This is a genomic window from Streptacidiphilus sp. MAP12-20 (assembly GCF_041262525.1).
Classification (GTDB): domain Bacteria; phylum Actinomycetota; class Actinomycetes; order Streptomycetales; family Streptomycetaceae; genus Streptacidiphilus.
Genome location: NZ_JBGCCK010000011.1, coordinates 57,672 through 113,195, shown reverse-complemented (window position 1 = coordinate 113,195; position 55,524 = coordinate 57,672). Strand labels below are relative to the sequence as shown.

Below are 55,524 nucleotides of genomic sequence, written 5' to 3'. Positions count from 1 at the left end.
GCGCGCGCGGCGCGCAGGTCGAACGGTCGAGTCGTCGTCACGGCGACAGCCTAGGGGAAGAGGTTGACTAACTAAACCTTTCTTGCCTAAAGTTTCCTGAGATAGTTCAGGTACTCAAGTATCCACAGCCTGAAGTACCGCACCCGAACCATCTGAGATCCGAACCATCCCGAAGCAAGCCGAAGGGCCCAGCTCCATGAGCACCTCCCTGTCCGCGAGCGCCGTCGCGCCGACCGCCCGACGCGGCAGCAGCTCCCTGATCCTCGCCCTGGGCCTCGCGGCGATGGTCGTCTCCATGGCCCAGACCCAGGTCGTCCCGATCCTGTCGCTGCTCGCCCACGACCTGCACGCCAGCAGCGCCGGCGTCAGCTGGGTGACCACAGCCACTCTGCTCTCCGCTGCCGTCTTCACCCCGCTGCTGGGCCGCGTCGGCGACCAGTACGGCAAGAAGAAGACCCTCGTCGCCGTGCTCGCCGTCATGGTCGCGGGCTCGCTGCTCGCCGCGACGACGACCTCGCTGACCCTGCTGATCATCGGCCGGGTGCTGCAGGGCTCGGCCACCGCGATCTTCCCGCTGGCCCTGTCGATCATCCGCGACCAGGTCCCGCACGAGAAGCTGCACGGCGCGATGGCGCTGGTCAGCAGCACCCTCGCCTTCGGTTCCGGCCTGTCGCTGGTGATCACCGGGCTGCTCACCCAGGGCAGCGACCCGAACTACCACTCGGTGTTCTGGGTCTCGACCGGCCTCTCCCTGGTCGCGCTGATCGCCGCCGTCTTCCTGGTCCCGGACAAGGGCCACGCCACCGGCGGGCGGATCGACTTCCTCGGCGCGCTGGCCCTGGCCGGCGTCCTGGTCCTGCTGCTGCTCGCGATCTCCCAGGGCCACACCTGGGGCTGGTCCTCCCACGCCACGCTGGGCTGCTTCGCCGGCTCGGCCGTGATGGCCGTCGTCTGGGTGCTGGTCGAGCTGAAGGTCGCGGCGCCGCTGGTCGACATGCGGATGTTCGTGCACCGGCAGGTCGCGATGACCAACCTGGCCGGACTCTTCGTCGGGTTCGCCTCCTTCGCGCAGTTCATCGGCATCTCCTACCTGGTCCAGATGCCGCGCCAGCTCACCGGCTACGGCTTCACCGCCTCGGTGCTGCGCGCCTCGGTCGAGTATCTGCTGCCCAGCTCGCTGATCGCACTGGTCGCGGCGCCGATCGGCGGCATCCTGGTCCGCCGGATCAGCGCCCGCGCCACGCTCGCGCTAGGCGCGCTCATCGGCGCGGCCGGCTTCGCCTGGCTGGCCTTCGCCCACGGCAGCAGCACCGGCGTGATCCTGGCCGGACTGCTCACCGGCACCTCGATCGCCTTCGGCTACGCGTCCATGCCCGCCCTGATCGCGGCCAGCGTGCCGCTTCAGCAGACCGGCATCGCGAACGGCATCAACTCCATCTCGCGGTCGGTCGGCAGCTCGATCGCCTCGGCGGTCGTCACGTCGCTGCTGGCGTCGAAGCTGATCCAGGGGCTGCCGGCGGGCGTCCCGCCGCTGCCGCAGCAGAGCCAGTTCACGCTGAGCTTCGTGATCGGCATGGCCGCACTGCTGCTGACCGTGCCGGTCGCGCTGATCGGCCTGAGCAAGCACCACAAGCCGCTGACCGCCCCGATCGCGGCAGGCGCGGCGGGCTCGGCGGTCACCCCCGCCGACAGCACGGCGGACGCGGACGCGGCGGAGGCGGCGCCCGCAGTGGAGGCGCTCTCCAAGAGCTGACCGCGAGCCGGACTCCCGGTCCGCGACAGCCCTTCACGCCCGCCCGGACCCCGGTGTTCCGCACCGGAGTCCGGGCGGGCGTGTCCTTACCTCACCCCGTATCGGTGATGTGGCCACGACATTCCTTCGTCCGCCCCTTACTGAACGATCATCCGATGAGTAGCCTCTCCCCCGTGTCAGCAATCCCAGAGGTCCCCACAGCCATCGGGAGCTTCGCCACGATCTGGAGCCGTGCGCTCTACCCCGCCACGCGCCGCGAACTGACGCGAGATCAGCTCACCATGCTGCTCACGCCGCTCGCCGAGCAGCTTCGCGACGCCCTGCACCAGGACCGCTTCGACCCCCGACCGGCCCGCACCGTTGGCTCTGAGCTGGTGCGTTGCCACTCCGACGAGCCTGACGCGCTGGCCCAGACCCTCGGCGTCATGGACGCCTACCTGATCCTCTACTTCCCCCCGCCCGAACCACTGTCCGGGCCGATCGCCCGCGCCCGCTCGGCGCGACTCCAGCACGCCGTGGCGGCCGGCTTCGCGGAGGCACTACGCGAGAAGTGACGGGCGACAAATGACGGGCGACAAGTGACGGGCGCCGAGTAACGGCAGGCGGGGTCGCGGCAGACGGCGGAGCACGGCAGTCCGGTCGGGTGCTGTCAGTGGCAGGCGTTACTGTCGGGGGCTATGCGCATTTTGCACACCTCGGACTGGCATCTGGGCAGGTCGCTCCACCGGGAGAACCTGCTCCCCGCCCAGCGTGCCTTCCTCGACCACCTGGTGCGCACGGTCGAGGAGGAGCGCGTGGACGCCGTGCTCGTCGCCGGCGACGTCTACGACCGCGCGGTGCCGAGTCTCGGCGCGGTCGAGCTCTTCGACGAGGTGCTGCACAAGTTGGCCGCGCTGGCCGTCCCTGTCGTGCTGATCAGCGGCAACCACGACAGCGCGCAGCGGCTCGGCATCGGCGCCGGGCTGATCGCGCGCGCGGGCGTGCATCTGCGCACGGATCCGGACGCGGTCGCGGAGCCGGTCCTGCTGGCCGACGAGCACGGCGAGGTCGCGGTCTACGGGCTTCCGTATCTGGAGCCGTCACTGGTGCGCGCGCGGGTCGGCGCGGACCAGGTCAGCCACGTGGCCGTGCTGGGCGCGGCGATGGACGCCGTGCGCGCGGATCTCGCGGAGCGCCGCGCGGCCTCCGAGGGCGGAGCGCTGCGGTCGGTCGTGCTCGCGCACGCCTTCGTCGTCGGCGGCGAGGCGAGCGACAGCGAGCGGGACATCGCGGTCGGCGGCGTGCCGAGCGTCCCTGCCGCCGTCTTCGACGGGGTCGACTACGCGGCCCTCGGGCATCTGCACGGCTGCCAGACGATCGCCGAACGCGTCCGCTACAGCGGCTCACCGCTGGCCTACTCCTTCTCCGAGGCGGACCACCGCAAGTCGATGTGGCTCGTCGCTCTCGGCCCCGCCGGTGAGCTGACGGCCGCCCGGATCGACTGCCCGGTCCCGCGCCGGCTGGTCCGGCTCCGGGGCGAGCTCGCCGAGCTGCTCTCCTCGCCCGCCTACGACACGGCGGAGGACTGCTGGGTGCAGGCCACGCTGACGGACGCGGCCCGTCCGGTGCAGGCGATGGAGCAGCTGCGTCGCCGCTTCCCGCACACACTCCAGCTCTCCTTCGAGCCGGAGGGCCGGGAGGAGGACAGCCTCGCCTCCTACGGCGAACGGGTCCGCGGACGCGACGACGGCGCGGTCGCACTCGGCTTCGTCCGGCACGTGCGGGGCGCGGCGGCGTCGACGGCGGAGTCCGCACTGCTGGTCGCAGCGGTCGAGGCGGCGGCGTTGACGGCGGCGTCGGCAGCGGGGGGCGAGGGCTGATGCGGCTGCACCGGCTCACGGTCACGGCGTTCGGTCCGTTCGCCGGGCAGGAGGTGGTCGATTTCGACGCCCTCGCGGCGGGGGGCCTCTTCCTGCTCTCCGGGCCCACGGGCGCGGGCAAGACCAGCGTCCTGGACGCCGTCTGCTTCGCCCTCTACGGCTCGGTTCCCGGCAGCCGCGGCCGCGCCCGCAGCCTGCGCAGCGACCACGCGGACGCGCAGCTGCTCACCGAGGTCGAGCTGGAACTCACCCTCGGCGGCCGCCGGTTGCTGATCGTGCGCCGCCCGGAACAGCGCCGCCCCAAGCGTCGCGGCGAGGGCAGCACGCTCGAGAAGGCCCAGACGCTGCTCAGCGAGTGGTCGGCGGACTCCGACGAGTGGCGCGCGCGCAGCGGCTCGCACCAGGAGATCGGCGCGGAGCTGCACGAACTGATCGGCATGAGCCGTGACCAGTTCACCCAGGTCGTACTGCTGCCCCAGGGCGATTTCGCCCGCTTCCTCCAGGCCGGCGCGCAGGAGCGACGCGAGCTGCTCGGGCGGCTCTTCGACACGCGGCGCTTCAGCGAGGTGGAGGCCTGGCTGACGGAGCATCGGCAGCGCTGTGAGAAGGAGGCCCAGGCCGTTCAGGCGGACATCGGCGCCTGGGTGGAGCGCCTGCGCGAGGCGGCGGGCGAGGACCAGGCCGCGGCCGGCGAGGCACTCGACGCGCTGCGCGCGGGCCAGTCCCGCGCGAGCGCGAGGGACGCGATGGATGCGAGGGATGCGAGGGATGCGACGGCTGCGACGGCTGCGACGGCGGAGAGCCGCGTGCCCGTCTCCCCCGGCTCCCGGCCGCAGGGCTCATGGCACGCGCTCGGCGTCAACGGAACGCCAGCGACGGCGACGGCGGCCCGACCCGCGACCCAGCAGGAGGCTCGGCCAGAAGCTCGGCCGGAAGCTCGCCCGGCCACTGGTGCAGAGGCAGGCCCGGACCACGACGGCAACGGGTGGGACGGGGCCGTGCCCGGGACGCCGGACGGCTGGGCGGCCGAGCCGTCGTGGGAGACGCCCACGGACGGCGGGTCGGCGCTGGTCTGGGCAGCGATACTGCGCGAGCGCGCGGCGCTGCGGCGTGAGGTCGCCGAGATCCGCGCCGCCCTTGCCGACGAGCGCCACGTGCAGGCGGCCGAGCACGCACGGGCGGTCGCGGGTCTGTTCGAGCGGCGGCAGCGCCACCGCCGCGCGGTCGAGACCGTCGCCGCGCTGGCCGCGCAGGAGCCGATGCAGCAGGAGCGTCGGCTCCGCCTGGCCCGCGCGGAACGCGCGGCCACAGTCGCCCCGCTGCTGCGGCAACTGACGGAGGCCCAGCGGGCCCGCTCCCAGGCACGCGCCGCACGCCAGCACGCGGTCACGGCCCTGCCCCCGGAACGTCGCCCCGCCGACACCCTGCCACTGAGCCCGGACGACACCAACCCGGCCCCGGGCTCCGCGGCGCTCCGCGCTGCGCAAGGTCCGGCGCAAGGTCCAGGCGACGGCCTACCGCCGCTGAGCCCGAACGGGACCACCCCGGCCCCGGGCTCGGCGGGGGCGCCGACCCTCGACCCGGCAGCAACACCGCTCCGCGCACAGGCGGCAACCACCCACGCCGGGCCCGGCCCTGGCGCAGGTCCGGGAGGCGCTGATCCTCGTCGTCTCCCCGCGGGTGCGGGCCCAGTCACAGTCGTCCCCTCGTCCGGCGACTTTCGCGCGGCCGAGCGCGAGGTGCTGGGCCGGGTCGGCGAGCTGCGGACGCTGCTCGACGCGGAGCGGCGCTTCGACGCCGTCCTGCGCGAGCAGACGCAGCAGGAGCGTCGGCGGGCCGCCGCCGAGGAGGAGCGGGACGACGCCGCGGCCTGGCTCGACGTCGAGTGGCCGGTGCTCAGGTCCCGTGCACAGCAGGCCGCCGAGGTCGCGCGGGGCGCGGCCGCGCGGCGGGAGGCGCTGGCCGAACGGCTGCGCGCCGCCGAGGAGCGCGACACGGCCGGGCAGCGGCGGGACGCGCTGGAGGCCAGGCTCGCCTACGCCCGCGAAACCCACCTCGCGCTGCGCGCCCGCGCCGCCGACGCGCACGAGGCCTGGCTGGAGCTCAAGCAGCGCCGCATCGAGGGCATGGCCGCCGAGCTCGCGGCCCAGCTGGCCGCCGGCACGCCCTGCGCGGTCTGCGGTGCGACGGAGCATCCGCGTCCCGCCGAGGCCGCGCCCGACCAGGTCACCCCGGAGGCGGAACGCGCCGCCGAGGCCCGCTACCGCGAGGCGGAGCGCCGCGCCGGGGCCGCCGAGGGGGAACTGGGCCCGCTGGCGGCCGAGTTCGCCGCAGCCGCGGCCCTCGCGGGCAGCCACGCGCTCGCGGATCTGCGGCGCGAGGCGGAGACGCTGCGCGCCGCGCACGCGGAGGCAGAGCGCGCCGAAGCGGCGGGCGTGACGGCCGTCCGGCAGCTCGACCAGTTGGAACGCGAGCACGAGCGGCGCAGTGTCGCCGCGGCGGACGCACGCACGCGGGCCGGGGCGAGCGAGGAGGCGCTGGCGCGCCTGGCAGCCGAAGGCGACTCCCTTGACGCCCGGCTGGCCGAAGCGCGCGCCGGGGCGCCTTCCGTCGCTGCCCGCCTCGCCGTGCTGTCGGCCGAGGCCGACGCGCTGGGCCGCGCGGCGGACGCCGTCCGCGCGGAGCAGGCGGCTGCGGAGGCCGAAGCGGCGGCCCGCGCAGCGGCCGAGCGCGAGTGCGAGGTGGCCGGCTTCACCGACCTCGCCGACGCCGCGTCGGCCGCGCTCACCGCGGCCGAGACGCAGTCGCTCCGCGCTGCGGCCGAGCAGTACGCGTCCGCCCTCGATCGCGCCCGCGTTGAGGTCGAGGACGAAGAGCTCGCCGCCGCGGCCGCGTTGCCGCCGGTCGACCCGGCCTCCGCCCGCGCGGCGGCCGAGGCGGCGGAGCGAGTCTGGCTGGCCGCGCACTCGGCCCGCGACTCCGCCTCCCGCCGGGTCACGGACCTCGCCCGCCTCGGCGAGCACCTCACCGGTGACGTTCACCGGCTCCGTCCCTACGCGGAGAAGCTGGCCACGGCGACGGAACTCGCCCAGCTCGTGGCCGGCACCAGCCGCAGCAACGAACTGCGCATGTCGCTGGAGAACTACGTCCTCGCGGCCCGCCTGGAACAGGTCGCCGCCTCGGCGGCTCTGCGCCTCTCGGCGATGTCCCACGGCCGCTACACGCTCGAGCACACGGACGCACGCGCCCGTGGCAACACCCGTTCCGGGCTGGGCCTTCAGGTCCTGGACGCGTGGACGGGCCAGTACCGCGACACGTCGACGCTCTCCGGCGGCGAGAGCTTCTTCGCCTCGCTCGCGCTCGCGCTGGGGCTGGCGGACGTGGTGACGGACGAGGCGGGCGGCATGCCGCTGGACACCCTGTTCGTCGACGAGGGCTTCGGTTCACTGGACGCGGACGCGCTGGAGGAGGTCATGTCCGTCCTCGACTCCCTCCGCGAGCGCGACCGCGCGGTCGGCATCGTCAGTCACGTCGGAGAGCTGCGCGATCGTGTCCCGAACCAGCTCCACGTCCGCAAGGGCCGTTCCGGCTCGAGGCTGAGCCAGACCGCGACGTAGCATCCTGGTACGAAGCTCTCCCCGTTGCGTATCGTCGTGCGCCGACGGGGAGTTCGGCAGGACGGGGGCGGGGGCCTTGGACGGGACCGAGATCGCGATAGTCGTTGTCGCCGGCGGGTATGCCGTGAACAGTGTGATCGACAGGTTCCGCCGCCTCTCGAAGGAGCGCCGCGAGGAGCAGCAACGCGCCCTCGCCGGCCCTGAGCCCATCTGCGGCTGCGGGCACCACCTCGCCTACCACGACCTCCACGACGGCCGCTGCTACGCCGAGGTCAAGCGGAACAAGTCGGACGGCGACCCCGAGGACCGCCCCAAGGACACGCCCCGCGAACAGTGCCGCTGCCGCCGCTACGCCGGCCCGGAACCCCTGGCCACCCTCTACGCTCCGCAACTCACCAGCTCGACGGCCACGACAGGCTCTGACAGCGAGTTGCCGCCCGGTCCATGACGTCGCGCGGCGCGGCTACGCGGGGCGGAGGTCCCCGGTGAGGCGCGTCGCCGTGCGGGCGGCCTGGTCGAAGGGGGCGAGCGAGCCGGAGGCGCGGCAGAGGACGTGGGCGCCTTCGAGCAGGGTGAGCAGCGTCGTGGCCAGGTCCGCCGCTTCGGACGGGGCGAGGCCGGCGAGGGTGAGGCGGGTGGTGAGAGCCTCGGTCCAGGAGACGAAGGCGGTTGCCGCGACCTCCCGCAGGGCGGTGTTCTCCGCGGACTCCCCCGAAGCGACGGTGACCGCCGCCACCGCACAGCCGCCACCGGAGGCCGAGGCCGCGACGACGGGGCGCACCAGGGCAAGGAAGGCCTCGACGACGGCCTGTGGGCTGTCGGTCGGCAGCGCGTCCAAGCGATCGCGGACATCGAGACCGTTACGGGCCGCCGCCTCGGCGACCAACTGGGCCTTGCCGCCGGGAAAGTGATGGTAGATCGCGCCACGGGCGGCGCCGCTCTCCTTCAGGATCTCGGTGAACGACATCCCGGCGACGCCGCGCTGCTGCAGCGCGGCGACGGTCGCCTCGATCATCCGCCCCCGAGTGTCGCCCGCCATGCGGCTCCCTTCGATGCCCTGCCGGACCTTGACTAGTACGGCCATCCTAGCGGAGGCTGGAGCCAGCCAGCTAGGACGTACGTACTAGCTACGAACCCGAGGGGACTCCCATGCCCATCACCGTCACCGCCCCGCGCGACGTGCTCACCGCTGCCGGAGAGCGTGCGATCCTGCCGCAGCTCACGGACGCGCTCATCGAGGTCAGCGGCCTCAAGGGCAACGCCTTCTTCGCGTCCGTCGTCGGCGGCAGCGTGCACCTGCTCGCACCCGAGAACATCTACGCCGGCGGCGAGAACCGCCCGCTGGTCATGGTGGAGCTCAAGCTCCCGCACCTCGGCCTGGGCACGATCGAGGCGCGTGCCGCCTTCGTCGCCGCCGCGACCGACATCGTCGACGCGCTGACCGTTCCCGGCCACCGCAGGGAGGACACCTGGGTCAACATCCTCAACGCCCCCGACGGAGCCTGGGGCATCGGCGGCCGGGCCTACACCGATGCGGACCTGGTAGCGGCCATCACGGCGGGCGCCGAGGCATAGCCACGCAGGCTCACTCGCCCGTCGTGTCATAGGGGCGCGAGCGGCCGGTCACCGTCAGCGTGATCGCGTAGAGCGAGGTCGAGGCGGTGATGAAGAGGCGGTTGCGCTTCGGGCCGCCGAAGGTGACGTGGGAGGCGGACTCCGGGGTGAGGATGCGGCCCAGGAGCGTGCCGTCCGGGTCGTAGCAGCGCACGCCGGCGCCGACAGCGAGCCAGATCCGACCGTCGGTGTCAATGTCCAGGCTGTCGAAGTGGACGCGCGGCACGGCGTCCGCGGAGGCGAACACCTCGCCCGAGCCGAGCGTGCCGTCGTCCTTGACGTCGAACGCGAGCAGGTGGTTCGCGCCGGAATCGGCGACGTAGAGGCGGCTTCCGTCCGGCGCGAAGCCGATCCCGGTGGGCTGGGTGAAGCCGTCCGCCATGACGGCACACTCGCCCGACACCGGCTCGAGCCGGTAGAGGTTGCGGACGCCGAGTTCGCTCTCGGCCTGGACGCCCTCGTAGTCGCTCTTGATCCCGTAGGTCGGGTCGGTGAACCAGATCGCGCCATCGTCGGCGATCACCAGGTCGTTCGGGCTGTTGAGCCGCTTGCCCCGATAGCGCTCGGCGAGCACGGTGACGGAGCCGTCGTGCTCGGTGCGGGTGATCCGGCGGGCGCCCTGCTCGCAGCTGACGAGGCGCCCGGCGGCGTCCAGCGCATGGCCGTTGGGGTGACCGGCGGGGCTGCGGAAGACGCCGACGGCGCCGGTCGTCTCGTCCCAGCGCAGGATCCGGTCGTTGGGTATGTCGCTCCAGAGCAGGTACCGTCCGGCGGGAACGTAGACCGGCCCCTCCGCCCAGCGGGATCCCTCATGGAGCTGTTCGAGCCTCATGTCGCCCTTGAAGCGGAATCGGGGGTCGAGGACCTCACACGGATCGGGGTAGAGCGGTTCCATGACAGCGAACCTCCAACAGCAGCGCATTGACTGAATGACATCTTGCTGAGCTCGATGAGTACAGAACCAGATATGCTGATCATGCGCAATAACCGAACCATCGGAGGGTGACATGCATGGATGACATCGACCGCGGACTTCTCGCCCTGCTGCTGGCGGACGCCACACAGTCCTACGCGGCACTCGGCAAGGCCGTCGGCCTCTCCGCCGGCGCGGCGCACGAGCGGGTCCGCAAGCTGCGCGAGCGCGGGGTGATCCGCCGAACCACGATCGAGGTCGACCCGGCCGCGCTCGGGCTCGGCGTGCTGGCGCACGTGCTGGTCGACTCCAACGCCTGGATGGGCGACCCGCCCACCAAGGAGGCCCTGCTGGCACTCCCCGCGGTCGAGGAGGCCCACATCGTCGCCGGCCCCGCCTCGCTCCTGCTCAAGGTCCGCACCGCCCGCACGGAGGAGTTGCAGAGCGTGCTGCGGCAGATCCACGCCGTCGAGGGAGTGACCAGCACCTCGACGGTCGTCGTCCTGGAAACCTTCTTCGACCGCCCGCCCAACCCGGCCGCCTCGACCCTTGCCGCCGAGGCGGACTGACTCAGCACGGGATGGGTGGCGAGGGGTTCTCGGCCTCTGGGACGAAGACGCTAGGGGATTTTGCGCGGCGCCGGCGTGAGGCATGGTGGACGGCGTGACCAGTACCGAGGAGAACACCCCATGGTGGCGCAGCGCCGTCATCTACCAGGTCTATCCGCGCAGTTTCGCCGACGGGAACGGGGACGGGACCGGTGACATCGCCGGGCTTCGGGCCAGGCTCGGGCATCTGGCCGGGCTCGGCGTGGACGCGCTGTGGCTGTCGCCGTGGTACGTCTCGCCGTTGGCCGACGGCGGCTACGACGTCGCTGACTACCGGGACGTCGATCCCGCCTTCGGGACGCTGGACGAGGCCGCCGCACTGATCGGGGACGCGCATGCGCTGGGGCTGCGGGTCATCGTCGATCTCGTGCCCAACCACTGTTCCGAACAGCACCCGTGGTTCCAGGCCGCGCTCACCGCCGGGCCCGGCGCGCCGGAGCGGGAGCTGTTCCACTTCCGGGCCGGACGCGGCCCGCAGGGCGAACTGCCGCCCAACGACTGGCAGTCGCACTTCGGCGGACCCGCCTGGCAGCAGACCGCCGACGGAGCCTGGTACCTGCACATGTTCGCGCCCGAGCAGCCGGACTGGAACTGGGAGCACCCGGAGGTGCGGGCGGAGTTCCTCTCCGTCCTCCGCTTCTGGCTGGACCTGGGCGTCGACGGCTTCCGGATCGACGTGACGGACCATCTCGTCAAGGAGGACGGCCTGCCCGACACGGCCGGCCACCACCACACACCCCACCCGTGGCGGGACCAGGAGGGCGTGCACGACATCTACCGCTCCTGGCGGGCGCTGCTCGACGAGTACACCGGCGAGCGCACCTTCGTCGCGGAGCTGTGGGAGGAGGACCCGCAGCGCTTCGCCCGCTACCTCCGCGCCGACGAGCTGCACACGGCCTTCAACTTCCCGCTGCTGCGCTCCCCCTGGGACGCGGACGCGCTCCGCTCGGTCATCGACGCGACGCTCGCCGCGCACGCGCTGGTCGGCGCGCCCGCGACCTGGGTGCTGTCCAACCACGACACCACCCGGCACGTCACCCGGTACGGCCGCGCCGACACCTCCTACGACTTCGACCGCGCGGCGCGGCACGGACTGCCGGTCGACCTCCCCCTCGGCACCCGCCGGGCCCGCGCCGCAGCGCTGCTGACGCTGGCGCTGCCGGGCAGCACGTACGTGTACCAGGGCGACGAGCTCGGGCTGTGGGAGGTCGAGGACATCCCCGACCACCTGCGCCAGGATCCGACCTGGCTGCGCAGCGGCGGCGTCGACCGGGGGCGGGATGGCTGCCGGGTGCCGCTGCCCTGGGCCGGGGCCGAGCAGCCCTTCGGGTTCAGCCCGGAGCGGGCGTCCGCCGCGCCCTGGCTGGACGTGCAGCCGGACGCGTGGCAGGCGCTGAGCGTGGCCGCGCAGAGCGGGGACCCGGATTCGCACCTGGAGTTCTATCGGGCCGCGCTGCGACTCCGCCGCCAGGAGGGCGGCCTCGGCGACGGGCCGATGGACTGGCAGGACGGCGTCGTCGCCCCTGCCGTGCTGGACTTCACCCGTCCGGGCAGCTTCCGCTGCGTCGTCAATCTGAGCGCCGCGCCCGTCCCGCTGCCGCCGCACGAGGCGGTGCTGCTGGCCAGCGAGCCGCTCGCCGACGGCAAGCTGCCGTCGGACGCGGCGGTCTGGCTGCGTGCCGCCGGGGAGGGATAGCGGCCGCCGCGCAATGAGGCCCCTACCGCACGGGGGGACGGGAGGGGCCTCTGCATTCATCCTATGAGCTGTTGGACCGTCAACCTGCCAAATCGGCACCAGGGATCAATGAGCCATCGATCGCTGGCAAAGTTGACGGTCCCACCCATGTCCGCCGGGCGGCCCGGCTACTTCGCCAGGCCCGCGCGGCGCAGCGCGTCGGCCATGGCGCTGTTGGCCAGGCTGCCGCCACCGTCACGCGGCGCGGGGGTCCGCCGGTCACCGCGCTGCGGCCGCCCGCCTCCCTGGCTCTGGCCCTGGGTCTGGTTCTGTGCCTGTCCCTGCCTCTGGCGCTGGCCCTCGCCCTGACCCTGCCCCTGCCCCTGCCCCTGCCCCTGCGGACGCTCGCGACGCGGACCGCGCTCGCCACGTTCACCCCGCTCGCCCCGATCGCTGCGGCCGCCGCCACCGCCGCCGCCCGCCTGGGCCTCGTCGTCCAGACGCAGCGTCAGCGAGATGCGCTTGCGCGGGATGTCCACCTCCAGCACCTTCACCCGGACGATGTCGCCGGACTTCACCACCTCGCGCGGGTCCTTGACGAAATTCTTGGACAGCGCCGAGACGTGGACCAGGCCGTCCTGGTGGACACCGATGTCGACGAAGGCGCCGAACGCGGCCACGTTCGTGACCGTGCCCTCGAGGATCATGCCGGGGGTGAGGTCGCCCAGCTTCTCGACGCCCTCCTTGAACTCCGCGGTGCGGAAGGCCGGACGCGGGTCGCGGCCGGGCTTCTCCAGCTCGCCGAGGATGTCGACCACCGTCGGCACGCCGAAGGTGTCGTCGGCGAATTCGGACGGCCGCAGCGTGCGCAGCTTCGCGCCGTCGCCGATCAGCGCCTTCAGGTCGCCGCCGGTGGCCGCCAGGATCCGGCGGACGACCGGATAGGCCTCCGGGTGGACGCCGGAGGCGTCCAGCGGGTCCTCGCCCCCGGGGACGCGCAGGAAGCCCGCGCACTGCTCGAAAGCCTTCGGACCGAGCCGCGCCACGCCCTTGAGCTCCTTGCGGCTGCGGAAGGGGCCGTTGGCGTCGCGGTGCGCGACGATGTTGTCGGCCAGGCCCGCACCGATGCCGGAGACGCGGGTCAGCAGCGGCGCGGAGGCCGTGTTGACGTCGACGCCGACGCCGTTCACACAGTCCTCGACCACCGCGTCGAGCGAGCGCGACAGCTTGGTCTCGGAGATGTCGTGCTGGTACTGGCCGACGCCGATCGACTTGGGGTCGATCTTCACGAGCTCGGCCAGCGGGTCCTGCAGTCGGCGCGCGATCGAGACGGCGCCGCGGATGGAGACGTTGAGCTCCGGCAGTTCCTGCGAGGCGTAGGCGGAGGCGGAGTAGACCGAGGCCCCGGCCTCCGAGACGACGGCCTTGGTGAGCTTCAGCTCCGGGTGACGCTTGATCAGGTCCAGCGCCAGCTTGTCCGTCTCGCGGGAGGCGGTGCCGTTGCCGATGGCGATCAGGTCGACCTGGTGCGCGGCGCAGAGCTTGGCCAGGGTCGCGATCGACTGATCCCACTTGTTGGCGGGCACGTGCGGGTGGATCGTGTCGTGCGCGACGACCTTGCCGGTCGCGTCGACGACCGCGACCTTGACACCTGTGCGGAAGCCCGGGTCCAGGCCCAGGGTGGCACGGGTGCCGGCGGGGGCGGCGAGCAGAAGGTCGCGCAGGTTGGCGGCGAAGACGCGAACCGCCTCGTCCTCGGCCTCGGTGCGCAGCCGCAGCCGCAGGTCGATGCCGAGGTGGACCTGGATCCGGGTGCGCCAGGCCCAGCGGACGGTGTCCAGCAGCCACTTGTCGGCCGGGCGGCCGCGCTCGGCGATCTCGAAGCGGTTGGCGATCCTGGCCTCGTAGCCGCCGGGGGCCTCCGCGTCGGCCTCGTCGGCGTAGGGCTCCATCGTCAGTTCGAGCACGTCCTCCTTCTCGCCGCGCAGCATGGCCAGCACGCGGTGGGAGGGGAGCTTGACGTAGGGCTCGGCGAAGTCGAAGTAGTCGGCGAACTTCGCGCCGTCCTGCTCCTTGCCGTCGCGGACCTTCGCGGCGAGGCGGCCCCGTCCCCACATGCGCTCGCGCAGCTCGCCGATCAGGTCGGCGTCCTCGCCGAAGCGCTCGACCAGGATGGAGCGGGCGCCATCGAGCGCGGCGGCGGCGTCGGCGACATTCTCGCCCAGGAATCCGGCGGCCTCGGTCTGCGGGTCGCGCGTCGGGTCGGCGAGCAGGACGTCGGCGAGCGGCTCGAGGCCGTTCTCGCGGGCGATCTGGGCCTTGGTCCGGCGCTTGGGCTTGTAGGGGAGGTAGATGTCCTCCAGCCGGGCCTTGGAGTCGGCGGCGCGGATCTGCGCCTCGAGGGCCTCGTCGAGCTTGCCCTGGCTGCGGATGGACTCCAGGATCGCGGCGCGGCGCTCCTCCAGCTCGCGCAGGTAGCGCAGGCGCTCCTCCAGGGTGCGCAGCTGGGCGTCGTCGAGGGAGTCCGTGGCCTCCTTGCGGTACCGGGCGATGAAGGGGACGGTCGCCCCTCCGTCGAGCAGCTCCACGGCGGACTGCACCTGTGCAGGACGGACGCCGAGCTCCTCGGCGATGGTCTGCTGAATCGACAGGGTCACTCTTGGTTACCGCTCTCTCGCTGGGGACTTCCCCCAGCATTCTGTCCCGGTCGGGACGGAGAGGAAAACCACCCCGCCGCCGGGCGGGTCGCGGCAATCCACTCGCCCCGGCCGTCACGGCTTGGAATGATCGGATGATGCAGATCCGCGAGGCCACCGACGCCGACTGGGCGTCCATCCGGCCGTTCCTCCAGGAGATCGTCGCCGCCGGCGAGACCTACACCTACCCGCGCGACCTCGACGAGCCGACGGCCCGCGCGATGTGGATGCTCAGCGCCCCCAGCCGCACGGTCGTCGCGGTGGACGACGACGGCGCAACGGTGCTGGGCACGGCGAAGATGAACCCGAACCACATGGGCGGCGCCTCGCACATCGCGAGCGCGAGCTTCATGGTCGACCCCGCCCACGCGGGCAAGGGCGTGGGCCGGGCACTCGGCGAGTACGTCCTGGACTGGGCCCGCGCCGAGGGCTACCGGGCGATGCAGTTCAACGCGGTGGTGGAGAGCAACGTGCGGGCCGTGGCGCTGTGGCAGTCGCTCGGCTTCGAGATCATGACGACGCTGCCCGAGGGCTTCCTGCACCCGACGCTCGGCTATGTCGGGCTGCACATCATGTGGCGAAAGCTGTAGTTGCACTGCCCAGGGGCGCGAGGCTCTGCTCGATGAACTGCGTGCGCGAGAAACCACCGGCGTGCGGATGGCCCTGCGCGTTCGGGGCTCTACCTGCGTGGGTGGCTTGCCGCGCACGCAGTGAATCAAGCAGAGCCCCGCGCCCCCAGGAGAGCGCAACCGGCCGTCCGTGCGTCAGCTCAGCGCGGGACGACGGCGAGTTGGCGGGACTGGGCGACGAGGCGGTCGGTGGAGTCCCAGACCTCGCAGTCCTCCTCCAGGAAGCCGCCGGCCAGGTTGCGCGTCGAGTGCACGATCCGCAGCCAGCCGGGCGCGGGAACCGCGCGGACGTGGACGGTGAGTTCGACGGTCGGGGTCCAGCCGTAGAGGCCGAGGTCGAAGGTGACCGGGGGGAGCGCGTCGACGGCGAAGAGGAGCATGAGCGGGTCGGGCTCGCGGCCGTCGGCCAGGCGGAGCCAGCCCTGGATGCGGCCCTCGCCGGAGGGCTTGCCGAGGGCCCAGCCTACGGAGGCCGGGTCGAGGCGCAGGTCGAGGCGGCGCAGCAGGTTCGCCGAGGCGAGGAACTCCGGCGGGGCCAACTCCGTGCTGATGCACTCCTCGACCGGCGGCAGCTGCGGCGGCTTCGCGCTGGTGCGGACGTCCTCGTCGGCGAGGCTCAGGTCGCCGTACGCGGCCAGCACGCGCAGCCGCTCCACGCTGCGGCCGTCCTCGGTCGTCTGCAGCAGGGAGGCGCTGCCGGTGGAGAGGGTGCGCCCGGTGCGGACCGTGTCCACCCGGAGCTCGGCCGGGCCGGAGCGGGAGGCGGAGAGGTAGTAGCCGCTGATCGAGATGGGGTACGGGTGCCCGGCCGCCTCGCCGAGGTGCTCGGACAGGGCGCGGCCGGCGAGCGCGAGCAGCAGGCCACCGTTGATGCCGCCGCCGATCTGCCAGCCCGCGTCGAGCTCGGCGTCGAAGACCCCGGAGGTGCCCTGGCGACGGACCACGGCGGTGCCACGGTCGAACTCCGAGGCCGAACTGGTTCCGGTCACGCTGCCACTCCCTGCCGAAGCACACGCACGTTCTAAAAAGTACTGAAAAAAGTTACTGATCAGTAGCTAACTACATTCTCGCTTCCAACGTCAAGGCAGTTCTGCTACCACGGCTGCCATGCTTCCTTATGCGCTGGACGGACGGGTCGCCATCGTGACGGGCGCGGGCAGCGGCATCGGGCGGGCCACCGCCCGGGTGCTGGCCGAAGCGGGCGCGCGGGTCGTCTGCGCGGACGTCGACGACATCGCCGCGAAGGCCACGGCCAGGGAGTTCGACGGCATCCCCGCCGCCGTCGACGTCTCGGACCGCGCGGCCGTCTTCCGGCTGATCGAGAGCACCGCCGAAGGGCTCGGCCGACTGGACATCCTCTGCAACATCGCCGGGATCATCCGAACCGGGCTCGTCGTCGACGTGCCGGAGGAGGATCTGGACGCCGTCCTGGCGGTGAACTTCAAGGGCACCTTCCACGCCTGCCAGGCCGCCGCCCGGATCATGTGCGCGCAGGGCAGCGGGGCGATCGTCAACACCGCTTCCGGCGCGGTGGACAGCGCGACGCCCGAGATCATGAGCTACTCGGTCTCCAAGGCCGCCGTCGTGCAGCTGACCAAGAACCTCGCCGCCGAGGTCGGCCGCTACGGCGTGCGGGTCAACGCGGTGGCACCCGGACTTGTGCGCACCGCGATGACCGCGCGTCACTACCTGCTCCCCGACGGCAGCGTGGACGAGGACGCCCGTGCCGCCGCCGAGAAGCCGCTCAGGCGAATGTCGCCGCTCGGGCTGATCGGCGAGCCCGAGGACATCGCCTACGCCGTCCACTACCTGGTCAGCGATGCCGCCCGGTTCGTGACCGGCCAGATCCTGCGTCCCAACGGCGGCGTGGCGATGCCCTGGTGACTCGCCGTGGCCGGTGCTACCGCCCGCGCAGCTCGCGGTAGCGGGTGGCCAGCGTTGCGGTGGACGAGTCCATCGCGTCCAGGCCGGTGCCGTCGACCAGCGCGGGCTCGATGCGGCGGGCGAGCACCTTGCCGAGCTCCACGCCCCACTGGTCGAAGGAGTCGATGTTCCAGATCGCGCCCTGGACGAAGACCTTGTGCTCGTAGAGCGCCACCAGCTGGCCGAGCACGGAGGGCGTGAGCTCCGTGGCCAGGATGGTGGTGGTGGGGTGGTTGCCCTTGAAGGTCTTGTGCGGCACCAGCTCCTCGGCGACGCCCTCGGCGCGCACCTCGTCCGGCGTCTTGCCGAAGGCGAGGGCCTGACCCTGCGCGAAGAGGTTGGCCATCAGCAGGTCGTGCTGCGCGACCAGGCCGGGCGCAAGATCGGCGACCGGGCGGGCGAAGCCGATCAAGTCGGCCGGGATCACCTTCGTGCCCTGGTGCAGCAACTGGTAGTACGCGTGCTGGCCGTTGGTGCCGGGCGTGCCCCAGACGACCGGGCCGGTCTGCCACTCCACCGGCTGCCCGTCGCGCTGCACGCTCTTGCCGTTGGACTCCATGTCCAGCTGCTGCAGGTAGGCGGTGAACTTGGACAGGTAGTGCGAGTACGGCAGCACGGCGTGCGCCTGCGCGTCGAAGAACGCCCCGTACCAGACCCCGAGCAGGCCGAGCAGCAGCGGCACGTTCTGCTCCGGCGGCGCGGTGCGGAAGTGCTCGTCGACCAGACGGAAGCCGTCCAGCATCTCGCCGAAGGCGTCCGGGCCGATGGCGATCATGAGGGAGAGGCCGATGGCCGAGTCGTAGGAGTAGCGCCCGCCGACCCAGTCCCAGAACTCGAACATGTTCGCGACGTCGATCCCGAACTTGGCGACCTCGTCGGCGTTGGTCGACAGCGCGACGAAGTGCTTGGCGACGGCGCTGCTGTCGGCGCGCAGCCCGGTGAGCAGCCAGTTGCGGGCGCTGGTGGCGTTGGTGACGGTCTCGATGGTGGTGAAGGTCTTCGAGGCGACGATGAACAGCGTCTCGGCGGGGTCGAGGTCACGCACGGCCTCGTGCAGGTCGGCGCCGTCGACGTTGGAGACGAAACGCACCGTCAGGTCGCGGTCGGCGAAGCTGCGCAGCACCTCGTAGGCCATGGCCGGGCCGAGGTCGGAGCCGCCGATGCCGATGTTGACGATGTTACGGATCCGCTTGCCGGTGTGACCGGTCCACTCCCCCGAGCGGACGCGACGCGCGAAGCCGGCCATCTTGTCGAGCACGGCGTGCACCTCGGGGACGACGTTGACGCCGTCCACCTCGATCACGGCGTCGCGCGGGGCGCGCAGCGCGGTGTGCAGGACGGCACGGCCCTCGGTGATGTTGATCTTCTCGCCCCGGAACATGGCGTCGCGGAGCGACGCGACGTCACGGACGGCGGCGAGCTCGCGCAGTAGGTCCAGCGTGCGATCCGTCACCAGGTGCTTGGAGTAGTCGATGTGCAGATCGCCCACGCTCAGGGTGAAGGACTCACCGCGCTTGGGATCCTCGGCGAACAGCGAACGCAGGTGCGTCTCCCCCAACTCGGCCCGATGAGCCTCGAGCTCCGCCCACACGGGCAGCTGGTCCAGACGGTTTCCCTGGGACATTGCGTGCACTCCATCCAAGACACCGGCCCGCCCTCACGGACCGTCTCGTCACGGACGAGCCTATGCGTTCTCGACGGGACACGTTCGCAAGCGGCCAGGTTGCACCATCAGGGGCGCGAGGAACTGCGCGACAAGCCACCCACGCAGGTAGAACACCGATCGCGCAGGGCCATCCGCACAGGGTGGTTTCTCGCGCACGCAGTGAATCAAGCAGAGCCTCGCACCCCCAAGGTCAGTGCGACGTACCGTTCAGCGGCAGGCTCAGGCGGACTTTGAAGCCGCCGTCCGCCGTCGGCCCCGCGGCCAGCGTGCCGCCCAGCAGCGCCGCGCGTTCGCGGAGGCCGACGATGCCGTGGCCGCCGCCGGGCAGGGGGTCCCAGCTCGGCGCCTCGCCCGGCAGCGACGCGATCTCCGGGGGGCCGTTCGTGACCGCCACCCGCAGGCAGTCGTCGCGGAGCTCCAGCCGGACCAGCGTCCGCGCCCCCGGCGCGTGCTTGCGGGCATTGGTCAGCGCCTCCTGGACCGTCCGGTACGCGGCGCGTTCGATCGGTTCCGGCAGCAGCGGGAGCGAGGCGACCGGTTCGTCTCCGGCGATCTCCAGTTCCGCGCTCGCCTCCGACTCCGCGACCAGGCGCGGCAGATCCGACAGGCGCGGCTGCGGGGCCAGCTCCGTCGGGCCCGCGCCTGCGGCCCGCAGCACCAGGATCATGCTGCGCAGCTCCTCCAGCGTGGCCACCGCGAGCCCCCGCAGCGTGCCGGCCGTCTCCCGCACGCTCGGGTCCTTCGCGGTGACCTGGAGCGCGCCCGCCTGAACGGCGATCAGACCGGCCTGGTGGGAGACCACGTCGTGCATCTCCCTGGCGATCCGGGCCCGCTCGCGGGCGATGACCGTCTGGGCGTGCAGTTCCCGCTCGTGGTCACGCAGCGTGGCCAGCTCGACGATCCGGGCCGAGAGTGCCTCGCGCGTCAGCACCAGCAGGGCCAGTGCGGCGGGGCCGATCGACAGCATGACCGCGTAGATCGCGCGTTGGATGTGGTCGCTCGCCGACTCCGTCAACACCTTGCTGATCGGCCAGGGCAGATAGAGCCCCACGCCGACGACCGCCGCCGCCAGCCACGCCTGCCACTGGACCCGCCGCGAGCGGGCCACCGCGTAGAGGGCGACCATCGAGGCGACCAGCGCGGTGCCCGCGTAGAGGCCGGGCAGGGTCAGCAGAAGCACCAGCCGGGGGAAGCGCCAGCAGCCGAACAGCACGACGCAGGCGAGCATCGAGGCCCAGAAGGTCCAGTCCTTCTTCCCCGGGTAGTTCAGTCCCGCGTCCAGGAACGCGGCGGCGACCAGCACGAGCGTGATCAGGCTGAGCCGGAGCCATCGGGGCCACCGCATCACGTGGGCCTTGACCCGTGCGCAGAGCTCGGCGGCCCAGATCCTCAGCCGGCGTTTCAAAGCTCGCTCTCCTCGAGCAGCCCCGCCCGCTCGGCCAGCACCGCCGCCTGGATCCGGTTGGTGACATTCAGCTTGGTCAGCACGGCGCTGACGTAGTCCTTCACCGTGGCCGCGCCCAGATGCATCCGGGCGCCGATCTCGACGTTGGAGAGGCCGTGGCCGAGGAAGCCGAGCACCTGGCGCTCGCGTTCCGTCAGGGTCTCGACCGCCTGCGCGGCCGGGTGGCCGGCGAGGCGGCGCGACTGGCCCAGACGGCGCAGCACCGGCGTCGACAGGCAGCCGGCGCCGGTGGCGACCGCGCGCACGGAGCGGGCGAGCACGTCCGGCTCGGTGTCCTTGAGCAGGAAGCCGCTGGCGCCCAGGCGCAGCGCCTGGTCCAGGTACTCGTCCGTGTCGAAGGTGGTGAGCATGGCCACGTAGGGCGCGTCCGGCAGCTCGCGGATGCGGCGCAGCAGGGTGAGGCCGTCGACGTCCGGCATCCGGATGTCGAGGAGTACGACGTGCGGTTGGTGTCGGCGCACCTCGGCGACCGCCTCGACGCCCGAACAGGTGCCGACGACGTGGATGTCGTCCGCACTGCCCAGGATCATCGCCAGACCCGAACGGATCAGCGCCTCGTCGTCGACGATCATGGCCCGAATAGGACCGCTCGCTTGTGTTGGAACCACGTGCCCGTTTCCTACCTGTGTGTTCCTACCTGCGCCGATAGAACCCCGCGCGACCGTACCTCAGGGCTCAATCTTATGAAAATCGAACCCCCGATCGGTGGTTTGAAGACCTCCGTCCGGGGGTGACGAATCCGGTTCGAGCACGACCATGATTACGGCACTGCACGGCAACGTGCCAGGTGGCGGGCACTACGGGGGGGTGCCCGACCACCCGAGACGGGGTCGCGCCAGTGTCGCATCCGCGCACCCTGCCCGAAATTTCCGATCAGGCCGCGCCTTCCCGATTTTCAGCCCTTTGGCTCGCATAGTTTGATATGCCCGATTTATTGTCTTATCGGGCCCATATCGACGCGAGGGGCCATGGCAGCAGAGAAACCTGAGCAGACGCCGACTCAGACGCCGACAGAGTCCTCGGATCCCCCCGCGACGGCGGACCAGCAGCCCCTCGACCGCGTCGTCTTCGGTGTCGGCGCCGCAGCCGTGCTCGCCGTGGTCGCCTGGGGGGCGTTCGGCAAGGATTCGCTGGACCGGGCCTCGACCAGCGGACTCGGCTGGGTGCTGCACAATTTCGGCTGGCTCTTCGTCGCCGCCGCCGACGCCTTCCTGGTGCTGGCCGTCGTCATCGCCTGCAGCCGCTACGGCCGGATCCGGCTCGGCGCCGACAGCGACCGGCCGGAGTTCTCGACACTCGCCTGGGTAGCGATGATGTTCAGTGCGGGCATGGGCATCGGCCTGATGTTCTACGGCGTCGGCGAGCCGCTGCTGCACTACGCGGCACCGCCGCCCGGCAGCGGCGTCGCCCCGCAAACGTCGGCGGCCGCCCAGACGGCGCTGGAGTACGCGCTGTTCCACTGGACGCTGCACCCATGGGCGATCTACGGCGTCGGCGGCCTCGCGCTCGCCTACTCGACCTTCCGCAAGGGGCGCGGCAACCGGATCAGCTCCGCGTTCGTCCCGCTGCTGGGGGAAAGCCGGGTGGCCGGCTGGCCCGGACGGGCGATCGACCTGCTCTCCGTCTTCGCGACCGTCTTCGGCTCGGCGACCAGCCTCGGGCTCGGCGCGCTCCAGGTCTCCCAGGGCCTCGGCGTGATCACGAGCATCCGCGACACCCAGGGCGTCCAGCTGGTCATCATCGGCGCGCTGACCGCCGCCTTCGTCGTCTCGGCCTTCTCCGGCGTGCACCGCGGCGTGAAGTGGCTGAGCACCGGCAACATCATCCTGGCCGCCGTCATCATGATCTTCGTCTTCGTCGTCGGTCCGACCGTCTACGTCCTCGACGCGATCCCGGGCGCCGTCGGCGGCTACCTGAGCGACCTGCTCGTGATGGCCACCCGGACCTCGGCCTTCACCGACTCGGCGTGGCTGGGCTCGTGGACCGTCTTCTACTGGGCCTGGTGGCTCTCCTGGGCGCCCTTCGTCGGCACCTTCATCGCCCGGATCTCGCGCGGCCGGACGGTACGGCAGTTCCTGGTCGGCGTGCTGCTGGTGCCGAGCGGCGCGACCGTGCTCTGGTTCTGCGTCATGGGCGGCAGCGCGATCAGGCTGGACGCGACCGGGCAGGCGAAGCTGGTCGCCAAGGCCGTGGACCAGGGCGCGGAGGCGGCGCTCTTCGGTCTGTTGAAGGCGCTGCCGCTGGGCTCGATCTCCACCGTGGTGGCGGTGATCCTGGTGATGACCTACTTCGTCACCAGCGCGGACTCGGCCTCGCTCGTCCTCGGCTCGCTCTCGCAGGGCGGCTCGCTGCACCCGCGCACCTGGCTGACCGTCAGCTGGGGGCTGCTGATGGGCGCGGTGGCGGCGGTGCTGCTGGTGGCCGGCGGCCTGGCCGCGCTGCAGCGGGCGACCATCCTGGTCGCCCTGCCGTTCGTCCTGGTGATGCTGGCGCTGTGCGTGGCGCTGCTCAAGGAGTTGCGATCGGATCCATCGATGCTGCGCGACGACGATGGAACAGGTTCCCGCCCCACACCAGCAGCGCGCCGACAGCCACGAACGCGAGTGTGATCGGCCTGGACGCCGAGCGCGACGGCGGTGAGCACCCCTCGTTGGGAACCACTTTTTGGGAACCACTCTTTGGGAACCACTGTCGTTCGCCGATCATCATCTCTGATGACCGGGGCAGAGCGGACCAATGAGGCGGACACGTGCGATGGTGGCGCTGGGCGGGGCGGCGGATGGCGGTGCCTGCGTTGGCGGTGGGCGTGGCGCTGCTGCCGTTCGGCGGACTCTGGGCGGCGAACGCCGGGACCCCGGCGAACGTGCGAACGCAGGGGCGGGACGCGGTCTGGCTCGGGCACGCGTGGGTCGACGGCCGTAAGACGGAGGCTGACGCGGTCGCGCTGCTCGCGCGCCTCGGCGGCGCGGGCGCCGGTCACGGTGTGCGGGACATCTACGTCCACGTCGGGCCGACGAGGGACGACGGCAGCCTCGACGCCTCGCTCCATCCGCGCGCGACGTGGGCGATCGCCACCTTCCACCGGCTCGCCCCGGGCGTCCGGGTCCAGGCATGGCTCGGCGACCGGGTCGCCTCCGAGGGCCCGACCGGCCTTGACCTCTCCCGCTCTACGACTCGGACGAACCTGGCCGCGGCCTCAGCGGCCTTGCTGGGCCTCGGCTTCGACGGCATCAACCTCGACCTGGAACCGGTCCATTCGGGCGACGCCGACTACCTGGACGTCCTCGACCGGGTCCACGCCCTGACCGGCGCCCGCGGCCGGATCCTCTCCACTGCCGTCCCGCAGACAGACATCCTCCCGCCGCTGCGCGCGGTGGCGGGCGCGCTGACGGGCCATCCGAAGTGGTGGGCGCAGTCCTACCTGGAGCAGGTCGCGCGCCGGGTGGACCAGATCGACGTGATGGCCTACGACAGCGGGATGCCGACCACCTCACTCTTCTCCGGTTACATCGCCCAGCAGACCGAACTCGCCCTCGCCGCCGCGCCGCCCACCGTCGACGTCCTGATCGGCCTCCCGGCCTACCACGAGGACAACCTCGGCCACCACGCCGCCGCCGAAACCGTCCGCGCCGCGCTGCGCGGCATCCGCCTCGCCCTCGCCGCCTCGCCCCTGCACGGCCGCCCGTTCGGCACCGCGCTCTACGTCGACTACGCGGCGACGGACGCCGACTGGGCCGCCTACCGCGACGGCTGGGGCGGCGCCGTGCGCTGAGCGCGTCGCCGTCAGCTGGGCAGGCCGCCCAGGAAGTCGATCAGGGCCGCGTTGACCTCGGCCGGGCGTTCCTGCTGGGTCCAGTGGCCGCAGCCGGGGAGGGTGAGGGTGGGCTGGAGGGTCGGGTTGAGGAGTTGAAGCGCGGGGAGGAGCTTGTCCATGCCGGGGAAGACGCCGACGAGGTCGCGGTCGCCGGTGATGTAGAGGGCGGGGACCTGGATCGGGAGGCCGTCCCAGGCCGCGCCGAGCTCCCAGTTGCGGTCGATGTTCCGGTACCAGTTCAGGCCGCCGGTGAAGCCGTTGCGCGCGTACTCGGCGGTGAAGGCCGCGATGTCGGCCTCGGTGAGCCAGTCCGGCAGTTCCTCGGGTTCTGCGATCGCGTCGAGGAATCCGCCGCCGGCGGGGACCAGCGGCTGCGCGGGCGGGTCGTTGCGGGGGTTGTCACCGCTCGCGCCGTAGAGGAAGCGGCGGAAGGCGCGCTCCGGCGCGGCGCCGAACTCGGCGTCGGCGACGCCCGGACGGCAGAAGTAGTTCCAGTAGAAGCGGCCACCGAACATCGCGTCCATCGCGGCCAGCGGCGGCATGTCGCCGGAGCGCGGCAGCGGCGGCACGCTCATGCCCACGACGCCGCGCACCAGGTCGGGTCGGAGCTGCGCGGTGAGCCAGGCGACGGGCGCGCCCCAGTCGTGGCCGACGACGGCGAACCGCTCCGCGCCCAGCTCCCGTACCAGCGCCACGACGTCGCCGACCAGATGCGGCAGCGTGTAGGACTCGACGGCCGCCGGGGCGTCACTGCGGGCGTAGCCGCGCTGGTCCAGGGCGACGGCGCGGTAGCCGCCCTCGGCGAGCGCGATGAGCTGGTGGCGCCACGAGTACCAGCACTCGGGGAAGCCGTGCAGCAGCACCACGAGCGGCCGGTCGGCGCCGCCCGCGGCGGCGTAGTGCAGGGTGAGGCCGTTCACCTCGACGCTGTGGTGCTCCACGCCCTCGACGTATGCCGCCACGGACTCCTCCTCGGTTCACCTGCCCGCCAACTGCGCTCAGGCTATGCAGACTGACGGCCCGTGAGAAGGTGGCGCAGATCACTCCTTCGAGGAGGATCGAGGGTGGCTACCAGCCGTAGAGGCGGTGCAGGTGCTCGGCGACGATGCCGAAGCGGTGGCGGTCCAGCGCGGCGGCCTCGCGGCGCATGCCGTGCGGGTGGACGCGGAAGACGCGTTCGAGGTTGACCCAGGAGTCGCGGCCGGAGTTGTCCCAGGGGCCCTCGCCGAGGGCGACCCACTCGGCGACGTCGTCGCCGGTGCTGCCGTCGTGCCGCTTGCTGGTGAGCTCGACGGCCAGCAGCGTGCCCGCGCGCTCGCGGGCCACGATCAGTACCGGGCGGTCCTTGCCACGGCCGTCGTTCTCCTCGAAGGGCACCCAGGTCCAGACGATCTCGCCGGGGTCGGGGTCACTGTCGTGCCGCGGCGCGTACGCGGTGTGCACCGCTCCCAGACCCCGCGGCTCCACCTCGACGGTGGCGGTGGAGCCGTAGCGGCCGGGATTTTCCACATGCCCCACGTGTTCCACGTGGGAGCCGGTCGGATTGATCATCCGAACAGGCTAGCGCCGGAATCAGGCGTTGTCGGTCTTCTTGACCAGGGAGATCTCGAACTCCAGCACGATCTTGTCGCTGACCAGCACGCCGCCGGTCTCCAGCGCCGCGTTCCAGGTGATGCCGAAGTCCTTGCGGCTGATCGCGTGCTGGCCCTCGAAGCCCAGGCGCTGGTTGCCGTAGGGGTCGGTCGCCGCGCCCTCGAAGGAGAACGGGACGGTGATCGGCTGCGTCACGCCGCGCACGGTGAGGTCTCCGACCAGCTCCAGCGTCTCGCCGTCGAAGCGCGCGTCGGTGGAACGGAAGGTGATGGTCGGGTGGTTGGCGACGTCGAGGAAGTCGTTGGTGCGCAGGTGACCGTCGCGGTCGGCGTTGCGGGTGTCGATGCTGTCGACATCGATGGAGAGCTCGACCAGGGACTGGTGCGGCTTCTCGGCGTCGATCTCGACCGCGCCGGTGAAGCCGTTGAAGGAGCCGCGGACCTTGGTGACCATCGCGTGGCGGGCGACGAAGCCGATGCGGCTGTGGGCCTGGTCGATGGTGTAGGTACCGGACAGCGCGGGGGTGATGGTGGTGGTCATGGTGGCCTCTCCTGACTGGTTGATCCGTCATCTAAAGATTACGCCCGCCCTGGATGACATGTCAACCATCAGAGTAGGATGGGTCTCATGACCACCTCCCCAGAAGCTTCCACTCCCACCGAACCGCGCTGGCTCAGCCCCGAGGAGCAGCGGATCTGGCGCACCTTCCTGCGCATGCAGAAGGAGCTGGACGCGCAGCTCAGCCGCCAGATGCAGACCGAGTCCGACCTGTCCATCGCCGACTTCTCGGTGCTGGTCGCGCTCACCGACGTGCCGGAGGGCCAGGCACGCGTACTGGAGCTCGCCCGCGAGCTCCAGTGGGAGAAGAGCCGGCTCTCCCACCACCTCTCCCGCATGGTCAAGCGCGGACTGATCGCCCGCGCCGAGTGCGAGAGCGACGGCCGGGGCTCGTTCGTCGTGATCACCGACGCCGGCCGCCAGGCCATCCAGGCCGCCGCGCCACGCCACGTCGAGTTGGTCCGCAAGCTCTTCTTCGACCCCCTCAGCCCGGCGCAGCTGGGCCGGCTGGACGAGATAGCCGTCCGAATTCTCGAGGCCATGGAGGGTTGCCCGGACGCCCTGTCGGACAGCTAGACAGCTATGACGTGAGTGGCCGGCTGTTCCGCCGGGGATGCTCATGGGAAGGAGTGCGGACCATGGCCCAGAAGAACGCGGCCCACCAGAGCGCCGGCCGGAAGAGCGCCGCCCGGAAGAGCGCGGCACGCAAGCCCGGAGCGCGGAGCAGGCCGGGCGGGAGGTCCGCCGCGCCGACTCCGCCGGTGGCGCACCTGGAACGCGAGCGCAAGTACGAGAGCGACCCCGGCGACGCCGGGCGCACGCTGCCCTCCCTGAGCTCGCTCACATCGCTGACCGGGGCCGACCCCATGCCCGGCGTGGCGCGCGGCGTCGCCGCGCCGACCGAGCTGCTGGACGCCGTCTACTACGACACCCCTGACCGGCGGCTGCTGGCCCGCCGGATCACCCTGCGCCGCCGGACCGGCGGGCACGACGCGGGCTGGCACCTGAAGCTCCCCGCCACAGACGGCGCGCGGATGGAGCTGCGGCTGCCGCTGCCGCTGCCGCTGAGTGACGAGGGGGATCCCGCCGTCCCTGAGGAGCTCGCCGCGCGCGTGCGGGCCTACGTGCGCGACGCGTGGCTCGCGCCGGTCGCCCGGCTGCGGACCGAGCGGCAGCGCACCCTGCTGGAGGACGCGGGCGGACGCGCCGTGGTCGAGTTGGCGGACGACACGGTGACGGCGGAGACGCTGGACCCCTCCGGCGCGGTGTCGCAGTCGGTCTCCTGGCGCGAGGTCGAGGCCGAGCTGGTGGGGGGCGAACCCGCCCCGGGCGACACGGCGCTGCTGGACGGGGTGGAGGATCTGCTGCTCGCGGCCGGACTGCGGCGCAGCGGCAGCGGATCGAAGCTGGCGCGGGCTCTCGGGCAGCCGCCCGTGGTCACGGATACGGCGGCCGCCGTGCCGGGGTCGATCGGGGCGCTGCTGGGTGCGCTGCTGCGCCAGCAGGTCGACCAACTGCTCACGCTGGACGCGGAGGTACGCCGCGACACGCCCGACTCGGTGCACCAGATGCGGATCACCGCCCGCCGATTGCGCAGCACTCTGCGCGTGCACGAGCGGCTGCTCCGGCTGCCTGCGGTAGCCGGTCTGGAGGAGGAACTGCGCTGGCTCGGCCAGACGCTGGGCGCGGCGCGGGACCGCGAGGTGCTGGGCGAGCGGCTGCTCCTGGATCTCGCCGAGCTTCCGGCGGCCGAGCGGCCGGGACCGATGCGTCGTCGGCTGACGGCGTGGTCCCGTCGCGGCTACGCCGCCGCGTGGCGCCGGGCGACCAAGGAGCTGGACGGCGCCCGCTACTTCGCCCTGCTGGACACGCTCGACGCCGTGGCCACCCGCCCGCCGCTGCGGAAGCGCGCCGACCGCCCCGCCGGGCCGCAGGTGCGGCTGCTGCTCGGCCGCGAACAGCGGCGCGCCTGCGGTCGGGTCGCGGCCGCGCTCGCGCTGCCGCCCGGTTCGGAGCGCGACGAGGCCATGCACGCCGCCCGGCGAGCGTCCAAGCGTGCCCGCTACGCGGGCGAGGGAGCGGGGCAGCCGCGCTTCGCCGTGACGATGAAGGCGCTCCAGACCGTGCTCGGCGAACGCCAGGACGCGCTGCTCGCGGCGCAGGCCCTGCCGGAGATCGCGGCGGCCGCGACGACCGCGGGCGAATCGGCGTTCGGCTACGGCGTGCTCTACGCACGCCAGCGCGCGGCGGTCACGGCGGCGGAGGCGGAGGTCCCGGCGCGGTACGCGGCAGCGCTGGCGGCGCGGCTGGGCTGACGCGGCGTCGCGCCGACGTGGTGGTGCGCCATTCTCGCGGGGGGCGCTGTGGCGAGCGGACACATGTCGGAGGCGGCTGATCGGCTCCTACCTTCCGGGTGGCCACTCCACCCACCCCAGGAGCCCGTCATGTCCTTCCGCCTCGCGGCCCTCGCCGCCGCCTCCGCCTCCGCGCTGACCGTCGTCGGCCTGATCGCCCTGCCCGGCTCGGCGGCAGCCGACTCCGGTTCGCTCACGCAGGTGAACAGCTTCGGCAGCAATCCCGGCAACCTCGCCATGTACGAGTACGCCCCCGCCGGACTCCCGACCAGCGCGCCGCTCGTCGTCGCGCTGCACGGCTGCACGCAGACGGCGACCGACTACTACAACGACTCCGGCTGGGCCGAACTCGCCGACCGCTACGGCTTCGCCGTCGTCTTCCCGCAGACCAGCACGGCGAACAACTCGCTCTCCTGCTTCTCCTGGTTCGACTCGACCAAGGACACCCGCGGCAACGGCGAGGCCGCCTCCGTCAAGGCGATGGTCGACCACGCCGTGGGCCAGTACGGCTCGGACACCAAGCGCGTCTTCGTCACCGGCCTCTCCGCCGGCGCGGGCCTGACGGCCGACCTGCTCGCCGACTACCCGGACGTCTTCGCGGGCGGCTCCGTCGACTCCGGCCTGCCGGCCCAGTGCGCCACCGCGCAGGCCGCCGCGTCGGGCTGCCAGCAGAACAACCAGAACCTCACGCCCGCGCAGTGGGGCGACAAGGTCCGCAACTCCGACCCCGGCTACACCGGCCCGTGGCCGCGCGTGGCCGTCTGGCAAGGAAGCTCCGACTACACCGTCTACCCGGTCAACGCCACCGAGCTCCGCGACCAGTGGACCAACGTGTGGGGCATCGGCCAGACCCCGAGCAGCACGCTGTCGCTCACCGGCGGGACCACGGAGAGCGTCTTCAACGACGCGAACGGCAGACCGGCCGTCGAGGTCTACTCCATCTCCGGGATGGGCCACGGCCTCGCGGTCAACCCCGGCTCCGGGACCACGCAGTGCGGCAAGACCGGGGCGTACTTCCTCAACACGATCTGCTCGTCCTACTACACGGCCGTCTTCTGGGGCCTGGACCAGTCCGGCAGCCCGTCGGCCTCACCGAGCCCGTCCGCGTCGGCGTCACCGTCCGCGTCACCGTCCGCGTCACCGTCCGCCTCGCCGTCCAGCAGCTACACGCCCACCTGCTACACCGCCGCCAACTACTACCAGGTGACGGCCGGGCGCGCCCATGACGTCGGCGGCATCGCCTACGCAAACGGCTCCGACGCCAACCTCGGCCTCGACAACGTCTTCTACACCCACACCCTGGAGCAGACCTCCCCCGGCTACTACGTCATCGCCGACTCCGGCTGCCCCGCCTAGCCGTCAGGCTCTCGCCCGGCTCGCGCACGACCAGACCCAGCGCGGCCGCCAGCGAGGGCGCCAGTTCGAGCAGTTGCAACGGCGTCACCACCGCGCCGCGCAACGCGTCGACGCCGTCGGCCAGCTCCAGGCCGGCGGCCTCGCGCAAGTCCACCTCCGCGAGCTTCGCCTCGTGGAGGTGGACTCCCTCCAGGCGGCTGCCGGGGAAGGAGCAGCCCGTCAAGGAGGCCCCGGACAGATCGACCTCGCGCAGCACGCAGTCGTGGAAGACGACCTCGTGCAGCTTCGCGCCACGCAGGTTGACCGAGTCGAACTTGCAGCCGTGGAAGACCACGCGCCGCAGTGACGCGCTGTGGAACTCCAGGCCCGCGAGGACCCCGCCGATCGCCTCGACGTCCAGCCAGCCGCTCTCGGCGAGGTCGCAGCCGACCAGCCGGGGGGCCTGGAGCCAGACGTCGTTGAACCGCGCCCGGCGCAGCCGGACCGACTCGAAGGACACCGCCGTGAGCGCCGACTCCATGAAGCCGACGCCGTCGGCCCGCTCGTCCGCGAACGAGGCGCCGTCGATGTGCACGGTGTCGAACGACGCCTCCACCGCGAGCCGACCGCCGGCGAAACGGCGCAGATGCGGCGCGAAGGGGAGGTCGGCGAGCTCACGGGGGGCAGGGACGCTGGAGGGTTGTGGTGACGCCATGCCCGCAGGCTAACCGCCACCACCGACAAGCGCCGGTCAGCCGTCGCTGCGGCGGCGGACGTGGACGGTGCGGCCGTGGCGGCCCTCGACTGTGCCGTAGCTCACGCGGGGGTCGCGCACCGGGGCCTCTGTGATCCAACTCACCGTCATCTGCGTGGCGGGGTCCTCGCCGAAGGCGAGGTGCAGGCCCGCGACCGGAGGCGCGGCGAGCGCGTCGGGAGCGCCGAGCAGCAGCGGAGAACCGTTACTTCTCGCCACCGCACGCGCTGCGGGAGAGGCCGACGCGCCGGGCGCGCCAACCAGCGACGCTCCGACGGCGACCGCTCAACCCGCCCCGAACAGGCGAAGAGCGGTGCGGCGGTCAACATGCTTTGACGAAACGTCAGTCTGCATTGACGACTCGTCCCCCGTGCGGGCGGTGGGAGGGGTCGCGTCATTCGCGTCGTTCACCAGGGGCTCCCGAGGGTGTGCCGGACTGGCCGGGACGCGAACACGCCGGGCCCGCCGGGCCCGCCGGAGTGAACGAACGGTGGCGCGAAGAACGGCCCCACGAGGGGCCAGTGACGCCGCGGGGCACCGACACGCCGCACCCGAACGGTGACGTTGCTGGTGATACGTTGACATCGGCCGCAAATCGCAGGCAGTTTGCCCGAAGTGTCCAATTCGGTTGATTCGCCTGATATATTCCTCAGCGAGTTGAACGACGACACGGGCGGCCCTCGGGCGATGCGGAAGGTCAAGGCCGGTGCCGGGCAACGGGGGTGGACCCGCCTCTCCCCCCGCCGTCCGCGACACCGTTTCGGCCTCGTGATCACCGCATCGCGCCGCAGGCCGCCCGCTGTTGTCCATCCGCTCCCCGGCCGGCGGCCCCGACCAGGGCTCTAGGCTGACCTCATGCGACGCAAGCGCTCCGTGCCGCCCTCCCCGCTGCCGCAGCGCCAGGGCATCGACCCGGTCCGCCTCCGGCTTCCCACCGAGGGCCAGTGGCCCAGCGTCCGCGCCTACCTGGCCGACCGGCTGCCCGCCGTCCCCGCCGAACAGTTCGACGTGATGCTGGCCCGGGGTGAGATCTACGGCGAGCAGGGCCCATTGTCGCCCGACGCGCCATACCTGCCTGGCGGCTACCTCTGGTTCCACCGGGAGCTCGTTCCGGAGGTTTCTGTTCCGTTTCGCATCGAGGTGCTGTACCGGGACGAGCGGCTGGTCGTCGTCGACAAGCCGCACTTCCTGGCCACCACCCCGCGCGGACGGCACGTCACCGAGACCGCGCTGGCCCGGCTCCGCGGGGACCTGGACCTGCCGCAGCTGAGCCCGGCGCACCGGCTGGACCGGCTCACCGCCGGACTCGCGCTCTTCGTCGTCCAGCCGGCCCACCGCGGCCTCTACCAGACCCTCTTCCGCGACCGGCTGGTCCGCAAGGAGTACCGGGCGATCGCCGCCTACCGGCCCGAGCTCGTGCTCCCGACGACGGTACGCAGCCATATCGTCAAGGAGCGCGGCATCATCGCCGCGCACGAAGTACCGGACGCGGAACCCAACGCCGAAAGCCGGATCGAGCTGCTGGAGCACCAGGGAGGGCTGGGCCGCTACCGCCTGCTGCCGACCACCGGTCGCACCCATCAACTGCGGCTGCACATGAGCGGGCTGGGTATCCCGATCCTGGGCGACCCGGTCTATCCGGTCATCCGGGACGAACCCGCCCCGGACGACTTCTCCGACCCGCTGCAACTGCTGGCCTCGGTGCTGGAGTTCACCGACCCGCTGACCGGCGAGCCGCTGCGCTTCACCAGCCGCCGCGAGCTCGCCGCCTGGCCCGACCACACCGCTACGACCGACCCGTCGCCTGCCTGAGCTCTCCGAAGGCTCCGGCCGGCACCGCGGGGTGCCTCGGCGCCACCGGTTCGAGGCGGGCGTAGGGCTCACCCTGGGCCGACGCTTGACCTTGAGTGACGGCGTCAGCATGCCGTTCTCCTCGGCGAACTCCCCCTCGACGAGGGTGAAGCGCCGGATGGACTCGGCGCGCGAGACCGCCGTGTTGGCGTGTTGGCGTGTTGGCGTGTTGGCGTAGTCCACCGCGAGCTGCACCTCGGGGGGCATCCGGGCCCAGCCTGGACTTGCAGAACTCCGCGCTCTCCCACGCCGCCAGCGTGGCCAGGACCTGTGAGGCGAAGGCCTCGTGGATTTCGAACAGGTCGGTGTCCGCGAAGCTCAGTCCCGCCGCCAGCATCGCCGGGACCGCGAACGCCGGGGCCGTCAGCAGTCCGTCCTCGCCGCCGACGAAATCCCCGGACCGGTGCCGCAGGCCTGTTGAAGGTCGTAGGCAGGGGTGCGGGCGTCGAGTTCGCTGCCGAGGACGACCTCGCGGGCGAGGTTGAAGTCCCGGCTCGCATCTCCTGGTTGGAGGCGGTCGCGTACGGACCGTCGGCGCGCGCGAAGGGGATCCGGTTGCCGCCCGGGATCGCCACGCGGCGCGCGGTCGGGGGCGCGGCAGGGGACGCGGGTGGAGGCACGGCGGCAGCTCCTTGCGCGGGGGGTATCTCCCGCAAACTGAAGGTCGCCGGCGACCTCAGCCTGGCCGCCCGGCTGACCCACTACTTCGACATCCCCAAGGCGTGACACCTGAACCAGGAGCGTGAACCGGTCGCCCCGTTCACGCTGCAGGCCATCCCGGATGCGGTCGCTTCAGCCCTCCCGGGCGCGCAGGGCGCGGAGTTCGGTCTTGAGGATCTTGCCGGCGGCCGAGACCGGCAGGGCGGGCAGGAAGAAGATCTCGCGGACGCGCTGATAGGGCGCCACGCGGTCGGCCACGAAGGAGAGCAGGTCCGCCGCCTCCGCCTGGGCGCCCGCGCAGAGCACCACATAAGCCGCCGGGATCTCGCCCGCGTCCGGGTCGGGAGCGCCGATGACGGCGACCTGGGCGACGGCGGGATGCGCGGCGAGAACCTCCTCCAACTGCGTCGGATAGACGTTGTAGCCCTTGTAGATGAGCATGTCCTTCGCTCGGCCCGAGAGGAACAGCTGCCCGTCCTCGTCGAGGCGGCCGACGTCGCCGGTCGCGAGCCAGCCGTCGACCCACTGCTCGGCGGTCAACTCCGGCCGGTCCAGATAGCCGTCGGCGACCTGCGGGCCGCGGGCGAAGACCAGACCGGTCTCGCCCGTCGGCAGCGGCTTCGCGGGGTCGGTGAGCGAGCGGATCTCGAGCTCCGTGTCGAACAGCGCCACACCGACGCAGCCGGGCTCGGCCGGGTGTTCGCGGTTCGGGGTGACGAGGGTCAGCGCCATCGTCGCCTCCGTCAGGCCGTAGCCCTCCGCCACCGCCGCGTTCGGGAAGGCGGCGGTCAGCCGGGCGATCGTCGGGGAGTCGAGCGGCGCGGCGCCGGAGGCGACGACGCGGACGGCGCGCAGGTCGTAGGAGCCGGCGTCGATCGCGGCCAGCAGGGCGTGGTGGAGGGCGGGTGAGCCGGTGAGGGTCGTGGCGCGGTGCCGGACCATCGCCGAGAGGAATTCGCGCGGGTCGAAGCGGCCCTGACCGACGACCGTGATACCACCGAGCAACGCGATGCTCTGGCTGATCAGACCCATCGCGTGGAAGACCGGCACCACGTTCACGGCCGTCTCCTGACCCGGTTCGCCCGTCCACGGAGTGACCGCCTCAGGAATCCGACGCAGCGTCACCAGCCCGTCCGCGTCGTACTCGGGCAGGACGGCCGACCGGGCGCAGGTGGACTGCAGCACGTTGGCCCAGACGTGCCGGTCACGGACCCGCACCGCCTTGGACCTGCCCGTGGTGCCGCCCGTGAAGGAGAGATGCGCGAGGTCGTCCGGGCTGCGCGGCGTCGCGGGTGCGGGGGCTGCGGTGAGCAGCTCCGCGAGCGGGACCGTGCGGCCGGTGTCCACGGCGGGGCCCGGCTTCGGGGGCGGCGCGGGCGCGGTCGCCGTGGGCGGGACGACCACGGTGAGGAGCGCGGGCGAGGCGTCGAGGGCGGCCCGCAGCGCGGGCAGGCAAGCGGGGTGGGTGACCAGCGCCGCCGCGCGGACCTCGCGCAGCGCGGCGGCGAGGGCCTCGGCGGGCTGGGTCGGGTTGATCGGCGAGACTGTCGCTCCCGCGAGCAGCGCGCCCTGGTAGCTGACGGCGAACCAGATGTTGTTCGGCTGCACCAGGGCGACGACCGCCCCCGGCCCGACCCCGCGCTCGCGCAGCCCCTGCGCGAAGCGCAGCGCCTTGTCGTGGACCTCGGCGAAGCTCAGCCGCAGGTCTCCGTCGACCAGCGCCGTGCGCGTGCCGTAGGCGCGGGCGGCAGAGGGGAGGAGGGTGTGCAGGCCAGTGGTCGGGTAGTCGAGCGTGCGGGGTAGGCCGACGGGCCAGAGGGCACGGTTCAACCGACGACTCCCTTCAGGCAAGCAAGGCGAGCGAGGGCAGCGGGGCGACGCGGGTGAGCGGGGGTGGGTGCGGCGCGGCTGTCGCCAAGCTAGGCGCGGCAGATGGGCCTGTCCATGCCCCGGACAGGATCAGTGTGATCCGGACCACACTCTAGATAGATGTACGTTGCAGGTATATGTTTGTCTTATGCAACCAGCCGAAGCTGCCGGGGCCACCGGCGTCACCGCCAGTCCGTTCAAGCAGCCCAAGGCCGTCTTCGCCGTCGCCTTCGCCTGCGTCGTCTCGTTCATGGGCATCGGGCTGGTCGACCCGATCCTTCCGGCCATCTCCAGCCAACTGCACGCATCCCCCAGCCAGGTGACGATGCTGTTCACCAGCTACCTGGTCGTCACGGCTGTGGCCATGCTCGTGACCGGCTGGGTCTCCAGTCGGATCGGCGCCAAGAAGACGCTGATCGTCGGGCTCGCGATCATCGTCGTCTTCGCCGCGCTGGCCGGCGCGTCCGGCAGCATCAGCGGGATCGTCGGCTTCCGGGCCGGCTGGGGCATCGGGAACGCGCTCTTCATCGCGACCTCACTGGCCGTCATCATCGCCTCGGCGAACGGCGGTTTCGTCGGCGCGATCATCCTCTACGAGACCGCGCTCGGCCTCGGCATCGCGGTCGGCCCGCTGCTCGGCGGACTGCTCGGCGAGGTGAGCTGGCGCGGGCCGTTCTTCGGCGTCTCGGCGCTGATGGCGATCGCCCTGATCGCGACCGCCGTGCTGGTCGAACCACTGCCGCTGCCGGAGCGCCGGACCGGCCTGCTGGAACCGCTCAAGGCGCTGCGCCACCGAGGTCTGCTGACCATCTCGTTGGCCGCCCTCTGTTACAACTGGGCGTTCTTCACCGTCCTCGGATACGCGCCGTTCCCGATGCACCTGGGCGCGATCCAGCTCGGCTGGGTCTTCACCGGCTGGGGCGCGCTGGTCGCGGTGTTCGCGGTGTTCGGCGCGCCGTGGGTGGAGCGCCGGCTCGGCACGGCCAGGACCCTCTACGCGAACCTCGCGTTCTTCGCGTTGATCGTGCTGGCCATCGGCCTGTGGACCGACCATCCGGCGGTGCTGATCGTCGCTGTGATCGCGGCGGGCTTCCCGATCGGGATCAACAACACCGTGACCACCCAGGCGGTCATGTCCGTCTCCCCGGTGGAACGGCCGGTGGCGTCGGCGGCGTACGGCTTCGTCCGCTTCATCGGCGGCGGCCTCGCGCCTTACGCGGCAGGCAAGCTGGTCGAGCACTTCGGCGTCCACGTGCCGTTCTACCTGGCCGCGGGCGTGCTGGTGCTCGGCATCGTGATCCTCTCGACCGCGCACGGCCTGCTGGAGCGGGCGACCGCGGGCGAACTTCAGGGCGAGTCCGACGGCGACTGGGGCCTCACCCACCCGGCCGAGGTCGACGCCTGATTCCCTGCCACGCTCCAGCTGCGACACTGGACCGGTGACCAGCGATCCCACGCCCGCGAACTCCGCGAACCAGAACCCCGACCACCCCTTCGCCGACCAGGCGGACCAGCGGGACAGCGCGCCGCAGTACGTGCTGCCGCTGGTCGTCCGCATCGAGCGGGCCGATCCGCCGAGCCACACCGATGCGCTGGAGACGGCGGCGCGGGCGGTGCTGGTCTTCCTGACCGACGAGCGGGTCACCGCGCCGGAGGGTGAGTGGGCCGAGGCGGTCGCGGCGTGGGAGGACGCGCGGATCCGCAAGGTCGTGCGGCGGGCGCGGGGCGGGGAATGGCGCAAGGCGGAGGAGCTGCCGGGGCTGACCACCACCGGCAAGGCCGCCGAGGTGCGGGTCTTCCCGCCGATTCCCCTGGACGCCTGGCCCAAGGAGCTCGCCAAGCTGCAGGTCTCCGGCACCGAGCTGAGCGACGACACGCCCCCGCCGCCTGCCGACCCTGACATGCCGGTGATCTGGCTCAACCCCGAGCTCGACATGTCGACCGGCAAGGCGATGGCCCAGGTCGGCCACGCCGCGCAGCTCGCCTGGTGGGCGCTGCCCGCCGCGGACCGTGCCATCTGGCGCGCGGACGGCTTCCCCCTCGCCGTCCGCACCGCCCCGGCGTCCGCCTGGCCGGCGCTCACCACCTCCGGCCTCCCTGTCGTCCGCGACGCCGGCTTCACCGAGATCGCCCCTGGCTCCTGCACCACCGTCTCCGACCACCCGGCGCTGCGCGCCCTCTGATAGCGGCGACCGGTCTCTTGCAGCGGGCTCAGCCGCGCGGTTCACCCGGGTAGGTGCCGAAGGACCAGCGGTTGCCCTCGGGGTCGCGGGCGGCGAAGTCGCGGGAGCCGTAGTCGGTTTCGTGGAGGCCGGTGGTGATCTCGGCGCCGGCCGCCCGGGCGCGGGCGAAGACCGCGTCGGGGTCGGTGGTGACGACGTAGGCGCCGAAGGTGCCGGGGCGGAGCGGCCAGGTGTCGTCGGCGTCCGTGTGCCGGACGGAGCCGAGCATGATGCCGCCGCCCTCAGGCCAGGAGAGCTGGGCGTGCTCGACGAGCTCGCCCTCGCCGTAGACGACGGTTTCTTCGAAGCCGAAGGCGTCGACCAGGAAGCGGATCAGCGCGCGGGCGTCCTTCGCGCGCAGCGAGGGCCAGACCTGCGGGGCCGGGGGAACGGCCTTGGATTCGGTGGATTCGGTGGCTTCGGTGCTCATGGCGGGTGCGCCTCCTCGGACGTCGGGCGGTACAGCTGCGATACGGCTCCAGCGTCACGCGCGCGGATGGTGGCCGGCTTGGATGTTTCGGAACTCCTCCGCGAGCCACGCGCTCGGCGCGCAGCCGGCGAGCGCGGTGAACTCGCGGTCGAGGTGGGACTGGTCCGCGTAGCCGAAGTCCGCGGCGAGGCCGGCCAGGTCCGGCCGGTCGGGGCGGGACGCGAGGCGGCGGCGGGCGAGGTCGAAGCGGATGACACGGGCTGCCGCCTTCGGGGTCAGCCCAATCTCGGCGAGAAAGCGGTTCTGCAGGTGGCGTCCGCTCCAGCCGACGTCCTGCGCCAACGCGGCGACCCGGGTCCGGCCGCCGGAGGCGAGCAGCAGCTGCCAGGCGCGCAGCACCTCCCGGGGCGGCCCGGCCCCGGCGTCCAGCCGGCCCAGCAGCCAGGCGTCCACGACGCGGAAGCGGGCCGCCCAGCCGTCCGCCTCCCGCAGCCGGTCATGGACCTGGCGGGCGTCCGCGCCCAGCACGTCGTCTGCGTGGACGTCGATCCCGGCCAGTCCGCCGGCCGGCAGGCCCAGCAGCGCCCGCGCGCCGAGCGGGCTGAGCGCGACCTGGACACCGGACTGCCGTCCGGGCACGGCGATCAGCGCAGGCGCGGTGTGCAGCCCGCCCAGCAGCGTGCCGTAGTCGCCGGGCGTGTCCCGTGGCGAGGGGTGGGCGGCGATGGTCAGCGGCTCGTCGAGGGTGAGGATCAGCGTCAGGTAGGGCGAAGGCAAGCCCCGGTGCCGGGCCGGCGGCAGGCCGCGCTGGCGGTAGCCGGAGTACCAGCCGACGTACCCGCGCAGCGGGGGCGCGGGTACGCCTCGGACGGCCTCGTCGACCGTTCCGATGCTCTCGGCGTCATCCACTCCCCCATTCTCTTCTCGGACGCGAGCCGACGCGCGTCCTTGCCAGTGATCACTGCGCTGGGACAGGCTGTCGAACGACATCCGCTCGATGGGGAGGCGCTCGGCCCGATGAGTCAGCAGTTCGGCGACTACCAGAACGAGATCTACATCAACGGCCTGTTCGGGCGGCTGCCCGCGCTGCCGATGGACTTCGCCGAGCTCGCGCGGCGCGCGGAGGCCGCGCTGCCCGCCGGGCTCTGGTCCTACGTCGCGGGCGGGGCCGGGGACGAGCGGACCCAGGACGCGAACGTGCGGGCCTTCGACGGCTGGGGGCTGGTGCCGCGCATGCTGGTCGGCGCCGCGCAGCGCGACCTGAGCGTGGAGCTGTTCGGGCGGACGCTGCCGACGCCGCTGTTCATGGTCCCGGTCGGCGTCATCGGGCTCTGCGCGCAGGACGGGCACGGCGATCTCGCGACCGCGCGGGCGGCGGCGCGCACGGGCGTGCCGATGATCGCCTCGACGCTGACGGTCGACCCGCTGGAGGAGGTCGCCAAGGAGTTCGGCGAGACGCCGGGCTTCTTCCAGCTCTACACCCCGACCGACCGCGAGCTCGCGGCGAGCCTGGTCCAGCGGGCGGAGGCGGCCGGCTTCGCCGGGATCGTGGTCACGCTGGACACCTGGGTCACCGGCTGGCGCCCGCGCGACCTGGCGACGGGCAACTTCCCGCAGCTTCGCGGCCACTGCCTGGCGAACTACTTCACCGACCCGGTCTTCCGCTCCCGCCTGGCCAAGACCCCGGAGGAGGACCCGACCACGGCGGTCCTCACCTGGACCCAGCTCTTCGGCAACCCGCTGACCTGGGACGATCTGGAGTGGCTGCGCTCGCTGACCCGGCTGCCGCTGATCCTCAAGGGCATCTGCCACCCGGACGACGCCCGCCGCGCCCGGGACGCGGGCGTGGACGGGCTCTACTGCTCGAACCACGGCGGCCGCCAGGCCAACGGCGGCCTCCCCGCGCTGGACGTCCTCCCGGGCGTGGTCGAGGCGGCGGACGGGCTCCCGGTCCTCTTCGACTCCGGCGTCCGCTCGGGCGCAGACGCGATCAAGGCGCTGGCGCTGGGCGCGACGGCGGTCGGCGTCGGCCGCCCCTACGCCTACGGCCTGGCGCTGGGCGGCACGGACGGCATCGTGCACGTGCTGAAGACGCTGCTCGCGGAGGCCGACCTCATCATGGCCGTCGACGGCTACCCCGCGCTCGCGGACCTCCGCGCGACGGACGCGCTGCGGCGCGTGCGGGTGTAGCGCGGCGGGTGTAGCGCGGCAGGTGTAGCGAGGACGCGCCGCGCAGCCACATGCTCGGCGCGCCCCTGCGCGGGTCAGCGGACGGTCGCGAGGAAGGCGCGGACTGCCGCGGCGGCGCCACTTCCCCGCGTTGAGACCACCAACCCGGGAGGGGCTGACCGCAGCCTGCCCGCGTCCACACCGGCCCGCAAGCGGAAGGGCGCGCGCTATCTGACGCAAAGTCATTGACCGTGCATCGCTCCACCCATGACTCTGTACACATGTTCAGAACGCTTGTTCAGAACGACCGACCCACCCTCGGCTCCGCCTTCGACGTCGCCGTCGTCGGCGCGGGCATGGCAGGGATGGCGACCGCGCTCCGCCTCCAGGCGGCCGGGCTGTCGACCGTCGTGCTGGAGGCGCACGGCCACGCGGGCGGCTGCGCCGGCTACTACCGCAAGCGCGGATTCTCCTTCGATGTCGGGGCCACCACGCTGGTCGACTTCGAGGCGGGCGGCGTGGGCGCGGAGCTGCTCGACAGCGTCGGGCTCGGCCCACTCGACGCGGAGCCGCTGCCCGGCTACCGCGCCTTCCTGCCCGACCGCGAGCTCGTGCTCCACCGCGACCCGGACCGTTGGCACGCCGAACGGCTGCGGGTGCTCGGCGAGAGCGAGCGCCACCGCCGCTTCTGGGCGCTGCTCGACCGGCTCGCCGAGATCTTCTGGCAGGCCAGCCGGGCCGGCGTGCGGCTGCCCGTGCGCGGACCGGCAGCCGCCGTGCAGGACGCCCGCGCGATCGGCGCGGCCGGACTGCCGCTCGCCCGCTATCTGCGCTGGACGCTGGGCGACGCCCTGCGACAGCACGGACTGCGCGGCGACCTGCCGCTGACCGGGCTGCTCGGCATGCTCGTCGAGGACACCGTGCACACGCGTCTCGACGACGCCCCACTGATCAACGCCGCACTCGGCGTCACCATCCGCGGCGCCGGGCTGAGCCGGCACGCGGGCGGGATGCACGGCTTCTGGCGCGCCCTGGTGTCCCACTACCGGGCACTCGGCGGCCAGTTGCGGTTCGCGTCCGCCGTCACGGGGGTGGACGGTGGCCCGGACCGGTACTCGCTGACGACGCGCCGCGGCACGATCGCGGCCCGGCGCGTCGTCTGCGCGATCCCGGCGTCGGCCACGGCGCGGATCTGCGCGACGCTGCCGGTAACGGCAAGGCTGCGCCCGTTCCTGCGGCGGGACGCGGACGCGATGGGCGGCGCCTGCGTGGTGCTGCTCGGCGTGCCGGAGGACGAGGTGGCCGACCAGGAATTGACGCATCACCAACTCATGCACAGCTACAACGGACCTCTGGGAGAGGGCAACAACATGTTCGTCTCCGTCTCCGCCCCCGGCGACACGCTCAGCGCCCCTCCCGGACACCGTGCGGTCATGATCTCCACCCACACCGAACTCGGCGCCTGGCAGGGCCTGCCGGAGGGCGAGTACCAGCAGCGCAAGAAGGAGATCACCGAGCGCCTGATCCACCAGGCACGCCGCGCCTACCCACGCCTGGGCGAGCACGCCGTCATCACCCAGGCCGGAACCCCGCGCAGCTACGAGCATTTCGCCTTCCGCCCACTCGGCGCGGTCGGCGGGCCGCGCCAACGCCTGGGCAACACCAACCAGCACGCGGTCCCGCACGACCTCGCGGGGCGCGGAAGCGGGCTGTGGCTCGTCGGCGACTCCACCTGGCCGGGGCTCGGCACGGTCGCCTGCGTCCTGGGCAGCCGCATCGTCGCGGCGGGGATGCTGAGCGAGAAGGGCTTCCGACGATGACGCCCCGGCCCCCGGAGCAGGCACCGCCGCAGGCGCCGACGACCCGCGGCCGACCCGCCGACGCACCGAGCCTGGCGGACCTCGGCGCGGATCTGCTGCTGACCTCCCCCGCACGCCGCGCGCTCGCGCTCGGACGCCCCTGCGCGGCCGTCGCCGGCTTCGCCGCGGCCGCCTGGGCGGGCTGGTGGTGGGCGACCCCGTTGCTGATGTTCGGCGCCTTCGTCTCGGTCGTGACGGCGACCCACGACGTGGTGCACCGCGCGCTCGGACTGTCCCGGCGGGGCTCGGACCTGGCCCTGTTCGCCCTCGGACTCGTGCTGCTGGAGAGCGGGCACGCCTATCGGGCCTCACACAGCCAGCATCACCGGATCTTCCCGCATCCGGACGACCCCGAGGGCCGTCCCGCCGACCTGGGCTTCCTCCGGGCGGTCTGCTACGGACCGGTCTTCCTGCCACGGCTGTGGTGGTGGGCCTTCCGCCGCGCGCCCGGGGGACCGGCGCGGCGCTGGCTGCTCGCCGAGGCGGCGGCGCCGTTCGCCGTGCTCGGGGCGGGCGTCTGGCTCCGGCCCTACACTCCCGGTGTGCTGATCTACGCGGTGCTGGCGATCGTCGGGAGCTGGGTCTACCCGTTGCTGACGGTGCATCTGCCCCATCACGGCTACGGCGACTCACCGTTGACGCAGACCCGGACGCTCCGCGGACGCCTGCTGCCGGCGCTGTTCCTGGAGCTGACCTATCACCTGGAGCACCACCTCTACCCGCAGGTCCCCAGCCATCACCTCCCGGAGCTCTCCCGCCGCCTGGACGGCTACCTCCGCTCGCACGGCGTCCGGCCGGTGCGCGTTGTCTGACACGCGCAGCCGCGTCATCGACGCCGCCCTGGCCAGCCTGGTCGCCCACGGCTACAGCGGCACCACCGCGCGCGCGATAGCGCAGCGCGGCGGCTTCGCGCCGGGGGTGATCTACTACCACTTCACCGATCTGGACGACCTGTTGGTCGCCGCACTCACCCACACCTGCACCGCGCGGGTGCGGCGCTACCGCGAGGTGCTGGAGGGCGTCGACAAGGCCCGCCCGGCGGTCACCGCGCTGCGCGCGCTCTACCAGGAGGACTCCGACTCCGGCCACGTCGCCGCCGTTCAGGAGATCTACGCGGGCGCCCGCCCCGGCACCCGCCTGGCCGAGCAGCTCGCGACGGAGACCCGCCACTGGGAAGTACTCGCCGAGGACCTGCTGACCACACTGCTACGCGGCAAGCCCCTCGCCTCGGTGGTCCGTGTACCGGTCGCCGCCCGCGCGGCGGTGGCCTTCTACCTCGGTATGGAGACCCTCACCCACCTGGACCAGGACCGCAGCCGCCCGACCGAACTCTTCGACCAGGCGGCGCGGTTGGCCACCGTCTTCGACCGGATCCCGCGCGTGCGCCGCAACCGTCACACGTCCCGACCGCTCTGACCGCTCTCCCCCGGCGCGACCACCGCGACCGCCGCGACCGGCTCAGAACCAGGCGTAGGCGGGCAGCGTGTGGAGGCCCAGGGAGGCGCCGAGGGCGCGGGAGAGGTGGTCGCCCGCGAGTTCCGCGCGGGTGCCGAAGAGGACGGCTTCCGGGCCCGAGGAGACCTTCGCTGCGGCGAGGCGTTCGCGGGCGTCGGCGATGCCGTGCTCGATGGCCATGTCCGCGTCCGCGGGCAGGTCGCCGGGCTCGAACTCGGCCGTTCCTGTGCCCACGCCGAGCGCGGCGAGGCGCTCGCGGAGGACTGCCTCCAGCGGCAGTACCGGGCAGAAGCCGAGCAGGAAGTCGAGGACGGTGAAGAACTCGACGGTGTCCAGCACCTCCTCCCGCCACACCGGCCAGGCCGGCTCCGGCGCGGGCTCGGGCGTGCTGCGACCGAGGTAGTCGCTGAGCGGGCGGAGCCGGAAGCCGCGACGGAACGCGGCGAACTCGGCCTCCGAGCCCGCCTCGACGGGTGCGGTGCGGCCGGTCATGCCGACCAGCGTGGTGTCGGCGCGGATGACGTCCGTGACGCCGTCGGGGATCCGCTCCTGTCGGCCGGGGCCGACGAGCAGATGGTTCCCCGCCGCGCCGCCCGTGCTGCGGGAGCCGACGAAGCCGATGTAGCTGGTGTCCAGGTCCTGCGCGGCCAGTACGTAGGGGCGCCCGGTCTCGGGGACGCTCAGCACCCACGGCTCGGTGCGCAGGTCCAGCCACGCCCACGCGGAGGGGGGTCCGCCCGGACCGCTCGGCGCGGTCTCGTGCTGGAACACGCCGAATCCCGCGCCCTCGACGACCTGCCGGTAGAGCGCGCGGTAGTTCTCCAGCAGGGCATAGCCCCAGATCCACCCCTCGGCGGCGGTACGGCGGATCTCCTCGACGGGCGGGAATGCCATCTGCGCCTCTTCCTGCCGTGCTGGCCTCCTCACTCCCGAGGGTGGTCCAGACGGGGCCGTTGCGCCACCCGGGGGAGGCCACCAGGGTGGCCGCACGTTCCCCCGCGCGCCTCAGGCCCGCGCGGGTAGGACCCGGCCGGCGACCTCGCCGAAACCGATGACCGTGCCGTCCGGGCCCGGCGCGGTGGCCGTGATCACGACCTCGTCGCCGTCCTCCACGAAGGCCCGGGTGGTGCCGTCGGCCAGGGTGGTCGGGCGCTCGCCGTTCCAGGTGAGCTCGATGAGCGCGCCCTCGGTGCCCCGTTCCGGACCGCTGACCGTGCCGGAGGCGAACAGGTCGCCGGGCCGGACGCTCGCGCCGTTGACCGTCATGTGGGCGAGCTGCTGGGCGGCGGTCCAATACATGGCGGCGAACGGCGGCCGGGAGACGACGGTGCCGTTGAGCCGGACCTCGAGCGCGATGTCGAGGCCCCACGGCTCCTTGTCGTCACGGTCGTCCAGGTAGGGCAGCGGCTCGACGTCGCGCGCGGGCGGGGCGACGCGGGCGTGGGCGAGCGCGTCGAGCGGGACCACCCACGGGGAGACGGAGGTCGCGAAGGACTTGCCGAGGAACGGGCCGAGCGGCACATACTCCCAGGCCTGGATGTCACGCGCGGACCAGTCGTTGACCAGGCAGACGCCGAACACGTGCTCGGCGAAGTCGGCCAGCGGCACAGCAGTGCCGAGCTCGGAGGGCGCGCCGACGACGAAGCCCACCTCGGCCTCGATGTCCAGCCTGCGGCTCGGCCCGAAGCTGGGCGCGGCGTCGGCCGGTGCCTTGCGCTGGCCCTGCGGGCGGACGACCGGCGTGCCGGAGACGACGACCGTGCCGGAGCGGCCGTGGTAACCGATGGGCAGGTGCTTCCAGTTGGGAGTGAGCGGCTCGGAGCCGGGCCGGAACAGGTGGCCCAGGTTGGTGGCGTGGTGCTCGGAGGCGTAGAAGTCGACGTAGTCCCCGACCTCGAAGGGCAGGTGCAGGGCGACCTCGGCGCGCGGCGTGAGGTGCGGCTCGACGGCGGCGCGGAACGCCGGGTCGGTCAGCCATGCGGTGAGCTGCGCGCGGACCAGGGTCCAGGTCGGACGCCCGGCGGCCAGCAGCGGGTTGAGGCTGCGCGCCGCCAGGAGCGTCACCAGTTCCGCGTCGAGACCGAGCTCCGCGGCCACTGCTCCGGGGTCGAGAACCTGGTCGCCGACCGCCACGCCGATCCTGCGGCGCTCGTCACCGGGGGTGGTGAAGACGCCGTAGGGGAGGTTGTGCAGGCCGAACGGCGAGTCGGAGGGGAGGTCCAGCCAGGATGCGGTGGTCACGCGAACTCCAGAGCAGAGGGGTCGGTGGCGGATCGGGGCCGCGGGGGCGAACCTGTCCCGTTTTTCGGGACAGCGTCAATGCGGCGTTGACGCTGTCATGGAAATCGGGACAGATTCGCCCTCCGCGGCCCGGCCCGCCGTTACGGAAGCAGGCCGAGGACCGTCAGGTCTTCCAGCGGTTCGAGGATGCTGCACGTCCCGTACGCGGTGAAAGCCCTGCGCGCCGCGGCGGCCTGGTCAGGCGTCAGGTCCGCCGCCACCGCCGCCAGGCCCTCGCTGCCGTGGTCGGCCAGGACCTCGGCGACGGCCACGGCGTCCGCACCCTGCACCGCGAAGTGGGTCGCGAGCAGGATGTTGAGGAAGCCGTGGTGGGTGAAGCCGGTCGCCGGGTCGGTGTGCCGGACGGCGTGGTGCAGGCCGGCGGTGCACTTGAACGCCACCTCGCGCGCCGCGCAGCCGGTGACGAACGCCGCCAGCTCGTCCGCGTCGGGGAACGCCTGCGGCTCCAGGCCGCCGGTGCGGTACTTGGCCCGGTAGGGCGAGGCGGCGACGACGTCCAGGGTCAGCTCCAGACCCGGGCCGCGTCGCAGCTCGACCGCGCCGCTGACGTGCTGGCCGGGCAGCTCGCGGTCCAGCGCCGCGCAGCCGCGGGCCGCCGCCTCGGCGGGGCTGCCCTCCGCGTCCGGCCCCAACTCGACGCCGACCAGGTGCAGTCCCGGCCACTTGGCGACCTCGGCGATCGCGGCCGCCAGCGCGGCCGGTCCGGAGCGGACGACGAGCACGACATCCAGCAGCCCCTGGGCGGACACCTCCTCCGCTGCCGCGCCGACCTCGGCGACCCGGTCCGCGCCGAGCAGGAACGGCCCGACCAGCGGCGCGTACCAGGCGCGCAGGTGGGCCCGGTGCGCCGGGACGGCGTCCACGACCGGCGCGTTGCCGGGCGGGAACAGCGCCGCGTCGTCGCACAGGCCCGCGAAGAGCAGGGGAACCGAGTGAATGGGCCTCACTCCGCCGACCCCTCCGCCGCCGTGCCGTCCTGCGGACCGCGTCCGCTCCAGCTCCAGGCGTAGCGGCCGTCGTCCGTGGCCCGGCCGCCCTCGGCGAGTTCGAGCGGACGGAAGGTGTCGACCATGACCGCCAGCTCGTCGAAGAACTCCGCGCCGATGCTGCGCTCGTACGCGCCGGGCTGCGGGCCGTGCGTGTGGCCGCCGGGGTGCAGCGAGACGCTGCCCTGGCCGATGCCGGAGCCCTTGCGGGCCTCGTAGTTCCCGCCGCAGTAGAACATGACCTCGTCGCTGTCCACGTTGGAGTGGTAGTACGGCACCGGGATCGACAGCGGGTGGTAATCGACCTTGCGGGGCACGAAGTTGCAGATGACGAAGTTGTTGCCCTCGAAGACCTGGTGCGCGGGCGGCGGCTGGTGGATCCGGCCGGTGATCGGCTCGTAGTCCGCGATGTTGAAGGCGTAGGGGTAGAGGCAGCCGTCCCAGCCGACCACGTCGAAGGGGTGCGTCGGCAGCACGAAGACCGAGCCGCCGATCCCGCCGCCGACGCGGTGCTTGACGTAGACCTCGACGTCGCCGTCGTCCTCCACGAGCAGCGGGCCCACCGGGCCGCGCAGGTCGCGCTCACAGAAGGGGGCGTGCTCCAGCAGCTGCCCGAACTTGGACAGGTAGCGCTTCGCCGGGGTGATGTGGCTGTTCGCCTCGATCGCGTAGAGCCGCAGCGGGGCGTCACCGGTGGGCAGCCAGCGGTGCGTGGTGGCGCGCGGGATGACCACGTAGTCGCCCTGGTGCACCTCGATGCTGCCGAAGACGCTCTCCAGCACGCCGCTGCCGGACTCCACGTAGACGCACTCGTCCCCTATCCCGTTGCGGTAGAGGGGGGACGGCAGCCCGGCGGCGACGTAGGCGATCCGCAGGTCCGCGTTGGCCAGGATCACCCGGCGGTCGCGGACCGGGTCGGCCTGCCGCCAGGACGCGCCGGGGAAGAGCTCGTGCAGCTTGAAGTGGAAGGGCTTGAGCGGGTGGTTCGCCTCCGGCTTGCCCTCGTCGACGCGCCACACCCGGCTGTCGACCATCGCGGAGGGAATCGCGCGGTGGTAGAGCAGCGAAGAGTCGGAGGAGAAGCCCTCCTCCCCCATCAGCTCCTCGTAGTGCAGCGAGCCGTCCGCCGCACGGTGCTGCGTGTGCCGCTTGGGCGGGATCGCGCCCACGCTGCGGTAGTAGGCCACCTTCGTCGCCTCCCGGGCTGCTTGTGCTGGTCCTGGCAACCTGACACGACCAGTATTGACGATCAGCAGTACAGGGCCTAGCTTCGCTCGCTGACAATGTCCGGCCGTCGAGCTGCGCAATCTGCCAAGCTGGACCCCCGAGGAGAGGCCCTCAGATGGAAGCACAGCGCAGAAAACCGGACCAGCTGGACGTGCTGCTGATCCGCGCGCTGGCCGACCATCCGCGTGCCGGGTTCCTGGAGCTGTCCCGGCTGACCGGTGTCTCCCGGGCCACAGTCCAGGCCCGGATCCAGCGACTGGAGGCCGATGGGGTGATCACCGGCCACGGTCCGGACGTCGATCTGGCGGCGGCGGGCTTCCCGGTGCTGGCCTTCGTGAACCTGGAAATCAACCAGGGCGGCCTGGACGAGCTCGCACTGGAGCTGTCGAAGGTCCCCGGCGTACTGGAGGCGTACGGCACCACCGGCGCCAGCGACGTGATCTGCCGTGTCGGGGCCACCTCGCACGACGGGCTGCAACAGACGCTGATCGAGATCAGCAGGATTCCCGGGGTGGGGCGGTCGACCAGCGTTATCGCGCTCTCGCAGGTGGTCGCCCCGCGCTACCTGCCGCTGCTGGAGGCGGAGGAACGGCCGCGCCCGAGCCGCGTGCCGACCACCGCTGGGCAGCGGCCGGAGCGCGACTCGGGCGCGTGAGGGAACGGCTGACGGGCAGGTCAGTCGTTCCAGTGCGGGCGGAGCGTCACGGTGATGATGGTGCGGTACTCGGCCGGCTGCGCCGCGCCGACGGTGTAGAGCGCGGCCGGGTTCGTGCCCAGCGTCGTGCCGACGGCCGGCAGCGGCTTCGGGGTCGAGTAGCCCGCGAAGAGCATGGTCAGCGAGCCGTCCTCGTTCTGGACGACGGTCGGGTCGTAGACGCGGCCCGAGTAGTAGCCGGAGATGCCGAGCGCGCCGCCGTTCGCGTTCAGCTGCCCGAGCGCGGCGAAGCTGTAGTCGGTGCCGATCAGCTTCTGCGGCGCGGTCCAGTTGATGCCGTCCCGCGAGGACGCGTAGAAGATCTGGTTGAACGCGTCGCTGTCGCCGTCCGAGGCGTACGCGCCGGAGAGGAAGAGGCCGAGGCTGCCGTCGGGGTTGGTGATGACGGTGCCGCGCGAGCCGATCCAGCGCAGCACGCTGTCGCTGTTGGAGGTCGGGTCGCCCAGGCCGGAGATCTGGCCGAGGTCGGTGAAGTGCAGGCCGTCGGTCGTGTAGGCGGCGCGGACGGCCGTGTAGTCCTCGTTGTTGCCGAACAGCGACTTGGCCTTGTTCTTGCCCTCACCGATCTTGGCCAGCGTCGCGTACGGCGCGACCGCCGCACCCGGCGCGCCGACGCTGCTGCCGGAGGCGACCGTGCCGGTGCCGCCGGAGCAGCCGGTCAGGTCGGTGGCATCCTGGCCGGTGCAGGTCACCTGGACGATCCCGGCCGCGGTGCCGAGGCTCACGGTGATCGAACCGCCGGTCCGCTGCAGCTGCGCGGTACTGCCGACGGGCAGCGTGGCGGCGGGCAGGGTGACCGCGGCCGTCGTGACTGTGGGCGTGTAGTAGTTGACGATCTTCTCGGTGTAGAGGACGCCCACGCTGCCCGCGGGCGCGCCCGCCAGGTGCGGGACGGTGCTGATGATGCCGTCGGGGGCGATCAGGCCGCTCGTCCGGTCGGCCCCGGCCGGGATGATCGCGTCGGCGGTGACGGCGTCGCCCGCGGCGACGTGCACGCCCGCCGCGTCGCGGGTCGTGCAACCGGTGAAGGCGGTCGCAGTGGCTGTGTTGTCGTTGCAGTCGACGACGTGGCCGTCGACGGTGAAGTGGCCGGGCTGCTCGAACGCGGCCGTGCTGCCGACCTGGATCGTCACGCCCGCGCCGCCGGGGCCGGCCGGGACGTCCACGGCCGCCGTGGCGGCGGTGCTGCCGCCCTGGCCGACCGGCTCGGCGGCGGGCAGGCCGGCGAGCGGGTTGTCGCCCTTCGGGGTCAGCGTATGCACGATCAGGTCGACGCCGAGGCGGTCGCCGGTCGGGCGGTTCAACGTGTAGAGGTACTGCTTGCCGTGGACCTTGAGCACGAAGGCGTGGCCCTGGCCGTCGTCGTTGGTGTTGCCGTTCGGGCAGAGGCCCGCGTTCTGCTCCAGCGCCTCGCCCGTGTACTTCCAGGTGCGGCCGTGGTCCTTGGAGACGGCGGAGACGACCGCCTCGTCGCCGTCCTTGGGCCAGTAGTCGAACAGGCCGGTGAGGGTGTCGCCGCCGTTCGTGCTGGTCACGAAGGGGAAGTAGTACGGCTGCATCGGCAGCGTGGTGTGCTGGGACTGCCGCACGACCGCACCGGTCTCCGGCGTCGGGCCGCCGCTCGCGCAGTAGCCGGTCAGCGGGCCCGGCGTGCCGGTGACGCCGCTGGCGGCCGGGACCGCACCGGAGGCGGCGGGGTCGACGGCGAGGTTCGGGTAGGTCACGCCGCCGACGGTGATCGTGCCGGCGCCGCCGGTCGCGTAGGTCGGCAGGCTGAGGCCGTAGGACTGACCAGCCGTCAGGTCGCCCTGGGCCAGGGTCCACGGGCCGCCCTTGACCTTGGCGACAACGGGCGTGCCGACGCTGTAGCTCAGCGTTCCACCGTGGTGCGCGGGCCGGGCGTCCGCACCGAACGCCTGGCCGAGCACGGCGGCGGTCGCGGCGAGGCCGACGACGCCGATGGCGCAGGCCGTCGTGATCCGACGACGACGAGGCATGGGGGTCCCTTCCAGGGGCTGGGTGCTACGGGAGCTGACGGGGAGTCGGCGTGATCCTGACCCATCGGTCCAGACCTGTGGGAGGGGTCCCGGGCACTGTTCACCGAGCGTTCGCAAGCCGTCCGTCCCGTGGTCGCGCGGGCCGCGCGGCGCGCCGGGGCCGGTGCGATTCGTCCGAAGTGCCGGTTCCCGCAAAGGAATACATGGCTCCGTGTACGGCCTTGTACGCTGCGGAGTCATTCGATGTGCACATCTTTGAGGGGATCGACCATGACGATGCGCCTCGGCCTCGGCCTGCCGCAGTTCCGCCAGTACACGCCGGGCAAGGATGTGGCGGCGGTCGCCCGCGCGGCGGAGGAGATCGGCTACGACAGCCTCTGGGTCTTCGAACGCCTGCTGGTGCCCACCGAGCCGACTCAGGGGCTCTACGGTGTGCCCGGTCTGCCCTGGCCCGATTTCTACCGGGGGGTCGCCGAGCCGCTGATGACGCTGGCGACGGCGGGCGCGGTGACCGAGCGCGTCGAACTCGGCAGCAGCGTGCTGATCGCCTCCCTGCACGTGCCGTTCCAGCTCGCCAAGCAACTCGCGACGCTCGACGCGGCGACGGGCGGCCGGGTGCTGGCCGGCTTCGGCACGGGCTGGTCCCACGACGAGTTCGCCGCCGCGAGCGTCGCTCCCTTCGCCGAGCGCGGCAGGCAGTTGGACGAGCTGCTGGACGTCCTGGCGGCGGTCTGGGGCCCCGACCCGGTCTCCTACCAGGGCACGTGGTCGACGGTCGAGCCGTCGGTGGTCGGCCCGAAGCCGGCCCGTCCGATACCGGTTCTGCTGGCGGGCAGCAGCCCGAAGGCACTGGCCCGCGTCGCCCGCCGCGCGGACGGCTGGCTGCCGGTGGGGGTCCCCCTCGACAAGCTGCCCGCCGTCTGGGCGGGCGTCCGCGAGGCGGCGGAGGGATACGGCCGCGACGCCTCCGCGCTGCGGATCTCGGGCCGGGCGAACGTCCAGATCACCCCGCAGGCCCTCCCGGAGACGGGCCGCCAGCCGTACACCGGCAGCCGTGAGCAGATCGTCGCCGACGTGGTGACCTCCGCCGAGGCCGGCATGCACGAGCTCCTGCTCGACCTCCAGGGCAGCGCGGCGGGCGCGAAGGAGCTCATCGACCTCGCTGCGGACTTCCACGCCGCGGCCCGCGCCGCCGGCGCCTGACGCCACCGGCGCGGCCGGCGCGGGGTCAGGCCGGCCGCTGCGCCGGGGCCACCGCGCCGGATCGCCCGGCGGCCCCGAGCGCGGCGGCGAACTGCCCGGCGGTGATCATCACCTCGCGCGTGCCCGGACTGCGCAGGCGAAGTCCCCTGCCAACGTGCAGTTCCACCGGCCGCCCGGGCCCGCCGAGACGGTCGGCCGGCGCCCTGCCCAGCGTGCCGGAGCCGCAACAGAGGTCCATCACCATCGCCGCACCGGGCCGGGCCAGCGCCGTGGCCTGCTGCACCAGGAACTCCGTGCGCGGACGCGGCACGAAGACCCCGGGATCGACGGGCCCTCAGTACCCGTGCCGGGCCCGTTGCTCTCCGGCGATGCGGTCGACCACCTCCTTGGCCTCCCGCAATCCCGCGCCGGTGCGCGTGCGGTAGACCTTGATCGCCTGGATCAGCTTGCCGGCGCGCACCAGCTCCACGACGTCCGCGAACTCCACTGCCGCCGAGTGCGCCGCCCGCTCCACCCGCGCTGCCCCGCCGTCCTCGACCGGCCCGAGCCGGGCCAGCACGGCGTCCAGCTTCGCCTCGATCGCAGCCAGGCGCTGCTCCACCGTCACCTTGTCCATGGGGTCCATGCAGCGACAATATTCGGCGGCGCTCCCGCGCGTCCCGCTCTACGCTGCATTCCCGTGATGATCACTCGGGCCGACGGCCTCACCCTGGACACCGACCCCGCCCGCATCGACCTCGCGCGCGTCCACACCTGGCTCTCCACCGACGCCTTCTGGGCCCTGGGCCGGAGCCGCGAGACCACCGCGCTCTCGATCGCGAACTCACTCGTCTTCGGCGTCTACTCGCCGGACGCGGCAGGCGGCGAGCAACTGGCCTTCGCCCGGGTCGTCACCGACTACGCCACCTTCGGTTGGCTCTGCGACGTCTACGTCGCGCCCGAGGTGCGCGGCAAGGGCATCGGAACCTGGCTCGCCGAAGCGGTGGTCGCGGAACTCGCGCCCTATCACCTGAAGCGGTTGATGCTGGCCACCGTGGACGCGCACGAGGTCTACGCCCGCGCCGGCTTCCAGACGGTGCCCGACGAGGGCCGCCTCATGATCATCTTCAATCCGCCCGCCGAGGCCGCCGAGGCACCCTCCTAGACTCTGGGCCGTGACGAAGCTCTTCCTGATCCTCCACATCCTCGCCGTGATCGTGGCCATCGGCCCAGTCGCGATCGCCGCCAGCATGTTCCCGCCCCTGGCCCGCAAGGCGCTCAGCTCCTCCGGCGATGCCGGGACCGACCGCTCGGCAGACCTGGCGACGCTCGGCGTGCTGAACCGTATCTGCAAGGTCTACGCCCTGGTCGGGCTGGCCGTGCCGCTGTTCGGCTTCGCGGCGGCAGGGGTCATGAAGGTCACCGGCCAGACCTGGGTGATCGTCTCGATCGTGCTGACCGGGCTCGCCGCGGTACTGCTGGCGGCGCTGGTGCTGCCGCGCCAGACGGAGCTGTTGACCGGCGAGGGCGCGGGCGGCCGCGAGGTGGGCGTGAAGGACACCAAGCAGCTGGCCATGTTCACGGGCATCTTCAACCTGCTCTGGGCCGCGGTGACGATCATCATGATCGTTCGCCCCGGATCCACTCTGGGCCACTGACGCCCTGCCGCCGAGGAATCAACGTCGCGGCGGGGCGGTTGTCCCGAGCATGAATGACGACGACCTCCCCTCCGCGCCCGCACCCCTCATCCAGCTCCTGCAGCTGCCGGGCCTGCCCGCACCCACCGGCGGCGCGCCGGCCTGCGGCCCGGACGGCTGCGCGGTTCCGCAGGCCGAAGAGGTCGGGGCGCACACGAACCAAGATCGGTAAATGCTTCACGCGTGACATTTACCGATCTTGGTATTCACAGCTGAGGATCGTCACGCCCAGGCCCTCGTTGCCCTTCAGCCCAACGACGCCGGTATCCGGCGTCAGCGTGCGCGAGCGGTGGTCTCCGCGAGGGCGGCGAAGATCAGCGCCGTGGAGGTCGCGCCCGGGTCCTGGTGGCCGATGCTGCGTTCGCCCAGGTAGGAGGCGCGGCCCTTGCGGGCCTGCATGGGGACGGTCGCCCGCGCACCCTCGTCCGCCGCGTCGGCCGCGGCCCGCGCGGCCACGACGAGGCCGAGGCCCGCTGCGACCGCGTCGTCGAACGCCTTCACCGCCGGGGTCAGCGCGTCGACCATCGTCTTGTCCCCCGCTGCCGCCGCGCCGAGCGCCCGGACCGAGTCGAGCCCCGCGCGCAGCGCGAGCGCCAGCTGGTCGGCGTCCGCCTCCGGCGTGGCCAACTGTTTACCCATGGCGCGGAACGCCGACCCGAAGAGCGGTCCCGACGCGCCGCCGACGCTGGAGATCAGCGTCATGCCGACCTTGGTCAGCAGCTGGCCGACCGTCTCCGGCTCGAATCCCCCGCTCAGCGCGGCCGTCACCGCTGTGAACCCGCGCTGCAGGTTCGCTCCGTGGTCGGCGTCGCCGATCGCCGCGTCCAGCTCGGTGAGTTCGTCCTTGTGAGCGGAGACGGTCGCTGCTACCGCCGTCATCCAGTCCTGTCCGGCCGCCACGTCCAGCGTGTCCAGCCCCGTTCCGGCGCTGCCGCCGGCTCCCCCGTGATCGTTCGTGTTCACACTCGCATCCTTTCCCCCGGTTTGATGCATGGTCAACTCGACTCACAGGCCCCAGCGAAGCGCGGGCGTGTTCACAGGCGCGTCCCACAGTTCCAACAGTTCGTCGTCGGCCCGGCACAGGGTGAACGAGGCGCCCGCCATGTCGAGGCTGGTGACGTAGTTGCCGACCAGGCTGCGCACGATGCTGATGTCCCGCTCGGCGAGCAGTCGCGAGGCTTCGTGGAAGAGGATGTACAGCTCGGAGAGCGGCGTCGCGCCCAGCCCGCTGACCATCGCGATCACCTCCACGCCGTCCTGCCTCTCCCCCTGCGCGCCGAACAGCGGCTCGGCCAGGATCGCGTCCAGCGCCAGCGCCGCGACCTCCCGCGCGGAGGCGAGCTTCTCGCGGCTGCGGCCCGGCTCGCCGTGGATGCCGACGCCGACCTCCATCTCGTCCTCGGGCAGCAGGAAGCCGGGCTTGCCGTTCGCCGGCGTCGTGCACGCCGTCAGCGCCACTGCGAAGGAGCGGGAGTTGGCGTTGACCCGGCGTCCCATGTCGGCGACGTCCGCGAGGCTCTCACCGCGCTCCGCCAGCGCGCCGGCGATCTTCTCGACGAAGACCGTGGCCCCTGTGCCACGTCGGCCCGCCGTCCAGGTGGAGTCGCGGACCGCGACGTCGTCGTCGACGAGGACCGTCTCGACGGCGACCCCGGTGTCCTCCGCCGCGAGCTCCGCGGCCATCTGGAAGTTGAGCACGTCGCCGGTGTAGTTCTTGACGACGAAGACGACCCCCGCGCCGCCGTCGACCGCCTGAGCGGCGGCGAGAATCTGGCCGGGCACGGGCGAGGTGAAGACCTCCCCCGGGCAGGCCGCGTCCAGCATGCCGACGCCGACGAACCCGCCGTGCAGCGGCTCGTGCCCGTAGCCGCCGCCCGAGACCAGCGCGACCTTGCCCGGTTGGGTCGCGGCGCGCCGCGCGACGAACGGCCCGTCCGGCCCCTCCGCCTGGACGCGCAGCGCGGGATGTGCGGCAGCCAGCCCGGCAAGGCTGTCCGCGACGAAGGACTCGGCGGAATTGAGGAACTTCTTCACGACGAACCTCCGGGAACGCGGGGACCGGGACATGTCGGACACGT

General features: G+C 72.4%; 51 protein-coding genes and 3 pseudogenes (1 of these 54 cut by a window edge). 27 read left to right on the top strand and 27 right to left on the bottom strand.

Annotated features, from left to right (window positions below; genetic code table 11):
• Window positions 1–41, bottom strand: the start of a protein-coding gene (locus ABIA32_RS17090; protein ID WP_370095933.1) for a hypothetical protein. 832 nt of this gene lie to the left of the window's left edge; the window shows 41 of its 873 coding nt (coding positions 1–41); it begins with the start codon at window positions 39–41; the stop codon falls past the left edge of the window.
• A gap of 155 nt (window positions 42–196) precedes the next feature.
• On the opposite strand from ABIA32_RS17090, the gene ABIA32_RS17085 reads away from it, so the two are divergent.
• The 5 genes from ABIA32_RS17085 (at window position 197) to ABIA32_RS17065 (ending at window position 7,677) form a co-directional block, all read left to right on the top strand.
• On the top strand, window positions 197–1,753 hold the full coding sequence (locus ABIA32_RS17085) for an MFS transporter (protein WP_370095931.1): 1,557 nt from the start codon (window positions 197–199) through the stop codon (window positions 1,751–1,753).
• 173 nt (window positions 1,754–1,926) lie between these two features.
• The gene (locus ABIA32_RS17080) at window positions 1,927–2,307 is read left to right on the top strand and encodes a hypothetical protein (protein ID WP_370095929.1); all 381 of its coding nucleotides are present in this window, start codon (window positions 1,927–1,929) and stop codon (window positions 2,305–2,307) included.
• A 123-nt stretch (window positions 2,308–2,430) separates the two neighbouring features.
• On the top strand, window positions 2,431–3,612 hold the full coding sequence (locus tag ABIA32_RS17075; protein WP_370095927.1) for an exonuclease SbcCD subunit D: 1,182 nt from the start codon (window positions 2,431–2,433) through the stop codon (window positions 3,610–3,612).
• A complete protein-coding gene (locus ABIA32_RS17070) occupies window positions 3,612–7,229 on the top strand; it encodes an AAA family ATPase (protein ID WP_370095925.1) in 3,618 nt (1,205 codons plus the stop codon). The genes ABIA32_RS17075 and ABIA32_RS17070 overlap by 1 nt, the downstream gene beginning before the upstream one ends.
• A 133-nt stretch (window positions 7,230–7,362) precedes the next feature.
• Window positions 7,363–7,677, top strand: a complete 315-nt coding sequence (locus ABIA32_RS17065; protein WP_370095923.1) for a hypothetical protein — start codon at window positions 7,363–7,365, stop codon at window positions 7,675–7,677.
• A 15-nt stretch (window positions 7,678–7,692) separates the two neighbouring features.
• Here ABIA32_RS17065 and ABIA32_RS17060 read toward each other — a convergent pair whose 3' ends face one another.
• On the bottom strand, window positions 7,693–8,313 hold the full coding sequence (locus tag ABIA32_RS17060) for a TetR/AcrR family transcriptional regulator (protein ID WP_370095921.1): 621 nt from the start codon (window positions 8,311–8,313) through the stop codon (window positions 7,693–7,695).
• A gap of 65 nt (window positions 8,314–8,378) precedes the next feature.
• Here ABIA32_RS17060 and ABIA32_RS17055 point away from each other — a divergent pair, with 65 nt between their 5' ends.
• Window positions 8,379–8,804: a hypothetical protein gene (locus ABIA32_RS17055; protein WP_370095919.1), complete on the top strand. Its 426-nt coding sequence runs from the start codon at window positions 8,379–8,381 to the stop codon at window positions 8,802–8,804.
• Window positions 8,805–8,814: 10 nt separating this feature from the next.
• Here the strand turns inward: ABIA32_RS17055 and ABIA32_RS17050 are convergent, their stop codons facing one another.
• Complete coding sequence (locus ABIA32_RS17050) at window positions 8,815–9,738, bottom strand: SMP-30/gluconolactonase/LRE family protein (RefSeq protein WP_370095917.1); 924 nt, start codon at window positions 9,736–9,738, stop codon at window positions 8,815–8,817.
• 116 nt (window positions 9,739–9,854) lie between these two features.
• Between ABIA32_RS17050 and ABIA32_RS17045 the strand changes: the two genes are divergently transcribed.
• Together ABIA32_RS17045 and ABIA32_RS17040 are read left to right on the top strand one after the other, a co-directional pair.
• On the top strand, window positions 9,855–10,325 hold the full coding sequence (locus ABIA32_RS17045; protein ID WP_370095915.1) for an Lrp/AsnC family transcriptional regulator: 471 nt from the start codon (window positions 9,855–9,857) through the stop codon (window positions 10,323–10,325).
• A 94-nt stretch (window positions 10,326–10,419) separates the two neighbouring features.
• Window positions 10,420–12,060, top strand: a complete 1,641-nt coding sequence (locus ABIA32_RS17040; RefSeq protein ID WP_370095913.1) for a glycoside hydrolase family 13 protein — start codon at window positions 10,420–10,422, stop codon at window positions 12,058–12,060.
• A gap of 167 nt (window positions 12,061–12,227) precedes the next feature.
• Here ABIA32_RS17040 and ABIA32_RS17035 read toward each other — a convergent pair whose 3' ends face one another.
• Complete coding sequence (locus tag ABIA32_RS17035) at window positions 12,228–14,696, bottom strand: Tex family protein (protein ID WP_370095911.1); 2,469 nt, start codon at window positions 14,694–14,696, stop codon at window positions 12,228–12,230.
• A gap of 137 nt (window positions 14,697–14,833) precedes the next feature.
• On the opposite strand from ABIA32_RS17035, the gene ABIA32_RS17030 reads away from it, so the two are divergent.
• Entirely contained in the window at window positions 14,834–15,325 is a 492-nt protein-coding gene (locus tag ABIA32_RS17030; protein ID WP_370096173.1) for an N-acetyltransferase family protein, read from the top strand.
• A gap of 179 nt (window positions 15,326–15,504) precedes the next feature.
• Here the strand turns inward: ABIA32_RS17030 and ABIA32_RS17025 are convergent, their stop codons facing one another.
• Entirely contained in the window at window positions 15,505–16,353 is an 849-nt protein-coding gene (locus ABIA32_RS17025; RefSeq protein ID WP_370095909.1) for a thioesterase family protein, read from the bottom strand.
• Window positions 16,354–16,471: 118 nt separating this feature from the next.
• On the opposite strand from ABIA32_RS17025, the gene ABIA32_RS17020 reads away from it, so the two are divergent.
• Complete coding sequence (locus ABIA32_RS17020; protein ID WP_370095907.1) at window positions 16,472–17,248, top strand: SDR family NAD(P)-dependent oxidoreductase; 777 nt, start codon at window positions 16,472–16,474, stop codon at window positions 17,246–17,248.
• A 16-nt stretch (window positions 17,249–17,264) separates the two neighbouring features.
• Here ABIA32_RS17020 and pgi read toward each other — a convergent pair whose 3' ends face one another.
• From pgi to ABIA32_RS17005, 3 genes are all read right to left on the bottom strand, one after another.
• Window positions 17,265–18,911, bottom strand: coding sequence for a glucose-6-phosphate isomerase (gene pgi, locus ABIA32_RS17015; protein ID WP_370095905.1), 1,647 nt, complete (start codon window positions 18,909–18,911; stop codon window positions 17,265–17,267).
• Window positions 18,912–19,143: 232 nt separating this feature from the next.
• Window positions 19,144–20,358, bottom strand: coding sequence for a sensor histidine kinase (locus tag ABIA32_RS17010; protein ID WP_370095903.1), 1,215 nt, complete (start codon window positions 20,356–20,358; stop codon window positions 19,144–19,146).
• A complete protein-coding gene (locus ABIA32_RS17005; protein ID WP_370095901.1) occupies window positions 20,355–20,990 on the bottom strand; it encodes a response regulator in 636 nt (211 codons plus the stop codon). The genes ABIA32_RS17010 and ABIA32_RS17005 overlap by 4 nt, the downstream gene beginning before the upstream one ends.
• Before the next feature lie 396 nt (window positions 20,991–21,386).
• On the opposite strand from ABIA32_RS17005, the gene ABIA32_RS17000 reads away from it, so the two are divergent.
• Window positions 21,387–23,027 (top strand): BCCT family transporter, encoded by a 1,641-nt coding sequence (locus ABIA32_RS17000; protein WP_370095899.1) that lies wholly within the window; start codon window positions 21,387–21,389, stop codon window positions 23,025–23,027.
• A gap of 140 nt (window positions 23,028–23,167) precedes the next feature.
• A complete protein-coding gene (locus tag ABIA32_RS16995) occupies window positions 23,168–24,190 on the top strand; it encodes a hypothetical protein (RefSeq protein WP_370095897.1) in 1,023 nt (340 codons plus the stop codon).
• An 11-nt stretch (window positions 24,191–24,201) separates the two neighbouring features.
• On the opposite strand, the gene ABIA32_RS16990 is transcribed toward ABIA32_RS16995, so the two are convergent.
• From ABIA32_RS16990 to ABIA32_RS16980, 3 genes are all read right to left on the bottom strand, one after another.
• Window positions 24,202–25,194, bottom strand: a complete 993-nt coding sequence (locus ABIA32_RS16990) for an alpha/beta fold hydrolase (RefSeq protein WP_370095895.1) — start codon at window positions 25,192–25,194, stop codon at window positions 24,202–24,204.
• 106 nt (window positions 25,195–25,300) lie between these two features.
• On the bottom strand, window positions 25,301–25,783 hold the full coding sequence (locus ABIA32_RS16985; RefSeq protein WP_370095893.1) for a type II toxin-antitoxin system PemK/MazF family toxin: 483 nt from the start codon (window positions 25,781–25,783) through the stop codon (window positions 25,301–25,303).
• Between the two features lie 21 nt (window positions 25,784–25,804).
• Entirely contained in the window at window positions 25,805–26,365 is a 561-nt protein-coding gene (locus tag ABIA32_RS16980) for a YceI family protein (RefSeq protein ID WP_370095892.1), read from the bottom strand.
• 87 nt (window positions 26,366–26,452) lie between these two features.
• On the opposite strand from ABIA32_RS16980, the gene ABIA32_RS16975 reads away from it, so the two are divergent.
• The 3 genes from ABIA32_RS16975 to ABIA32_RS16965 all read left to right on the top strand — a co-directional run bounded on the left by ABIA32_RS16975 (window position 26,453) and on the right by ABIA32_RS16965 (window position 30,093).
• Window positions 26,453–26,959, top strand: a complete 507-nt coding sequence (locus tag ABIA32_RS16975) for a MarR family winged helix-turn-helix transcriptional regulator (protein WP_370095890.1) — start codon at window positions 26,453–26,455, stop codon at window positions 26,957–26,959.
• A gap of 62 nt (window positions 26,960–27,021) precedes the next feature.
• A complete protein-coding gene (locus ABIA32_RS16970) occupies window positions 27,022–28,698 on the top strand; it encodes a CHAD domain-containing protein (RefSeq protein ID WP_370095889.1) in 1,677 nt (558 codons plus the stop codon).
• 129 nt (window positions 28,699–28,827) lie between these two features.
• Complete coding sequence (locus ABIA32_RS16965; RefSeq protein WP_370095887.1) at window positions 28,828–30,093, top strand: PHB depolymerase family esterase; 1,266 nt, start codon at window positions 28,828–28,830, stop codon at window positions 30,091–30,093.
• Here ABIA32_RS16965 and ABIA32_RS16960 read toward each other — a convergent pair.
• Together ABIA32_RS16960 and ABIA32_RS16955 are read right to left on the bottom strand one after the other, a co-directional pair.
• Window positions 30,065–30,787, bottom strand: a complete 723-nt coding sequence (locus ABIA32_RS16960; protein ID WP_370095885.1) for a pentapeptide repeat-containing protein — start codon at window positions 30,785–30,787, stop codon at window positions 30,065–30,067. The two genes, ABIA32_RS16965 and ABIA32_RS16960, sit on opposite strands and share 29 nt — an antisense overlap.
• Window positions 30,788–30,823: 36 nt before the next feature.
• Window positions 30,824–31,045 (bottom strand): fibronectin type III domain-containing protein, encoded by a 222-nt coding sequence (locus tag ABIA32_RS16955; protein WP_370095883.1) that lies wholly within the window; start codon window positions 31,043–31,045, stop codon window positions 30,824–30,826.
• Window positions 31,046–31,681: 636 nt separating this feature from the next.
• Here ABIA32_RS16955 and ABIA32_RS16950 point away from each other — a divergent pair.
• Entirely contained in the window at window positions 31,682–32,638 is a 957-nt protein-coding gene (locus ABIA32_RS16950; RefSeq protein ID WP_370095881.1) for a pseudouridine synthase, read from the top strand.
• Between the two features lie 280 nt (window positions 32,639–32,918).
• On the opposite strand, the pseudogene ABIA32_RS16945 reads toward ABIA32_RS16950, so the two are convergent.
• From ABIA32_RS16945 to ABIA32_RS16935, 3 genes and pseudogenes are all read right to left on the bottom strand, one after another.
• Window positions 32,919–33,074: pseudogene (locus ABIA32_RS16945) on the bottom strand (acetyl-CoA C-acyltransferase); the annotation flags it as partial.
• 2 nt (window positions 33,075–33,076) lie between these two features.
• Window positions 33,077–33,228: pseudogene (locus ABIA32_RS16940) on the bottom strand (acetyl-CoA C-acyltransferase); the annotation flags it as partial.
• A gap of 241 nt (window positions 33,229–33,469) precedes the next feature.
• The gene (locus ABIA32_RS16935; protein WP_370095879.1) at window positions 33,470–35,167 is read right to left on the bottom strand and encodes a class I adenylate-forming enzyme family protein; all 1,698 of its coding nucleotides are present in this window, start codon (window positions 35,165–35,167) and stop codon (window positions 33,470–33,472) included.
• Window positions 35,168–35,354: 187 nt separating this feature from the next.
• Between ABIA32_RS16935 and ABIA32_RS16930 the strand changes: the two genes are divergently transcribed.
• On the top strand, window positions 35,355–36,611 hold the full coding sequence (locus ABIA32_RS16930) for an MFS transporter (protein ID WP_370095877.1): 1,257 nt from the start codon (window positions 35,355–35,357) through the stop codon (window positions 36,609–36,611).
• A 34-nt stretch (window positions 36,612–36,645) separates the two neighbouring features.
• On the top strand, window positions 36,646–37,389 hold the full coding sequence (locus ABIA32_RS16925; RefSeq protein ID WP_370095875.1) for a peptidyl-tRNA hydrolase: 744 nt from the start codon (window positions 36,646–36,648) through the stop codon (window positions 37,387–37,389).
• A 28-nt stretch (window positions 37,390–37,417) separates the two neighbouring features.
• Here ABIA32_RS16925 and ABIA32_RS16920 read toward each other — a convergent pair whose 3' ends face one another.
• Both ABIA32_RS16920 and ABIA32_RS16915 read right to left on the bottom strand, forming a co-directional pair.
• The gene (locus ABIA32_RS16920) at window positions 37,418–37,858 is read right to left on the bottom strand and encodes a VOC family protein (protein ID WP_370095873.1); all 441 of its coding nucleotides are present in this window, start codon (window positions 37,856–37,858) and stop codon (window positions 37,418–37,420) included.
• 54 nt (window positions 37,859–37,912) lie between these two features.
• The gene (locus ABIA32_RS16915; RefSeq protein ID WP_370095871.1) at window positions 37,913–38,767 is read right to left on the bottom strand and encodes a helix-turn-helix domain-containing protein; all 855 of its coding nucleotides are present in this window, start codon (window positions 38,765–38,767) and stop codon (window positions 37,913–37,915) included.
• A 108-nt stretch (window positions 38,768–38,875) separates the two neighbouring features.
• Here ABIA32_RS16915 and ABIA32_RS16910 point away from each other — a divergent pair, with 108 nt between their 5' ends.
• From ABIA32_RS16910 to ABIA32_RS16895, 4 genes are all read left to right on the top strand, one after another.
• On the top strand, window positions 38,876–40,048 hold the full coding sequence (locus tag ABIA32_RS16910) for an alpha-hydroxy-acid oxidizing protein (RefSeq protein WP_370095869.1): 1,173 nt from the start codon (window positions 38,876–38,878) through the stop codon (window positions 40,046–40,048).
• Window positions 40,049–40,308: 260 nt separating this feature from the next.
• Window positions 40,309–41,847: a phytoene desaturase family protein gene (locus ABIA32_RS16905; RefSeq protein ID WP_370095867.1), complete on the top strand. Its 1,539-nt coding sequence runs from the start codon at window positions 40,309–40,311 to the stop codon at window positions 41,845–41,847.
• Complete coding sequence (locus ABIA32_RS16900) at window positions 41,844–42,698, top strand: fatty acid desaturase (protein WP_370095865.1); 855 nt, start codon at window positions 41,844–41,846, stop codon at window positions 42,696–42,698. Before ABIA32_RS16905 ends, ABIA32_RS16900 begins: the two co-directional genes overlap by 4 nt.
• Window positions 42,691–43,302 (top strand): TetR/AcrR family transcriptional regulator, encoded by a 612-nt coding sequence (locus tag ABIA32_RS16895; protein WP_370095863.1) that lies wholly within the window; start codon window positions 42,691–42,693, stop codon window positions 43,300–43,302. The genes ABIA32_RS16900 and ABIA32_RS16895 overlap by 8 nt, the downstream gene beginning before the upstream one ends.
• A gap of 42 nt (window positions 43,303–43,344) precedes the next feature.
• Here the strand turns inward: ABIA32_RS16895 and ABIA32_RS16890 are convergent, their stop codons facing one another.
• The 4 genes from ABIA32_RS16890 to ABIA32_RS16875 all read right to left on the bottom strand — a co-directional run bounded on the left by ABIA32_RS16890 (window position 43,345) and on the right by ABIA32_RS16875 (window position 47,815).
• Window positions 43,345–44,235: a DUF1254 domain-containing protein gene (locus tag ABIA32_RS16890; protein ID WP_370095861.1), complete on the bottom strand. Its 891-nt coding sequence runs from the start codon at window positions 44,233–44,235 to the stop codon at window positions 43,345–43,347.
• A gap of 111 nt (window positions 44,236–44,346) precedes the next feature.
• Window positions 44,347–45,582 (bottom strand): fumarylacetoacetase, encoded by a 1,236-nt coding sequence (gene fahA, locus ABIA32_RS16885; RefSeq protein ID WP_370095859.1) that lies wholly within the window; start codon window positions 45,580–45,582, stop codon window positions 44,347–44,349.
• 140 nt (window positions 45,583–45,722) lie between these two features.
• Window positions 45,723–46,589 (bottom strand): hypothetical protein, encoded by an 867-nt coding sequence (locus ABIA32_RS16880; protein WP_370095857.1) that lies wholly within the window; start codon window positions 46,587–46,589, stop codon window positions 45,723–45,725.
• Window positions 46,586–47,815, bottom strand: a complete 1,230-nt coding sequence (locus ABIA32_RS16875; protein ID WP_370095855.1) for a homogentisate 1,2-dioxygenase — start codon at window positions 47,813–47,815, stop codon at window positions 46,586–46,588. The genes ABIA32_RS16880 and ABIA32_RS16875 overlap by 4 nt, the downstream gene beginning before the upstream one ends.
• Window positions 47,816–47,970: 155 nt before the next feature.
• On the opposite strand from ABIA32_RS16875, the gene ABIA32_RS16870 reads away from it, so the two are divergent.
• Entirely contained in the window at window positions 47,971–48,510 is a 540-nt protein-coding gene (locus ABIA32_RS16870) for an Lrp/AsnC family transcriptional regulator (protein WP_370095852.1), read from the top strand.
• 20 nt (window positions 48,511–48,530) lie between these two features.
• On the opposite strand, the gene ABIA32_RS16865 is transcribed toward ABIA32_RS16870, so the two are convergent.
• Window positions 48,531–50,567, bottom strand: coding sequence for a hypothetical protein (locus ABIA32_RS16865; RefSeq protein ID WP_370095849.1), 2,037 nt, complete (start codon window positions 50,565–50,567; stop codon window positions 48,531–48,533).
• A gap of 270 nt (window positions 50,568–50,837) precedes the next feature.
• Here ABIA32_RS16865 and ABIA32_RS16860 point away from each other — a divergent pair, with 270 nt between their 5' ends.
• The gene (locus ABIA32_RS16860; protein ID WP_370095847.1) at window positions 50,838–51,770 is read left to right on the top strand and encodes an LLM class F420-dependent oxidoreductase; all 933 of its coding nucleotides are present in this window, start codon (window positions 50,838–50,840) and stop codon (window positions 51,768–51,770) included.
• Window positions 51,771–51,924: 154 nt separating this feature from the next.
• Here the strand turns inward: ABIA32_RS16860 and ABIA32_RS16855 are convergent.
• Both ABIA32_RS16855 and ABIA32_RS16850 read right to left on the bottom strand, forming a co-directional pair.
• Window positions 51,925–52,098: pseudogene (locus ABIA32_RS16855) on the bottom strand (putative protein N(5)-glutamine methyltransferase); the annotation flags it as partial.
• 6 nt (window positions 52,099–52,104) lie between these two features.
• Window positions 52,105–52,395, bottom strand: a complete 291-nt coding sequence (locus tag ABIA32_RS16850; RefSeq protein WP_370095845.1) for a hypothetical protein — start codon at window positions 52,393–52,395, stop codon at window positions 52,105–52,107.
• 57 nt (window positions 52,396–52,452) lie between these two features.
• On the opposite strand from ABIA32_RS16850, the gene ABIA32_RS16845 reads away from it, so the two are divergent.
• From ABIA32_RS16845 to ABIA32_RS16835, 3 genes are read left to right on the top strand one after another with little or no spacing between them, the layout of a single operon-like run.
• Window positions 52,453–52,914: a GNAT family N-acetyltransferase gene (locus ABIA32_RS16845; protein WP_370096171.1), complete on the top strand. Its 462-nt coding sequence runs from the start codon at window positions 52,453–52,455 to the stop codon at window positions 52,912–52,914.
• A 10-nt stretch (window positions 52,915–52,924) separates the two neighbouring features.
• Window positions 52,925–53,407, top strand: coding sequence for a hypothetical protein (locus ABIA32_RS16840; RefSeq protein WP_370095843.1), 483 nt, complete (start codon window positions 52,925–52,927; stop codon window positions 53,405–53,407).
• A gap of 49 nt (window positions 53,408–53,456) precedes the next feature.
• Window positions 53,457–53,618: a hypothetical protein gene (locus ABIA32_RS16835; RefSeq protein WP_370095841.1), complete on the top strand. Its 162-nt coding sequence runs from the start codon at window positions 53,457–53,459 to the stop codon at window positions 53,616–53,618.
• 101 nt (window positions 53,619–53,719) lie between these two features.
• On the opposite strand, the gene dhaL is transcribed toward ABIA32_RS16835, so the two are convergent.
• Window positions 53,720–54,325, bottom strand: coding sequence for a dihydroxyacetone kinase subunit DhaL (gene dhaL / locus ABIA32_RS16830; RefSeq protein WP_370096170.1), 606 nt, complete (start codon window positions 54,323–54,325; stop codon window positions 53,720–53,722).
• A gap of 126 nt (window positions 54,326–54,451) precedes the next feature.
• Complete coding sequence (dhaK, locus tag ABIA32_RS16825) at window positions 54,452–55,480, bottom strand: dihydroxyacetone kinase subunit DhaK (protein WP_370095839.1); 1,029 nt, start codon at window positions 55,478–55,480, stop codon at window positions 54,452–54,454.
• Window positions 55,481–55,524 lie beyond the last annotated feature (44 nt).

Bases quoted from the DNA above. Each gene is read 5' to 3' on its own strand.
- ABIA32_RS16845 (WP_370096171.1), top strand. From the start codon at position 52,453: ATGATCACTCGGGCCGACGGCCTCACCCTGGACACCGACCCCGCCCGC.
- ABIA32_RS16980 (WP_370095892.1), bottom strand. From the start codon at position 26,365: ATGACCACCACCATCACCCCCGCGCTGTCCGGTACCTACACCATCGAC.
- ABIA32_RS16970 (WP_370095889.1), top strand. From the start codon at position 27,022: ATGGCCCAGAAGAACGCGGCCCACCAGAGCGCCGGCCGGAAGAGCGCC.
- ABIA32_RS17085 (WP_370095931.1), top strand. From the start codon at position 197: ATGAGCACCTCCCTGTCCGCGAGCGCCGTCGCGCCGACCGCCCGACGC.
- ABIA32_RS17030 (WP_370096173.1), top strand. From the start codon at position 14,834: ATGCAGATCCGCGAGGCCACCGACGCCGACTGGGCGTCCATCCGGCCG.
- ABIA32_RS16905 (WP_370095867.1), top strand. From the start codon at position 40,309: ATGTTCAGAACGCTTGTTCAGAACGACCGACCCACCCTCGGCTCCGCC.
- ABIA32_RS17020 (WP_370095907.1), top strand. From the start codon at position 16,472: ATGCTTCCTTATGCGCTGGACGGACGGGTCGCCATCGTGACGGGCGCG.
- ABIA32_RS17070 (WP_370095925.1), top strand. From the start codon at position 3,612: ATGCGGCTGCACCGGCTCACGGTCACGGCGTTCGGTCCGTTCGCCGGG.
- ABIA32_RS16975 (WP_370095890.1), top strand. From the start codon at position 26,453: ATGACCACCTCCCCAGAAGCTTCCACTCCCACCGAACCGCGCTGGCTC.
- ABIA32_RS16865 (WP_370095849.1), bottom strand. From the start codon at position 50,567: ATGCCTCGTCGTCGTCGGATCACGACGGCCTGCGCCATCGGCGTCGTC.
- ABIA32_RS17045 (WP_370095915.1), top strand. From the start codon at position 9,855: ATGGATGACATCGACCGCGGACTTCTCGCCCTGCTGCTGGCGGACGCC.
- ABIA32_RS17000 (WP_370095899.1), top strand. From the start codon at position 21,387: ATGGCAGCAGAGAAACCTGAGCAGACGCCGACTCAGACGCCGACAGAG.
- ABIA32_RS17005 (WP_370095901.1), bottom strand. From the start codon at position 20,990: ATGATCGTCGACGACGAGGCGCTGATCCGTTCGGGTCTGGCGATGATC.
- pgi (WP_370095905.1), bottom strand. From the start codon at position 18,911: ATGTCCCAGGGAAACCGTCTGGACCAGCTGCCCGTGTGGGCGGAGCTC.
- ABIA32_RS16890 (WP_370095861.1), bottom strand. From the start codon at position 44,235: ATGGCATTCCCGCCCGTCGAGGAGATCCGCCGTACCGCCGCCGAGGGG.
- ABIA32_RS16860 (WP_370095847.1), top strand. From the start codon at position 50,838: ATGACGATGCGCCTCGGCCTCGGCCTGCCGCAGTTCCGCCAGTACACG.
- ABIA32_RS16900 (WP_370095865.1), top strand. From the start codon at position 41,844: ATGACGCCCCGGCCCCCGGAGCAGGCACCGCCGCAGGCGCCGACGACC.
- ABIA32_RS17060 (WP_370095921.1), bottom strand. From the start codon at position 8,313: ATGGCCGTACTAGTCAAGGTCCGGCAGGGCATCGAAGGGAGCCGCATG.
- ABIA32_RS16985 (WP_370095893.1), bottom strand. From the start codon at position 25,783: ATGATCAATCCGACCGGCTCCCACGTGGAACACGTGGGGCATGTGGAA.
- ABIA32_RS17050 (WP_370095917.1), bottom strand. From the start codon at position 9,738: ATGGAACCGCTCTACCCCGATCCGTGTGAGGTCCTCGACCCCCGATTC.
- ABIA32_RS17075 (WP_370095927.1), top strand. From the start codon at position 2,431: ATGCGCATTTTGCACACCTCGGACTGGCATCTGGGCAGGTCGCTCCAC.
- ABIA32_RS16870 (WP_370095852.1), top strand. From the start codon at position 47,971: ATGGAAGCACAGCGCAGAAAACCGGACCAGCTGGACGTGCTGCTGATC.
- ABIA32_RS16930 (WP_370095877.1), top strand. From the start codon at position 35,355: ATGCAACCAGCCGAAGCTGCCGGGGCCACCGGCGTCACCGCCAGTCCG.
- dhaL (WP_370096170.1), bottom strand. From the start codon at position 54,325: ATGACGGCGGTAGCAGCGACCGTCTCCGCTCACAAGGACGAACTCACC.
- ABIA32_RS16835 (WP_370095841.1), top strand. From the start codon at position 53,457: ATGAATGACGACGACCTCCCCTCCGCGCCCGCACCCCTCATCCAGCTC.
- ABIA32_RS16960 (WP_370095885.1), bottom strand. From the start codon at position 30,787: ATGGCGTCACCACAACCCTCCAGCGTCCCTGCCCCCCGTGAGCTCGCC.
- ABIA32_RS16950 (WP_370095881.1), top strand. From the start codon at position 31,682: ATGCGACGCAAGCGCTCCGTGCCGCCCTCCCCGCTGCCGCAGCGCCAG.
- ABIA32_RS16965 (WP_370095887.1), top strand. From the start codon at position 28,828: ATGTCCTTCCGCCTCGCGGCCCTCGCCGCCGCCTCCGCCTCCGCGCTG.
- ABIA32_RS17055 (WP_370095919.1), top strand. From the start codon at position 8,379: ATGCCCATCACCGTCACCGCCCCGCGCGACGTGCTCACCGCTGCCGGA.
- ABIA32_RS16850 (WP_370095845.1), bottom strand. From the start codon at position 52,395: ATGGACCCCATGGACAAGGTGACGGTGGAGCAGCGCCTGGCTGCGATC.
- ABIA32_RS16910 (WP_370095869.1), top strand. From the start codon at position 38,876: ATGAGTCAGCAGTTCGGCGACTACCAGAACGAGATCTACATCAACGGC.
- ABIA32_RS16920 (WP_370095873.1), bottom strand. From the start codon at position 37,858: ATGAGCACCGAAGCCACCGAATCCACCGAATCCAAGGCCGTTCCCCCG.